This is a genomic window from Sulfuriferula sp. (genome assembly GCF_054605375.1).
Genome location: NZ_JBTSEG010000021.1, coordinates 1 through 48,915, shown reverse-complemented (window position 1 = coordinate 48,915; position 48,915 = coordinate 1). Strand labels below are relative to the sequence as shown.

Annotated in this window: 51 protein-coding genes, 1 tRNA gene and 1 pseudogene; 33 read left to right on the top strand and 20 right to left on the bottom strand. The window is 53.7% G+C overall.

What is annotated here, in order from left to right; all coding sequences use genetic code 11:
- The 3 genes and pseudogenes from ACYCZJ_RS12145 to ACYCZJ_RS12135 form a co-directional block, all read left to right on the top strand.
- Positions 1 to 269: pseudogene (locus ACYCZJ_RS12145) on the top strand (elongation factor P); the annotation flags it as partial.
- A gap of 107 nt (positions 270 to 376) precedes the next feature.
- Positions 377 to 970 carry a hypothetical protein gene (locus ACYCZJ_RS12140; protein ID WP_461554490.1) on the top strand — a complete coding sequence of 198 codons (594 nt, stop codon included), beginning with the start codon at positions 377 to 379 and terminating at the stop codon, positions 968 to 970.
- Positions 967 to 2,034: a GmrSD restriction endonuclease domain-containing protein gene (locus tag ACYCZJ_RS12135; RefSeq protein WP_461554489.1), complete on the top strand. Its 1,068-nt coding sequence runs from the start codon at positions 967 to 969 to the stop codon at positions 2,032 to 2,034. The genes ACYCZJ_RS12140 and ACYCZJ_RS12135 overlap by 4 nt, the downstream gene beginning before the upstream one ends.
- 361 nt (positions 2,035 to 2,395) lie before the next feature.
- Here ACYCZJ_RS12135 and ACYCZJ_RS12130 read toward each other — a convergent pair whose 3' ends face one another.
- The 8 genes from ACYCZJ_RS12130 to ACYCZJ_RS12095 form a co-directional block, all read right to left on the bottom strand.
- The gene (locus ACYCZJ_RS12130; RefSeq protein WP_461554488.1) at positions 2,396 to 2,704 is read right to left on the bottom strand and encodes a HigA family addiction module antitoxin; all 309 of its coding nucleotides are present in this window, start codon (positions 2,702 to 2,704) and stop codon (positions 2,396 to 2,398) included.
- Positions 2,705 to 2,716: 12 nt separating this feature from the next.
- Complete coding sequence (locus ACYCZJ_RS12125; protein ID WP_461554487.1) at positions 2,717 to 2,929, bottom strand: type II toxin-antitoxin system RelE/ParE family toxin; 213 nt, start codon at positions 2,927 to 2,929, stop codon at positions 2,717 to 2,719.
- Between the two features lie 144 nt (positions 2,930 to 3,073).
- On the bottom strand, positions 3,074 to 4,252 hold the full coding sequence (gene metK / locus ACYCZJ_RS12120) for a methionine adenosyltransferase (RefSeq protein ID WP_461554486.1): 1,179 nt from the start codon (positions 4,250 to 4,252) through the stop codon (positions 3,074 to 3,076).
- Positions 4,253 to 4,316: 64 nt separating this feature from the next.
- Entirely contained in the window at positions 4,317 to 5,483 is a 1,167-nt protein-coding gene (locus tag ACYCZJ_RS12115; protein ID WP_461554485.1) for a methyltransferase, read from the bottom strand.
- 4 nt (positions 5,484 to 5,487) lie between these two features.
- The gene (locus ACYCZJ_RS12110) at positions 5,488 to 6,534 is read right to left on the bottom strand and encodes a DMT family transporter (protein WP_461554484.1); all 1,047 of its coding nucleotides are present in this window, start codon (positions 6,532 to 6,534) and stop codon (positions 5,488 to 5,490) included.
- Positions 6,535 to 6,605: 71 nt separating this feature from the next.
- Entirely contained in the window at positions 6,606 to 7,553 is a 948-nt protein-coding gene (locus tag ACYCZJ_RS12105) for a hypothetical protein (protein WP_461554483.1), read from the bottom strand.
- 210 nt (positions 7,554 to 7,763) lie between these two features.
- Entirely contained in the window at positions 7,764 to 8,984 is a 1,221-nt protein-coding gene (locus ACYCZJ_RS12100) for a BaiN/RdsA family NAD(P)/FAD-dependent oxidoreductase (protein WP_461554482.1), read from the bottom strand.
- Positions 8,981 to 10,558 carry a peptide chain release factor 3 gene (locus ACYCZJ_RS12095; RefSeq protein WP_461554481.1) on the bottom strand — a complete coding sequence of 526 codons (1,578 nt, stop codon included), beginning with the start codon at positions 10,556 to 10,558 and terminating at the stop codon, positions 8,981 to 8,983. Before ACYCZJ_RS12095 ends, ACYCZJ_RS12100 begins: the two co-directional genes overlap by 4 nt.
- A gap of 156 nt (positions 10,559 to 10,714) precedes the next feature.
- Between ACYCZJ_RS12095 and ACYCZJ_RS12090 the strand changes: the two genes are divergently transcribed.
- Complete coding sequence (locus ACYCZJ_RS12090) at positions 10,715 to 11,215, top strand: low molecular weight protein-tyrosine-phosphatase (protein WP_461554480.1); 501 nt, start codon at positions 10,715 to 10,717, stop codon at positions 11,213 to 11,215.
- A gap of 118 nt (positions 11,216 to 11,333) precedes the next feature.
- Here ACYCZJ_RS12090 and ACYCZJ_RS12085 read toward each other — a convergent pair whose 3' ends face one another.
- Complete coding sequence (locus ACYCZJ_RS12085) at positions 11,334 to 14,078, bottom strand: Rne/Rng family ribonuclease (protein WP_461554479.1); 2,745 nt, start codon at positions 14,076 to 14,078, stop codon at positions 11,334 to 11,336.
- Between the two features lie 428 nt (positions 14,079 to 14,506).
- Between ACYCZJ_RS12085 and ACYCZJ_RS12080 the strand changes: the two genes are divergently transcribed.
- The 8 genes from ACYCZJ_RS12080 (at position 14,507) to ACYCZJ_RS12045 (ending at position 19,050) form a co-directional block, all read left to right on the top strand.
- Positions 14,507 to 15,463, top strand: coding sequence for an RluA family pseudouridine synthase (locus ACYCZJ_RS12080; RefSeq protein WP_461554478.1), 957 nt, complete (start codon positions 14,507 to 14,509; stop codon positions 15,461 to 15,463).
- Positions 15,460 to 16,119, top strand: a complete 660-nt coding sequence (locus ACYCZJ_RS12075; protein WP_461554477.1) for an HAD-IA family hydrolase — start codon at positions 15,460 to 15,462, stop codon at positions 16,117 to 16,119. The genes ACYCZJ_RS12080 and ACYCZJ_RS12075 overlap by 4 nt, the downstream gene beginning before the upstream one ends.
- The gene (locus ACYCZJ_RS12070) at positions 16,098 to 16,457 is read left to right on the top strand and encodes a Rieske (2Fe-2S) protein (protein ID WP_461554476.1); all 360 of its coding nucleotides are present in this window, start codon (positions 16,098 to 16,100) and stop codon (positions 16,455 to 16,457) included. Before ACYCZJ_RS12075 ends, ACYCZJ_RS12070 begins: the two co-directional genes overlap by 22 nt.
- Positions 16,450 to 17,397, top strand: a complete 948-nt coding sequence (locus ACYCZJ_RS12065) for a S49 family peptidase (protein ID WP_461554475.1) — start codon at positions 16,450 to 16,452, stop codon at positions 17,395 to 17,397. Before ACYCZJ_RS12070 ends, ACYCZJ_RS12065 begins: the two co-directional genes overlap by 8 nt.
- Before the next feature lie 59 nt (positions 17,398 to 17,456).
- Positions 17,457 to 17,666 carry a hypothetical protein gene (locus tag ACYCZJ_RS12060; RefSeq protein ID WP_461554474.1) on the top strand — a complete coding sequence of 70 codons (210 nt, stop codon included), beginning with the start codon at positions 17,457 to 17,459 and terminating at the stop codon, positions 17,664 to 17,666.
- 15 nt (positions 17,667 to 17,681) lie between these two features.
- A complete protein-coding gene (locus ACYCZJ_RS12055; RefSeq protein WP_461554473.1) occupies positions 17,682 to 18,245 on the top strand; it encodes an RNA polymerase sigma factor in 564 nt (187 codons plus the stop codon).
- Positions 18,242 to 18,625: a DUF3619 family protein gene (locus ACYCZJ_RS12050; RefSeq protein ID WP_461554472.1), complete on the top strand. Its 384-nt coding sequence runs from the start codon at positions 18,242 to 18,244 to the stop codon at positions 18,623 to 18,625. Before ACYCZJ_RS12055 ends, ACYCZJ_RS12050 begins: the two co-directional genes overlap by 4 nt.
- A 74-nt stretch (positions 18,626 to 18,699) precedes the next feature.
- Complete coding sequence (locus tag ACYCZJ_RS12045) at positions 18,700 to 19,050, top strand: DUF3106 domain-containing protein (RefSeq protein ID WP_461554471.1); 351 nt, start codon at positions 18,700 to 18,702, stop codon at positions 19,048 to 19,050.
- Here the strand turns inward: ACYCZJ_RS12045 and ACYCZJ_RS12040 are convergent.
- Genes ACYCZJ_RS12040 through ACYCZJ_RS12030 form a run of 3 tightly spaced genes read right to left on the bottom strand, consistent with a single transcriptional unit; the run spans position 19,038 to position 22,981 of the window.
- On the bottom strand, positions 19,038 to 19,673 hold the full coding sequence (locus tag ACYCZJ_RS12040; RefSeq protein WP_461554470.1) for a Maf family nucleotide pyrophosphatase: 636 nt from the start codon (positions 19,671 to 19,673) through the stop codon (positions 19,038 to 19,040). The genes ACYCZJ_RS12045 and ACYCZJ_RS12040 overlap by 13 nt on opposite strands.
- 2 nt (positions 19,674 to 19,675) lie before the next feature.
- The gene (gene oadA / locus ACYCZJ_RS12035; RefSeq protein ID WP_461554469.1) at positions 19,676 to 21,532 is read right to left on the bottom strand and encodes a sodium-extruding oxaloacetate decarboxylase subunit alpha; all 1,857 of its coding nucleotides are present in this window, start codon (positions 21,530 to 21,532) and stop codon (positions 19,676 to 19,678) included.
- A gap of 30 nt (positions 21,533 to 21,562) precedes the next feature.
- Complete coding sequence (locus ACYCZJ_RS12030; RefSeq protein ID WP_461554468.1) at positions 21,563 to 22,981, bottom strand: acetyl-CoA carboxylase biotin carboxylase subunit; 1,419 nt, start codon at positions 22,979 to 22,981, stop codon at positions 21,563 to 21,565.
- Between the two features lie 225 nt (positions 22,982 to 23,206).
- On the opposite strand from ACYCZJ_RS12030, the gene ACYCZJ_RS12025 reads away from it, so the two are divergent.
- The 16 genes from ACYCZJ_RS12025 to ACYCZJ_RS11950 all read left to right on the top strand — a co-directional run bounded on the left by ACYCZJ_RS12025 (position 23,207) and on the right by ACYCZJ_RS11950 (position 35,851).
- The gene (locus ACYCZJ_RS12025; RefSeq protein WP_461554467.1) at positions 23,207 to 23,548 is read left to right on the top strand and encodes a YceD family protein; all 342 of its coding nucleotides are present in this window, start codon (positions 23,207 to 23,209) and stop codon (positions 23,546 to 23,548) included.
- Between the two features lie 13 nt (positions 23,549 to 23,561).
- Complete coding sequence (gene rpmF, locus ACYCZJ_RS12020) at positions 23,562 to 23,741, top strand: 50S ribosomal protein L32 (RefSeq protein ID WP_461554466.1); 180 nt, start codon at positions 23,562 to 23,564, stop codon at positions 23,739 to 23,741.
- Between the two features lie 117 nt (positions 23,742 to 23,858).
- Positions 23,859 to 24,878, top strand: coding sequence for a phosphate acyltransferase PlsX (gene plsX / locus ACYCZJ_RS12015; protein WP_461554465.1), 1,020 nt, complete (start codon positions 23,859 to 23,861; stop codon positions 24,876 to 24,878).
- A complete protein-coding gene (locus tag ACYCZJ_RS12010) occupies positions 24,879 to 25,841 on the top strand; it encodes a beta-ketoacyl-ACP synthase III (RefSeq protein WP_461554464.1) in 963 nt (320 codons plus the stop codon).
- A gap of 28 nt (positions 25,842 to 25,869) precedes the next feature.
- Positions 25,870 to 26,802, top strand: coding sequence for an ACP S-malonyltransferase (gene fabD, locus ACYCZJ_RS12005; protein WP_461554463.1), 933 nt, complete (start codon positions 25,870 to 25,872; stop codon positions 26,800 to 26,802).
- An 8-nt stretch (positions 26,803 to 26,810) separates the two neighbouring features.
- Positions 26,811 to 27,551, top strand: coding sequence for a 3-oxoacyl-ACP reductase FabG (gene fabG / locus ACYCZJ_RS12000; RefSeq protein WP_413436585.1), 741 nt, complete (start codon positions 26,811 to 26,813; stop codon positions 27,549 to 27,551).
- A 110-nt stretch (positions 27,552 to 27,661) separates the two neighbouring features.
- Entirely contained in the window at positions 27,662 to 27,901 is a 240-nt protein-coding gene (gene acpP, locus ACYCZJ_RS11995) for an acyl carrier protein (protein WP_124705861.1), read from the top strand.
- A 26-nt stretch (positions 27,902 to 27,927) separates the two neighbouring features.
- Positions 27,928 to 29,166 (top strand): beta-ketoacyl-ACP synthase II, encoded by a 1,239-nt coding sequence (gene fabF, locus ACYCZJ_RS11990; protein WP_461554462.1) that lies wholly within the window; start codon positions 27,928 to 27,930, stop codon positions 29,164 to 29,166.
- Positions 29,167 to 29,198: 32 nt separating this feature from the next.
- A complete protein-coding gene (locus tag ACYCZJ_RS11985; RefSeq protein WP_461554461.1) occupies positions 29,199 to 30,515 on the top strand; it encodes an aminodeoxychorismate synthase component I in 1,317 nt (438 codons plus the stop codon).
- Complete coding sequence (gene pabC, locus ACYCZJ_RS11980; protein ID WP_461554460.1) at positions 30,512 to 31,327, top strand: aminodeoxychorismate lyase; 816 nt, start codon at positions 30,512 to 30,514, stop codon at positions 31,325 to 31,327. Before ACYCZJ_RS11985 ends, pabC begins: the two co-directional genes overlap by 4 nt.
- Positions 31,320 to 32,309, top strand: a complete 990-nt coding sequence (gene mltG / locus ACYCZJ_RS11975) for an endolytic transglycosylase MltG (RefSeq protein ID WP_461554459.1) — start codon at positions 31,320 to 31,322, stop codon at positions 32,307 to 32,309. The genes pabC and mltG overlap by 8 nt, the downstream gene beginning before the upstream one ends.
- Before the next feature lie 2 nt (positions 32,310 to 32,311).
- Positions 32,312 to 32,911 carry a dTMP kinase gene (gene tmk / locus ACYCZJ_RS11970; RefSeq protein ID WP_461554458.1) on the top strand — a complete coding sequence of 200 codons (600 nt, stop codon included), beginning with the start codon at positions 32,312 to 32,314 and terminating at the stop codon, positions 32,909 to 32,911.
- A 3-nt stretch (positions 32,912 to 32,914) separates the two neighbouring features.
- Entirely contained in the window at positions 32,915 to 33,922 is a 1,008-nt protein-coding gene (gene holB / locus ACYCZJ_RS11965) for a DNA polymerase III subunit delta' (RefSeq protein ID WP_461554457.1), read from the top strand.
- A gap of 11 nt (positions 33,923 to 33,933) precedes the next feature.
- On the top strand, positions 33,934 to 34,302 hold the full coding sequence (locus ACYCZJ_RS11960; protein ID WP_461554456.1) for a PilZ domain-containing protein: 369 nt from the start codon (positions 33,934 to 33,936) through the stop codon (positions 34,300 to 34,302).
- 62 nt (positions 34,303 to 34,364) lie between these two features.
- Positions 34,365 to 35,132: a TatD family hydrolase gene (locus ACYCZJ_RS11955; protein WP_461554455.1), complete on the top strand. Its 768-nt coding sequence runs from the start codon at positions 34,365 to 34,367 to the stop codon at positions 35,130 to 35,132.
- Entirely contained in the window at positions 35,129 to 35,851 is a 723-nt protein-coding gene (locus ACYCZJ_RS11950; RefSeq protein WP_461554454.1) for an EI24 domain-containing protein, read from the top strand. Before ACYCZJ_RS11955 ends, ACYCZJ_RS11950 begins: the two co-directional genes overlap by 4 nt.
- A gap of 12 nt (positions 35,852 to 35,863) precedes the next feature.
- Here the strand turns inward: ACYCZJ_RS11950 and dnaJ are convergent, their stop codons facing one another.
- From dnaJ to grpE, 3 genes are all read right to left on the bottom strand, one after another.
- Entirely contained in the window at positions 35,864 to 36,982 is a 1,119-nt protein-coding gene (gene dnaJ, locus ACYCZJ_RS11945; RefSeq protein ID WP_461554453.1) for a molecular chaperone DnaJ, read from the bottom strand.
- 88 nt (positions 36,983 to 37,070) lie between these two features.
- Positions 37,071 to 38,996: a molecular chaperone DnaK gene (dnaK, locus tag ACYCZJ_RS11940; protein WP_461554452.1), complete on the bottom strand. Its 1,926-nt coding sequence runs from the start codon at positions 38,994 to 38,996 to the stop codon at positions 37,071 to 37,073.
- Positions 38,997 to 39,070: 74 nt separating this feature from the next.
- A complete protein-coding gene (gene grpE / locus ACYCZJ_RS11935; RefSeq protein ID WP_461554491.1) occupies positions 39,071 to 39,661 on the bottom strand; it encodes a nucleotide exchange factor GrpE in 591 nt (196 codons plus the stop codon).
- Between the two features lie 118 nt (positions 39,662 to 39,779).
- Between grpE and ACYCZJ_RS11930 the strand changes: the two genes are divergently transcribed.
- The 4 genes from ACYCZJ_RS11930 to ACYCZJ_RS11915 are packed head-to-tail and all read left to right on the top strand — an operon-like array spanning position 39,780 to position 44,064.
- Positions 39,780 to 40,472, top strand: coding sequence for a 2OG-Fe(II) oxygenase family protein (locus tag ACYCZJ_RS11930; RefSeq protein WP_461554451.1), 693 nt, complete (start codon positions 39,780 to 39,782; stop codon positions 40,470 to 40,472).
- Between the two features lie 5 nt (positions 40,473 to 40,477).
- On the top strand, positions 40,478 to 41,434 hold the full coding sequence (locus ACYCZJ_RS11925) for a mitochondrial fission ELM1 family protein (protein ID WP_461554450.1): 957 nt from the start codon (positions 40,478 to 40,480) through the stop codon (positions 41,432 to 41,434).
- Complete coding sequence (locus ACYCZJ_RS11920) at positions 41,435 to 43,351, top strand: hypothetical protein (RefSeq protein ID WP_461554449.1); 1,917 nt, start codon at positions 41,435 to 41,437, stop codon at positions 43,349 to 43,351.
- 5 nt (positions 43,352 to 43,356) lie between these two features.
- On the top strand, positions 43,357 to 44,064 hold the full coding sequence (locus ACYCZJ_RS11915; RefSeq protein ID WP_461554448.1) for a hemerythrin domain-containing protein: 708 nt from the start codon (positions 43,357 to 43,359) through the stop codon (positions 44,062 to 44,064).
- A 7-nt stretch (positions 44,065 to 44,071) separates the two neighbouring features.
- Here the strand turns inward: ACYCZJ_RS11915 and ACYCZJ_RS11910 are convergent, their stop codons facing one another.
- Entirely contained in the window at positions 44,072 to 44,941 is an 870-nt protein-coding gene (locus tag ACYCZJ_RS11910) for a diiron oxygenase (protein ID WP_461554447.1), read from the bottom strand.
- A 144-nt stretch (positions 44,942 to 45,085) separates the two neighbouring features.
- Between ACYCZJ_RS11910 and ACYCZJ_RS11905 the strand changes: the two genes are divergently transcribed.
- Positions 45,086 to 45,176, top strand: a tRNA-Ser gene (locus tag ACYCZJ_RS11905).
- Between the two features lie 533 nt (positions 45,177 to 45,709).
- Here ACYCZJ_RS11905 and ACYCZJ_RS11900 read toward each other — a convergent pair.
- The 4 genes from ACYCZJ_RS11900 to ACYCZJ_RS11885 form a co-directional block, all read right to left on the bottom strand.
- A complete protein-coding gene (locus ACYCZJ_RS11900) occupies positions 45,710 to 46,135 on the bottom strand; it encodes a hypothetical protein (RefSeq protein ID WP_461554446.1) in 426 nt (141 codons plus the stop codon).
- A gap of 25 nt (positions 46,136 to 46,160) precedes the next feature.
- Positions 46,161 to 46,436 carry a hypothetical protein gene (locus tag ACYCZJ_RS11895; protein WP_461554445.1) on the bottom strand — a complete coding sequence of 92 codons (276 nt, stop codon included), beginning with the start codon at positions 46,434 to 46,436 and terminating at the stop codon, positions 46,161 to 46,163.
- Positions 46,437 to 46,478: 42 nt separating this feature from the next.
- Complete coding sequence (locus ACYCZJ_RS11890) at positions 46,479 to 47,387, bottom strand: hypothetical protein (protein ID WP_461554444.1); 909 nt, start codon at positions 47,385 to 47,387, stop codon at positions 46,479 to 46,481.
- 110 nt (positions 47,388 to 47,497) lie between these two features.
- A complete protein-coding gene (locus ACYCZJ_RS11885) occupies positions 47,498 to 48,202 on the bottom strand; it encodes a hypothetical protein (RefSeq protein ID WP_461554443.1) in 705 nt (234 codons plus the stop codon).
- Positions 48,203 to 48,915 lie beyond the last annotated feature (713 nt).

Sequence of the window (48,915 nt, the reverse complement as noted above, 5' to 3'; positions counted from 1 at the left end):
GCGACGCGCTCAACTATCTTGAAGACGGCATGAGCCTGGAAGTGATTTTCTATAACGGCAAAGCCATTTCAGTCGACCTGCCAACCACCGTGGTGCGTGAAGTCACCTACACCGAGCCAGCAGTGCGTGGAGATACTTCGGGTAAAGTGTTGAAGCCTGCCAAGATCACCACCGGGTTTGAGTTGCCGGTGGCGGCGTTTGTGGAGATTGGTGACAAGATCGAGATTGATACACGGACTGGGGAATTCAAGCGGCGTATTGCGGCTTGAATTTTGCGTGTTTGATGAATAAAAAAGGCAGCTTAGGCTGCCTTTTTTATATACTATCAGGCATTACCCCATTAGTTTACCTACTTTAAAACTCATCGACATCCGAAGTGAACCACAAAAAGCTAATAGAAGATGGAGTGAGAACGCATTTACCTACCAGGCAAATTGCTCGGCAACTTTATTTTCTATCGCCATCTTTTGCGTTCGATGGGAATCATGAAATTCAGCTTCAGCTTTATGAGCGAATATGTGAGTTCTTGAGGTTACCTTTGTCAGCGATTCGTCTAATTGGGTCTGGTCATACTGGTTTTAGCCTAGTTAAAAATACTCAATTTGATAAGGAGAAATCTGATCTTGACATCGCGATTGTCGATTCTCACCTGTATCTTGAGCTTTTTGAACTTGCTTTTGAAGCCACCAGTGGATGGAGAGATATAACTAAATTTTCCGGCACTCCCGATCAACAAAAAGCCACAAAAGAAAGATTTTTAAAATATCTCAGAAAAGGAATCGTTCGCCCTGATCTTATGCCATCTTCTCCGAGAAAGGCAGACTGGGAAAATTTTTTTGGGAAATTAGGTGACGATTATTCAGAATTTTGCAATGGGATTAGCGCAGGTATTTATGCGCGAGAACTATTCATGGCTGCGAAACAAGAATCGGCGATAAACGCTTATGCTTCTACACTAGGAATATTATGATTAAGTATACAATTCGCTCAATTGCATTACTGAATATTGTTAACGATGTGAAAGTAGGAAGGCTTATTCCGGATGCTTATTTTCAGCGTAACTTAGTTTGGCGAGAAGTTCATAAGAAAGATTTTATTGAAACCGTGCTAGAAGGGTATCCGTTTCCACAAATGTTTTTTTCACGTGGAAAAATTGATATAGAACAAATGACATCTACATCATGCATCGTAGATGGCCAGCAGAGAACAAGCGCGATTATTGAATTTGTGGATAACAAGTTCTCAGTCCATGGCCGCTACTTCAAAGATTTAGATAGCGATGAAAAAAGTGCGTTTCTAAAATATGAGATAGCAGTTGTTGAGTTAGATTTGGATAATGATAGTCCTCATATCCTTGAGATATTTAAGAGACTCAATCGAACTGCTAATTCTCTTACAACTATTGAAAAGCTGGCTTCTGAATATGCACCTACTGAATATATGTATGTCGCTAGATTACTAGCTAATGACACTGATCCTGCTGATGTTCAGGCTGACCTTGAAGAAGAAGACTGGCGTATAGATCCGAATCTTCCATTGGAGCTCGTGCAGTGGGCTAAAACTAAAAAAAGTAGTTTATTTTCGGAGTTGGTATCTAAATTAGATGTATTCTCAGAACGTGAAATCGCAAGAAAAGTGCACCTGATGTATGTTCTTAATATTATGTCAACTATTCTGGGCGGATTTTTCAACAGAAATGAAAAAACAAGCAGCCTTCTCGAAGATTACAAAGACAATTTTGAGCAAAAAGACTTTATTTACGATCTAATATGTGAATCGCTGTCCATAGTAAATAATCTGAGTTTAGAAAATCATACATTTTGGTCTGCTAAAGCAAACTTTTTTTCTCTTATTGTTGCAATTGCAAAGCGCTTAGAGGAAGGAAAACATATCGATATTGCTGCCTCAAAAGAAGCTTTACAGACCTTTTCGCCTAAACCAGAAGACGAATACACGTTAGCAGCAAGAGAGGCAGTAAATAATAAGAAAGAGCGTCAACTCCGAAACCAATATGTTGCTGCTCTTTTGACGTAAAACATCCGAGTTTTAAATCGCGTAGCTAAAACACGGGCTCGTATTAACATATTTTGCGGCTTCAACGATTTTCCATCCGTATTTGCAAGGCACATGAGGCCGGGATTGCCCGGCGGCAAGTTCTTTCTTTGCTCGTGCAAAGAAATGAACCAAAGAAAGCACGCCCCACCTTGCAGGCCTTCGGCTTCCCCCTGGCGTCAGGCCAAAAACCGGTCGGGACGGGAACTCGCCTGCGGCTCAAACAGCCGCCCCGCCTGATCGGTTTTTGGCCTGACGCCAGGGGCTGCTGCAGAGGGGATTGGGCTTGCATGGTGAGTGCATATTGAGGTGAGTCTGAGGCTGCCTTCTTAAATCACCTTATTTACGCCGCTTGTTCCATGGGTGCGACGTCTTTCTCGATGCGCGCGCCGCTTTCTGCCAATGCAATTTTCATGTCGTAGTCCGATTGCAAGCCGAGCCAGAATTCGGCACTGGTGCCGAAATAACGCGCCAGGCGCAGAGCGGTATCGGCACTTATAGCGCGGCGTTCGCGTGCGATGTCGTTGATGCGTGGAGCGGGTACGCGCAAGGCAATGGCGAGCGCGTTGGCAGACAGTCCCAGCGGGATTATGAATTCTTCGCGCAGGATTTCACCGGGGTGAATCGGGCGCATTCCATTGATAATGGTCATATTGGCCTCCGTTCAGTGGTAATCAACGATTTCGACATCAAATGCATTGCCATCTTCATAGCGGAAACAGACGCGCCATTGATCGTTGACGCGAATGCTCCAGACACCCTTGCGCTTACCTTTGAGTTTTTCCAGCCGGTTTTGCGGTGGAATGCGCAAGTCGTCGATGCGCGTGGCGCGATGCAGCATCTGCAGTTTTCGTTCGGCGACTGTCCTGATATTCACGAATCGGGGCGTAGGACAGCCGGCGAACAAGGCTTGAGTGTCAGCGCATTTGAACGACTGGATCATGCCTTAATAATATAACGCGATGCGTTAAATGTAAAACAGACAATTAGGTCAGGTTTCGCAGGTGTTTTTAAGCCAGCATCACACATCAAACAAAGCTAATTTATCGGCCTGATCCGTACGTTCCCAGGTGAATTCCGGCTCCGGCCTTCCGAAATGCCCATAGGTAGCGGTCTGCCGGTAGATGGGTCTGCGTAAATTGAGGCTGTCGATGATGCCGCGCGGGGTGAGTTGGAAACTGCTGCGCACCATGCTTTCCAGCTTTTCGTCGGGCACGGTGCCGGTGCCGTAGGTTTCAATCAGCAGGGAGACGGGTTCAGCCACGCCGATGGCATACGCCAGCTGCACCAGGCAGCGTTTGGCATAGCGCGCTGCAACGAGATTCTTGGCGATATAGCGGGCCATGTATGCCGCCGAGCGGTCGACCTTGGTGGGGTCTTTACCGGAAAATGCGCCGCCGCCGTGGGGGCAGGAGCCGCCATAGGTATCGACGATGATCTTGCGGCCGGTGAGGCCAGTGTCGCCATTGGGGCCGCCAATTTCGAACGGGCCGGCGGGATTGACCCACAGTTTGAAAGTTGGGGAACGCAGGGCCATCGGCACCAGCGGATCGATGACTTCGCGCGTGATTTCCCGGGTGACCCAGGCAGGGTCGAGGTCGCGTTCGATCTGGGTGGAAATGACGACGTTCTCGATGCCAACAACGCGCTGGCCCTCGTAGGCGACCGTTACCTGGCTTTTGGCATCGGGGCGTAACCAGGGCAGGGTGCCGGATTTGCGCAGTTCGGCTTGCTGCTTCACCAGCCGGTGGGCGAGCCAGATGGGGTAGGGCATCAGGTCGGGGGTTTCGTCGCAGGCATAGCCGAACATCAAGCCCTGATCGCCCGCGCCGATGTCGCCGCCTGCCAGGGTGATGCCTTTGTTAATCTGGATCGACTGGTGATTGAAACGTACCTGCACTTCGCAGCTGTTCGGATCGATGCCGGTTTCGGCGTCACGATAGCCGATGTCGCGCAGCACTTGCCGGGCAATCTGTTCGGCACGGTTTTCAATCTCGTTGAACAACTCCTTGCGGACCGTCTTGAACTCGCCGGCAATCACCACCAGGTTGTCGGCCACGAAGGTTTCGCAGGCCACCTTTGCTTCCGGTTCTTCGGCCAGGAAAGCATCCAGAATGGCGTCGGAAATCTGATCGGCGATCTTGTCCGGATGGCCTTCGGAAACGGATTCGGAGGTAAAGAGATGGCGTCTGCTATTCATTCATTATTCCTTTGATGGTGGGGTGTATGGTTAGGTCTGGTGGACTCGTGATGTATGCGGACGTTCAACGAGCTGCAAGGCGCCAGAGTGAGGTTAGCTCCGCTGCGCGCGCGGCGTGGAGCGGGTCGGTAGGGTCTGCTGCGCGAGGGTGGGTGGGTTTCACGTCCGTCCGTTCGACGATCTGCAATCCGGCCTTGTCGAAGGCGGCAAGCAGGTCTTCCCTTGAGCGCAATCCCAGGTGTTCGGCCAGATCGGACAATATCAGCCAGCCTTCGCCGCCCGGTTCCAGATGGGCTGCGAGCCCATTCAAAAACCCCATCAGCATGCGGCTGTTCGGGTCGTAAATCGCATGTTCGATGGGTGAATTTGCGCGTGCGGGCAGCCACGGCGGGTTGCAGATGATGAGTGGCGCACGTCCCTCTGGAAAAAGATCGGCTTGAACGATTACCACCTGGTTGGTTAGTCCGAGTCGTTCAATGTTGTCACGCGCGCAGGTCAATGCACGCGGGTCCTGATCGGTGGCTACGATGTGCTTTACGCCTTTATGTGCCAGCACCGCAGCCAATACGCCTGTTCCGGTACCGATATCAAAGGCCAGTTCCTGCGAGGGGAGAGGCGCCGCGGCCACCAGTCCGACATATTCGCCGCGCACCGGCGAAAATACGCCGTAGTGTGGATGGATGCGCTTGCCCAGCAGCGGAATCTCGACGCCGGTCTTGCGCCATTCGTGCGCGCCGATCAGGCCGAGTATTTCGCGTAGCGAGACGACCGATGGCTCTACCGCTATACCATGCGCCTCGATGCAAGCCTGCCGTACATCGGGAGCGCGCCGTAGGGGAATGCTGTAATCGGCATCCAGTGGCAGCAACAGCATCCCTAGGGTACGGGCACGATGCGACTGGAACTGACGATGGAAATTGAATGCCTCGGTCGGCGACGACGCGGGTTTGCGCGGTTTTCGGTCGATGCGGCGCGCCATGGCCTGCAGCAACTGGCGCGCATTCTGGAAATCGCCGCGCCACAGCAGCGCGGTACCCTCGCTGGCCAGCCGGTAGGCCACATCCGCCGATAGCTGGTCATCGGCAACAATCACGCGCTTGGGGGCTGCTGCGCCGCTTTCCGAGTGCCAGCGCGCGGATTGCTGCGTGTCAGCTTCGGTCCAGTTCACTGTGGAGTAGTCACGTTCGTTGCTCTCTTTTGCCTTGCGGTTGGCTGTCTGTTGTTTTGTCATGTGCTTAATGCCGGTGGCGGTGATGCATATCCGGAAAGTGATGATGGCTGTGTGCGATTGCTGCATGCACATGCTCATGGGTATGCGCTTTAGTGCCGTCCCAGGGAAAATCGTGGGTGTGCTGGTGGTGTTCGTCGTGCGTATGGCGATGCGCATGCTGCATGGGTTCATGCGCATGGCTGTGCTCATGGCGTTCGCTGAAATGCAGCCAGACGCCCATTCCCATCAAGACGGTGGCGGGCCAGAACAGCACCCCCGGTGTTTCACCCAGCAAAGGCAGCGCCAGGGCCGCGCCTGCAAATGGGGCAATTGAAAAATAAGCCGCGGTGCGCGCGCTGCCCAGATTACGCAAGGCGAGTACGAACAATACCAGACTGATGCCATAACCAAACAAACCCAGCACGCCAGCGGCAGCAATCACGCCAGCTGCCGGCAATTGGCCGCCCACGGCAAGGCCGAGAGACAGATTGGTGATGCCTGCCACCAAGCCTTTGATCATGGCGATCTGCGACGCATCACTGGCTGAAATCCTGCGCGTCAGATTATTATCGATTGCCCAGAACAAACACGCGCCGATAATCGCCAGCACGCCCCAGGCTACGCCGAATATGGGTACCTGCTGCCAGGACAGAAGTGCGCCGGCTGTTACGATCAGCAACATGCCCAGGGCTATGCGCCGGTCGAAGTTCTCGTGGAACACAAACCAGGCCAGCAACGCGGTGAGCACGCCTTCCAGATTCAGCAGCAAAGAAGCGGTTGAACCCTGGGTGAATTGCAATCCCCACATCAATAGCGCCGGTGCGAGAATGCCGCCTGCCAGCACGGCACCTGCCAGCCACGGAAAATCCTGTCGCAGCAGCGGGGTGGCATCAGCTGATTTACCGGACAACCTGCGCAATTCGCGCCAGACAGTCAGCCCCAGACCGCTGCCCAGATAAAGCAGCCCGGCCAGTATCAGCGGGGAAGTGGTGCCTATCAGTGCCTTGGCCATTGGGGTGCTGATGCCGAATAAAATGGCGGCGGCCAATGCCTGGATGATGCCTTTATGCATGTCGATTCCCGGTGTACGAAATTTGGCGCTCGATTTACTGGATCAAGCGTACTACTGACCTGCCATGATGACTAACGTTGCTCGCCATCGGCCTTAAAAAACTCTTTCATCAAAAAGTCTTCCAGCCCCGCATTGTCTTTCTTGCGGGCCGACAGCACGACCACGCGGTTGAGGCGCTGCGATTGCCAATTAAAATCGCCCTGATAATACTGGCGTATCAGTTCAATCATCCTGCGGATGATGGCGCGCTCTATATCGCCGTTGAGTCCGGCGTCGACATTAATGACCTGTTTCTGGAAATTGCTCGAGTCGGTGGTCCAGCCGCGGAAAGAGAACTGGGCAGTACGCACGCCCATGCCGAGGATCTGGAATACGCCGTTGGCGCCGCCCGCTGGCCGCAGATTGCGCTCGATATTGGCCGACCTGATTTCGTCCGGCGTGGGGGTGCGGCTGGTGCCGGATTCCGCATTGGCCTGCTCGGCGGCTTGGCGGCGTTCCCGCACGGCATTGATATAACTTGCCATATCGGTAGGCGGCGCAGTGGAGGGTGATGTGGTTTCCGGCACGGGTGGCACGGCATGGGTGTCCAGCGCTGATTTTGGTGCGGTCATGACAGGCGTCGGCTCTTTCGCATGGCGAGGGCTGACCGGTGCGCGCGGCTTGGGTTGGCTGATGTGCTGCCTGGGTTGGGGCCTGGGCCGGACAACGGGCTTTTTAGTCGGCGGCACAGGTTCCGGATTTGAATGTTTCGGAACGACTTTGGGACTCTCCCGGGGTGATAACTGCACCACCAGCGGCCCTTGCATGTTTTTATCGGAAGGCGACTCAATCCGCACATGCTCCTGCTTTAATGTAAACAGCAGTATCGCGTGCAAGAGCAGGGATGCTATGACTGCAATGAGGGTGTTGCGGCTGATATGAATTTCCCAGTATCGCGCTTTGGGTGACGGGATTTCCCATGCGAACACCGTCTCTCCAGACTGGTCTGAAGGCGAAGCTTTATGAGGATTTTTACTCACTCGTTTACTGCTCAATTCCTGCCACCCATTGCACTGCGTGGGAAGAATTGCCGGTGAAGTAGCCTGGATGTATTGTCGTTGCGATGCATGCCCGCGTGAGCGCTTTGGAGCGCATTCAAATTATTGTCGAGAGTTGACCGGCAGAGTTGGTTCAGAGCCTTTTTCGCCGTCATGGTTCCATAGCAGAAATAGCGATAGCCAAGCACCCGATTACGCATATTGCCCCGCCACCCAGCCAGACGACCATGCCCACTGAAAATTATAGCCGCCCAGCCAACCCGTTACATCGACTAACTCGCCGATGAAATAGAGGCCGGGTATGGCTTTGGTTTCCATGGTTTTGGATGACAGGGCATTTGTATCTACACCACCCAGCGTGACTTCAGCCTTGGCGTAACCGAGCGTGCCGGCAGGCATGAGTGTCCAGGCTTTCAGTGTTGAAATCATGGTATCAACATCGCGCCTGGAATGCTCTGCCAAAGGTTTGGTCCAGTTGTGCAGTGCACACCATTCCTGCGCAAAACGTTTAGGCAGGAATTCGGCCAGCAGGCTGTTCAGCGTGCTTTTCCCATGACGATGTGGCGCGATCCAGGCCGCCGCATCCAGGCCGGGAAGAAGATCAATGGAGATGGGCTGTTTTTTGTTGTTTGCATATTCCTGCATTTGCCAGTAGCTGGAAATTTGCAGAATGGCCGGGCCGGACAGACCACGATGGGTAATCAGCATGCCTTCACGGAATTCGCCGGGCTGATCTTCACAATGCGTAGCCACATTTAGCGATGCGCCGGCCAGTGCTTCCAATGGTGCCAGCGTTTCCGGTGCCAGTGCCAGCGGAACAAGTGCCGGCTTGGGTGCGATGATCGGCAGCTTGAATTGTTCTGCTACCTTGTAGCCGAATGGGGTCGCGCCCAGTTTCGGGATTGCCAGACCGCCGCTGGCAATGACCAGCGATTGGCAGCGTATCGTGCCGCGATCCGAGTCGGTTGAGAGCTGGAAACGCAGACCGTCGTCGTCAATCTGTTCGATGCTTTGCACGTTGCACGGCTGCGCCCATTGCACCTTCCCCAGGTCGCATTCAGCCCGCAGCATATCAATGATCTGGCGCGCGGAATCATCGCAAAACAATTGCCCCAGCGTTTTTTCGTGATAGGCGATTTGGTAGCGTTCTACCAGCTTGATGAAATCAAACTGCGAATAACGAGCGAGGGCAGAACGCGCGAAATGCGGATTCTGCGACAGGAAATTTTCCGCACCAACCTTGCTGTTGGTGAAGTTGCAGCGACCCCCGCCGGAAATGCGGATGCGCTCACCGATCTTGGCAGCATGGTCGATCAACAATACGCGCCGTCCGCGCTGCCCGGCCTGGGCAGCACACATCATGCCGGCGGCTCCGGCACCGATGACGATGACGTCGAAAGCGGCAGGCTTCAATATATTTCGCGTGTTTCCAGGAATTTGACGTCTGGAAAACGTTCCTGGGTCATGGTCAGGTTGACTCGATTGGGTGCCAGATAAACGTATTGCTCGGCGCCATCCAGTGCCACATTGAAGCCGTACTTGTCCACCAGTTGCTTGAGATCGGCCTCGGAACCGCGCAACCAGCGCGCGGTCGCGTATTCGCAGCCCTCGAACAGCACGTCCACGCCATATTCAAATTCCAGCCGGTGCGCCACGACATCGAATTGCAGGGTGCCGACGGCGCCCAGGATCAGGTCATTGGAAGAAATCGGGCGGAACAGCTGCGTGGCACCTTCTTCAGCCAACTGTTGCAAGCCTTTTTGCAATTGCTTCATTTTTAGCGGATTTTTGATACGCGCCTTGCGGAAAAACTCCGGTGCGAACGAAGGTATCCCGGTGAATTTCAGGTTTTCAGTTTCACTGAAGGTGTCGCCCAGACGAATGGTGCCGTGGTTGGGAATGCCGATAATATCGCCTGCATAGGCCTCATCCGCCGTATTGCGATCCTGTGCCATGAAGGTAATGGCATTGTTCACCGCCATCACCTTGCCGCTGGAAACCTGCTTGATTTTCATGCCCCGGTCAAAGCGTCCGGAGCACACGCGCAGAAACGCGATACGGTCACGGTGCTTGGGGTCCATGTTGGCCTGGATCTTGAATACAAAGCCGGAAAATTTCGTTTCGCCGGGTTGTACCTGACGGGTTTCAGTGGCACGCGGCTGGGGCGGTGGTGATAAATCAACCACCGCGTCGAGCATCATCTGCACACCGAAATTATTGACTGCCGAACCAAACAATACCGGGGTCTGTTTACCGGCATGATAGGCAGCCGCATCAAAGGTATGCGATGCGCCGCGTACCAGTTCCACCTCCATGCGCAGCTCATCGGATTGTTCGCGGCCGATGAACTCATCCAGGCGCGGGTTGTCCAGACCTTTGATGATTTCACTCGTGCCTTTGTCGGCGTGCGGGTCGAATACCAGTACGGTATCGTCATAGAGGTGATACACGCCGCGAAAACGTTTACCCATGCTGATCGGCCAGGTCATGGGCGCGCATTGCATGCCCAGCACCGATTCGATTTCGTCGAGCAATTCAATCGGTGGGCGGCCCTCACGGTCGAGTTTGTTGATGAAAGTGATGATGGGTGTGTCGCGCATCCGGCACACATTGAGCAACTTGATGGTCTGCGCTTCGACACCGTTGACCGAGTCGATCACCATCACTGCCGAGTCCACGGCGGTGAGCGTGCGGTAGGTATCCTCGGAAAAGTCCTCGTGGCCGGGTGTATCCAGCAGATTGATGATGTGTTCCCGGTAGGGGAACTGCATGACCGAGGAGGTGACTGAAATGCCGCGCTGTTTTTCCAGTTCCATCCAGTCCGAAGTGGCGTGGCGGCTGGCCTTGCGCGCGCGCACTTCGCCCGCGACCTGGATCGCGCCACCGAACCACAGCAGCTTTTCGGTCAGCGTGGTTTTACCCGCATCCGGGTGGGAAATAATGGCAAAGGTGCGGCGACGCTGGATTTCTGAGTCAAGGGCGGTCATTTTTGGCAACAAAAGAAGAGGCTGGCTAACCCGGTATTATACAAGAGCGGCCTGGATGATTCCGTATCTGGATTATCGAAATTGGCAAACCGGATTTTTGTTGAAAGGTATTGTAAGTATGCAACAATCGAGGCACGTAACCAGAATCCGAAAAAAATGATGGAAAACAACCAGACCTCAGTACTTTTTGTATGCATGGGCAATATCTGCCGTTCGCCGATGGCGGAAGGCATTTTCACTAAAGCAGTACAGGAAGCGGGTGCCGGCACGCAGATTTTGATCGATTCGGCCGGGACGCACGATTACCACGTAGGCGATGCGCCGGATGTGCGCGCGCAGCGCACGGCGTTACGCTATGGCTGCGATATCAGCGGGCTGCGCGGCCGACAGGTACAGGATAGCGATTTTGAGCGGTTCGACCATATTCTGGTAATGGATAAACAGAATCTGAATAACCTTATCCGGCGTGCCAATATCAAACACCATCACAAGATCCGTCTGCTATTGAGTTTCAGCCGGCGTTTTCCCAACCTGGATGTACCTGATCCCTACTACGGTGGACAACAAGGGTTTGATCAGACGCTGGATATGGTCACGGATGCGGCCCAGGGTTTACTAAAGAGCATTTTGGAACGGCAGGGCACCCAATCAGTTTGAAACTGCCATAGGGATATTTGATCGGTGTGGATGTGAACGGCATGCAGGGAAGGGCATAAAAAACGGGAGATGGCCAAATGGTCATCTCCCGTTTTTGTTTCTTAACGCCTGACCGGTCTTAACGTCTGGTTTCTATCTGCTGCAGTGGCGTTTCCGGCGTTTCCAGTGGTGCCGCAGCGCGTCTTGCCGGGCGTGCGGAAACTGGATTGCTGGATTCATTGGCGCTTTCCATTGGAGCAGCGGCACTGCTGGTTTCAACCTGCAGCAGTTCCACCGGGATGTCAGTCACCGCTGTCAATGGCACACGCTGTCTGCGCGGAGCCGGTGGCGTCGCTTCGGCCATACCTGCTGCGGCAGGCTTGGATTGTGTTTCTACCTGCTGGAGCTGTGCAGAAGCTGGAGAAGGGGCAAGCAGTTCGCTGAGCAGTTTTTCGACCGGCATCACGGCTTTTACGGCCTCAGTTCCGGAGCCAGCAGGGATGGACTCAGCCGCCGCGGGAATCGGACGGGTTTCCTTGAACGCAGGAGCGGATGGAGCAGATGACTCGGCAGGCGCAGCCACAATCGGGGCCTGCAGTGGCGGTGCGGTGACGGAAACCGGCGTGCTGGGCGGAGCCGTGACCGGTTGCGCCGTTGTTGCCATATCGGCAACAGCGTTCGGGCTATCTGCCTGGTCCATAGTCGTTGCTGCCATTGGCTCGGTTTGCTCCTGATCCGGCCGGCGCTCGCGTCGACCACCGCGGCGACCACGACGACTGCGGGTTTCGCGGGCCTCGCCGGTTCCGGCGTCGGCAACCGGGGCGAGCATGGGTGCAGGGCTTTCAACAGCTGCGTCGTTCGCCGCAACGTCATCCACAGGTTTCGGTGTACGTGGTTGCTGCTGACGCGGTTTGCGTGCCGGCTTTTGTGCATTGTCGGCAGATCCTGCTGTTCGTTCACCTGCGGCCTGGCGCTCAGGACGTGGGCCGCGTTCGGGGCGGGGTGTCCGTTCACTGCGTTCAGGAGTGCCATCCTTGGCTTCAGCTGGCCGTGGCGGGCGTTCTGTGCGTTCACTGCGCTCACTGCGCTCGCCACGCTGACGACCACGCCCACGCGGCTCGCGTGCCGGCGTGACGGGTTGTGGAGCAACGACAGGCTGGACCGGTTTCTCTTCGCCAATTCTTTGCAGCCATCCGAAGATTCGGCCAATCAAGCCGGATTTGGATTCGGTCGGTGTATTAACCTCAGTTTGCGATTTTGGTTCAACGATCGGAGCAGGCTGTGTCGGGGTGATGCCGCGCACAGCGGGTACAGGTACAGGTTTGTTTTCTTTCTGTGTTTCTGCGAGTGTGGTGTCCTCAATCGTATCCGCCAGTTTGTAGCTGGGGATGGTGACATCGTGCTGGTTAAGCTCATCATGACGCAATCTGGAAATCTTGTAATGCGGCGTCACCAGATGGATATTGGGGATCAGCAACACATTGACCTTAAGCCGGGATTCAATGGCAAAGATGTCGGAGCGTTTCTCGTTGAGCAGGAAAGTGGCTACATCGACCGGAATTTGCGCATGAATTGCGCCCGTGTTTTCCTTCATTGCATCTTCCTGGATGATGCGCAGGATATGCAGTGCGGTGGATTCAATGCCGCGGATGAAGCCGGTACCGCTGCAACGCGGACAAGGCTGGTGACTGGATTCGCCCAGCGATGGCTGCAGGCGCTGACGCGACAGTTCCATCAGGCCGAATTTGGAAATCTTGCCGAACTGAACGCGCGCACGATCATGGTGCAGGGAATCGCGTAGACGATTTTCCACTTCACGCTGGTTGCGCTGGCTTTCCATATCGATGAAATCGATCACAATCAGCCCACCCAGATCGCGCAGGCGCAATTGACGGGCAACTTCTTCTGCGGCTTCCAGGTTGGTGTTATAGGCGGTCTGTTCGATATCCGCCCCGCGTGTGGAGCGCGCCGAATTGACGTCCACCGAAACCAGCGCTTCGGTATGGTCGATCACGATGGCACCGCCGGATGGCAGGGTCACTTCGCGTGAGTACGCAGACTCGATCTGATGTTCGATCTGGAAGCGCGAGAACAGCGGCACATCGTCCTTGTACAGCTTGACCTTGTGCACGTTGCCGGGCATCACGTGGCTCATGAACTGATGAGCCTGCTCGAATACTTCTTCAGTATCAATCAGGATTTCGCCAATATCCGGCTGGAAGTAGTCACGGATGGCACGAATCACCAGACTGCTTTCCTGATAAATCAGGAAAGCGCCTTTCTGGCTGCTGGCAGCAGAATCAATGGCATTCCACAATTGCAGCAGGTAATTCAAGTCCCATTGCAGCTCTTCCACCCCGCGGCCGATACCGGCGGTACGGGCAATGATGCTCATGCCGGACGGGATTTCCAGTTGCGCCATCACGTCACGCAGTTCGTTGCGCTCTTCGCCCTCGATGCGGCGCGATACCCCGCCGCCACGCGGATTGTTGGGCATCAGTACCAGATAACGGCCGGCCAGGCTGATGTAGGTGGTAAGCGCTGCACCCTTGTTGCCGCGCTCGTCTTTTTCCACCTGGACAATGATTTCCTGGCCTTCGCGCAGCACATCCTGGATGCGCGCACGCGCAACATCGGCGACATTATTCGCGAAGCAGGCACGAGAGACTTCCTTGAACGGCAAAAAGCCGTGGCGATCAGCCCCGTAATCGATAAAGGCGGCTTCGAGACTTGGTTCGACGCGGGTGACTATGCCCTTGTAGATGTTGCTTTTACGTTGTTCCTTGGCGGCTGATTCAATATCTAGGTCTACGAGTTTTTGACCATCGACAATGGCGACACGGAGTTCCTCAGCCTGTGTCGCATTAAATAACATGCGTTTCATGATGTTTCATTCTCCCGCGCGCGATCAACACGGGACAACCAACCGCCGCGCGCTTTGCGCGGTGTGCGGCACGAGTGATTTAGTCTGGAATTTCAGTCATTTGGATAACCAGGTTAGTCGGGCGTGGCGGTTTGTCGTTAGGGTAGATGATTCACTCATCTACCGGAAATCTAAGGATGCGTTTCGCGCGCTTATGCTTTACCATCGCTACTTTTTAATGCCTCGTCCATGCGCCTCAGGGCATCTCTGAACGGTTTTTGGTCTCTTGACATGGCGGCGCAAACTAAAGCAGGCGCGATGTGTCGGGACATGCATCCGGTGAGCGAAATTAACCGGCTAATTTTGCCTCTGGACGCTAAATTTCCCGTCATTTGCCAGATAAATCCAGCCTGGAAAACGTCACAGATTGCGACAGTAGTATATGCAAAATGAATGATTTACGCAAAGAATCTGTCACATACCTCAAAGTTGATGAATCCGGGGCGGGACAGCGTATCGACAACTTTCTGGCCCGGCACCTTAAAGGGGTTCCCAAAAGTCACCTGTACCGTATTTTGCGTAGTGGCGAAGTGCGGGTGAACAAGGGGCGTGTGGATGCCGCGCGCAAACTGGAGTTGGGTGATGAAATACGCATCCCGCCGGTTCGTGTGGCGGCACCGAAAATGAACCGGCCTACGGTATTGTCCAAAGGCGGCATTCGGCTTGTCGACCGTATCCTTTACCATCATGAGGGCCTGTTGGTGCTCAACAAACCTGCCGGTATGGCTGTGCATGGAGGCAGCGGAATCAGCCTGGGTATAATCGAGCAACTGCGTCTGGAGATGCCGGAGCAGCGCTTCCTCGAACTTGCCCACCGCCTGGATCGGGAAACTTCAGGAGTGCTGATGCTGGCGACCAAGCGTAGTGCGCTGGTCGCCTTGCATGACATGATGCGAGCCAACCAGATGGACAAACGCTACTTTGCGCTGGTTCTCGGGCGCTGGAACGATGCGCTGCGCCATATCAAACAGCCGTTGCACAAATATCTCAATGCCGAAGGTGAACGGCGTGTACTGGCCAGTGCGGATGGACAGGCTGCGCATACTGTATTTCGTTTACAGCGAAACTGGGCGAATTTCAGTTTGCTGGAAGCCGAATTGAAAACCGGTCGTACCCATCAGATACGCGTGCATCTGGCGCATGCGGGTTTCCCCATTGCGGGTGATGATAAATATGGCGACTTCCCGCGTAATAAAATGCTGGCCAAAACCGGGCTCAAGCGCATGTTTTTGCATGCGCATCGGGTCACTATCAAGCATCCGCTTAATGATGAGATGCTGATTCTGGAAGCCCCTCTGCCAGCAGAGCTAAGTAATTTTTTAGTACAACTTGATCGGGACCAATGAATTCAAGACATTTTGATCTGTTGATATTCGACTGGGATGGGACCCTGATGGATTCCACCGGAGCCATAGCGGAGTCGATTCAGATGGCCTGCGCTGATCTGGGCATGCGGGTGCCACATAGAGAGGAGGCCAAGCAAATTATCGGCTTGGGGCTGGCGGAGGCGCTGCAGACTTTGCTCCCCGAACTTACGCCAGATGAATATCCAGGCTTGGTAGAACGTTACCGTCACCATTTTCTCGGTCAGGATCATACCTTGCCGTTATTCGATGGGGTTGCGAATAATATTGCGGCTTTGCATGCGGACGATTACTGGCTGGCGGTAGCGACCGGGAAAAGTCGTAATGGGCTGGAACGCGCTTTTGACCAAAGCGGTCTGCGCGAATTTTTTCATGTGTCGCGATGTGCGGATGAAGGTTATTCCAAGCCGCATCCGGGCATGGTGCTGGAGTTGATGGATTATTGCGGGGTCGAGGCAGAACGGACATTGATGATTGGGGATACCAGTCATGATTTGCAAATGGCGCTGAATGCAGGAATAGCGAGTGTCGGTGTGGCTTATGGCGCGCATTCGGTAGCGTCGCTGCAAGTATGCCAGCCGCTGTATATTGCCGAAGACTTTCCAGGCTTGATGACATGGCTGAACAACTACGCCTGATTTGCGCCAGTGCGGCACTGACTGACGCGGGTAAGGGCGTTCGCTTTGAGCTGCAGCATCTGGGACAAATGGTCCCCGCTTTTGTGATCCGCTACCGTGGCCGGGTATACGCATACCTCAATCGATGTGCTCACATACCCGTGGAAATGGACTGGCAGGAAGGGGAGTTTTTTGATATCTCCGGGTTATACTTGCTATGCTCCACGCACGGCGCGATGTATTTGCCTGAAACAGGGCAGTGCATGGGTGGGCGTTGCGCCGGCAAAGGCCTGGTAACACTTGCTGTGCAGGAACATGACGGGTATGTCTATTTAATTGAGGAAGCAAATCATGTCTGAACCGGAAAAGACCGGGAACTGGGAACGCGAAATACTGGAAAAGGTGGCAATGTCGGCGGTCAGGGAGCAGCGTACCGCACGTCACTGGAACATATTTTTCAAACTGATGGGATTCTCATTTCTGTTTATCCTGCTGTTTCTGGCATTGGGCTGGATTGGCGATCGCGGGATTCCCATCCCCGGCAAGCATACTGCCGTAGTCGACCTGAACGGCCCCATATCGGCAGACCAGACCAGTGCCGATCAGATTATCAAGGGGCTGGATGCGGCATTTGAGGATAACAACACCAAAGGGGTCATCCTGCGCATTAACAGCCCGGGTGGTAGCCCGGTGCAGGCGGGTCAGATTTATGACGAAATCAAACGTTTGCGGACAAAGTACCCGGGTATTCCCTTATATGCAGTCGTGGATGATATTTGTGCTTCCGGCGCCTATTACGTGGCGGCAGCCGCAGACAAGATTTATGTGGACAAGGCCAGTATTGTGGGTTCTATCGGCGTGTTGATGGATGGTTTCGGTTTTACAGGGACCATGCAAAAACTTGGGGTGGAGCGTCGTTTGTTGACTGCTGGTGAAAACAAGGGCTTTCTTGACCCGTTCTCACCTGAAAATCCTCAGCAAGTTGCCTACGCCAAGACCATGCTGGAGGAAATCCATCAGCAATTCATCAAGGCGGTGCGCGATGGGCGTGGTAACCGGTTGAAGGAAACGCCTGAAATGTTCAGCGGTCTGGTATGGAGTGGGCAAAAAAGCATTGAACTCGGTTTGACCGATGCGATTGGCAGTACTGACTATGTGGCACGTAACATAATTAAAGCCAAGGATATTGTGGATTTCACGCCCCAGGAAGGTTTTGCCAATCGCTTTGCCAAGCGTTTTGGCGTGGCAATGGGAAAGAGTATGAATCCGCTGGCCTGGTCAGGTAGTGTTTTACGTTGATATCCGGCAATACCTACCAGCCGATCGCGTGTGCGCAGCACGAGCGACTTGAATTTGCCGTGCTGCGACGGATCCCATTATGGCTTTGCTATCTGGATGCAGATGGTCAGCAATTTGAGGAGATTGTCCTGCCCCTGGATATACAAACGCGCCCATCAGGCGAATGGCTGGTATTGCGCCATGCCAATGGTAATACCGGTGAACTCAGGCTGGATCAATTGCAGCGTTTTGAAGAGCGCCCGTCTACGGGTGGTTCGGATAAAGACTGATTAAAAGTATTCTCCGTGTCTACGACCGAACAGCTGTCCCGGTTTCTCGCAGAGGTTGAGCGCCGCGCCTATCGGCACGCGGCATTTACCGTACGCGACGAGCAGGCAGCACTGGATATTGTTCAGGATGCCATGTTCAAGCTGGCGGAAAAATACATTGACAGGCCTGCTGAAGAATACCCGATGCTATTTCAGCGTATTTTGCAAAATGCCATCAGGGATTATTTTCGTCGCCAGAAGGTACGTAACTACTGGACTACGGCAATTTCATTTGTCATTCCGGGCCAGAATGATCATTCTGGAGACGAGGATGCGGTCGAGTATTCCCAGCCCACTGCCGAGTCGGATGACCCGGCCAATCAGGTGAATACAGCCCAGAGGCTGGTTATTATTCAGGAGGCGCTGGAAAAATTGCCGGCACGTCAACGAGAAGCCTTTCTGCTGCGTTATTGGGAGGAAATGGACACTGCCGAGACTGCCTCGATCATGGGTTGTTCCGAGGGGAGTGTGAAAACACATTGTTCTCGGGCAATTCATGCGCTTTCCAAATACCTGGAGGGCAAGGAAATAACATTATGAATGAAGAAGAGTTCTCGAAAAAATTAATACATTTCGTGGAAGAGGACGCCAACAATCTTCGTCCCGAGGTGGTTTTGCGTTTGCGTCAGTCACGCGAGCGTGCACTGGTCCATGCGCAGCAGCGTCGTACGGGAAGTTTTGGCCTGTCCGGCAATGCTTTGCATCGCGCATCCTGGTTTTCCCATCATCGGGTGATGAGTGTCGCCATATTATTTGCGGTGATCATGTTGCTGACCACCGGAATATGGCAGATTTCGATGAAACAGCAAAGCGACGATATTTCCCAGATTGATGCGGCATTGTTAACGGACGATTTGCCTGTCCACGCTTATCTTGATAACAGCCTTGTGCAATGGGTAAAAAATCCTTCCCAGCAATAATTTTCGGGCTGTTGCTGGTGTTCTCATCTGTCTGTTTTGCGGCAGGTAAGCATTCCGCTCCGCAATGGCACCAGTTGACTATCGCGCAGCAGCATGTGCTTGCGCCACTGGCGGTGCAATGGGACACCATGTCGGCATTGCAGCGTTCCCGCCTGATTGCGGTAGCAGAACAGTACCCGAAAATGACCCCTCAAGCGCGCTTGCGATTTCAAAAGCGTATCAAAGCCTGGGCATCCCTGAGTCGTGAAGAGCGCAAAGAAGCGCGTGAAAACTACCGGAAATTCCATCGTCTTCCGGAAAAACAGCGCGAGGCGATCAAGCGACGTTGGGAAGCAAAACAGCAAGCTGGTCACCCGGAAAATGCAGCACCGATGAAGCCTATCGATAAAATGCCGGCGCTGACTTTGCCGGTTCAGCCTTCGTGATCCGATAAAGGAGGCTTGGCTGATTTCCAAGTGAGAACGTCCATGCCCTCCGTAGCCAGCATTTTTACCAGTGCAATCAAAGGCAGGCCGATCAACGCATTGGGATCTTCGCTTGTGAGTTTCTCGATCACCGCAATGCCGAGGCTTTCGATACGGGCGCTACCGGCACAGTTGTAGGGTTGATCCTTGCGTAAATAAGCTTCAATCTGGGCAGCGCTCAGTTGACGGAACCGGACTGTGGTTGGTACCGATGTCGAATGCATACTGCCGCTGGCACTGTTGTAGAGCGAGAGCGCGGAATGAAAAACAACGCATTTCCCGCTCATCAGTTGGAGCTGTTCAACCGCTTTTTCGTGTGAGCCCGGTTTGCCGACCTGGAGTCCATCGACTGTTGCAACCTGATCCGAGCCAATAATCAGCGCATTGGGGTAGGCTGGTTGCGCTGCCCTTGCCTTGAGCTGTGACAGGCGCAATGCGGTTGCTTCCGGTGTTTCATCGGGTAAGGGCGTCTCATCCACCTCCGGTGCAATTATCGTAAATGGTATCTGCAGATGCGACAGCAATTCACGCCGATAAGGTGAAGTGGACGCCAGTACCAGCGGTAAAGGAGACAAGGCGAGCAAGCTTATTCCGGTTGAATTTCAAGTAATGCTTGATCAGGGGTGACGGTATCACCCTTGGTCACGTATAGAGCGATCACCGTCCCGGAAATCGAAGCCTGGATTTCGTTTTCCATCTTCATTGCCTCGATCACCAGCACCGGGTCGCCTGCCTTGACTTTCTGGCCGGTAGAAACCATCACATCCACGATATTGCCAGGCATGGCGGTTGTTACATGACCAACATGGCTGGGACGTGGGCGGCCTCCGCCCGAGGCGGTTTTGCGGCTGCTGTCCGCGTCAGATTTGGGCGAGCTGTTGCTATTGGAGCCTACTTCGATTTCATTCAAGACCTCGACCAGAACTTCTTCGGTCACGCCATCAACGGATACATAATAAGGGCGTTCTGCCTGCCCGGCGTGACCAGTGCCGGTTAGCCGGATGTGATAGGTTTCGCCGTGCAGGGTGATGCGGAATTCGTCTGCGGCAGAATGCGTGGTGGCGGTCGCATTTTTGGCTTCTACAGGCAGCAAAGTTTCGGCTGCCAGTGTGCCGGCATTGCGTTCTTGCAAGAAGGTACGGCCAAGGTCGGGGAACATTGCATACGTCAGCGCATCTTCCTCGGACCTCGACAAGTCTTCGATTTCGCCGCGCAGTTTTTCCATTTCGTCAGGAATCATGTCCGCTGGACGGCAGGTGATGACTTCCTGATTGCCGATAGCGAGACTGCGTACCTGCTCGTTGACGTGGCCCGGTGCCTGTCCGTATCGGCCTTGCAGGTAGGACTTTACTTCGTTGGTGATGGTTTTGTAGCGCCCACCCGTGAGGATATTGATAACTGCCTGACTACCCACTATCTGGGAAGTTGGCGTCACCAGCGGAGGGTACCCCAGGTCTTCGCGCACGCGCGGGATTTCCATGAGTACTTCATCCATGCGATCCAGCGAGCCTTGCTCCTTAAGCTGGTTGGACAGGTTGGAAATCATCCCGCCCGGTACCTGGCTGATTAATACACGTGGATCCACGCCCGTGAAAGCGCTTTCGAACTGCCAGTAGTGTTTGCGTATTTCACGGAAATAAGCGGCAATTTCTTCCAGCAGGGCGAGGTTCAGCCCCGTATCATATTCGGTACCGGCAAGCGCGGCCACCATGCTTTCGGTGGTAGGGTGGCTGGCGCCTTCGGAAAAAGCTGATATGCAGGTGTCGATGATGGTTGCGCCGGCTTCGACAGCTTTCAGATGGGCCATGCTGGCCAAGCCGGAAGTGGCATGGCTGTGAGTATGCACTGGCAGGCCGGTTGCGGCGCGCACGGCGGTGACCAGATCGAAGGCGGCGGTAGGCGTCAATAAACCAGCCATATCCTTGATGGCGATCGTATCGCAGCCAATCTCGGCAAGACCTTTCGCCAGTTCGACAAAGTGCGGGATGTTGTGTACCGGGCTGGTGGTGTAGGAAATCGCGCCTTCAGCGTGTTTACCTGCCTTTTTCACGGCTTCAACTGAAACACGCATATTGCGCAGGTCATTCATCGCATCGAATATGCGAAATACGTCTACGCCATTGTCGGCCGATTTTTGTACAAAGGCGCGCACCACGTCGTCGGCATAGTGCCGATAGCCAAGCAGATTCTGCCCACGCAGCAACATCTGTATGGGGGTGTTGGGCAAGGCTTTACGCAGCTTTTTGAGGCGTTCCCACGGATCTTCCCTCAGAAAGCGTACACAAGTGTCAAAGGTGGCACCGCCCCAGGCTTCCAGCGACCAGAAGCCGACGCTGTCGAGCTTGGCACAAATCGGCAGCATATGCTCGGTGCGCATGCGGGTGGCAATGAGGGATTGGGGGCCGTCACGCAGGACGAGGTCGGAAATGAATACTTTTGGCATTGTTCGGTGCAGTCTTGTTGGTTGAACGAATTACAATCCGTTATGGGCAGCAATGGCAGCCGATATGGCTGCCGCAATCATTTCGGGCGGCTGACGTACCGCATAGTTTATCAGCTCGGGATGGGTATCCACGAATGATGTATTAAAGTGGCCGCTACGGAAATCCGGATTTTTCAGGATTTCAAGATAATAAGGAATGGTGGTTTTAACGCCATAAACGACGGTATCGTTGAGAGCGCGGCGACCACGTTCCATTACGCTTTCCCAGTTCAAATTCCAAACCGTGAGTTTGGCGCACATGGAGTCATAGTAAGGGGGAATGACGTAACCGCTATACATGGCGGCGTCGGTACGTACACCAGGGCCGCCAGGCGCGTAATAACGGGTGATACGACCAAAACTGGGCAGGAAGCCATTTTTCGGGTCTTCTGCATTAATTCGGAATTCCATGGCAAAACCGCGGTAATGCACATCCTCCTGCTTGTATTGGAGAGGGAGTCCGGCAGCGATGCGAATTTGCTCCTGTACGATATCCACACCGGTAATTGTTTCAGTAATGGTGTGTTCTACCTGTAATCTGGTATTCATTTCCATGAAATAGAATTGATTGTCTGAATCAAGCAGAAACTCGACTGTCCCTGCATTGGTATAACCGACTGCTCGTGCGGCCCGCACTGCCAGCTTGCCGATATATTGGCGCTGCGCCTCGGTAAGCTGCGGCGAGGGCGCAATTTCGATTAACTTCTGATTGCGGCGCTGAATGGAGCAGTCGCGCTCGAACAGGTGGATGGTATTGCCATGCGCATCTGCCATGATCTGGACTTCGATGTGCTTTGGATTAACCACACATTTTTCCAGGAAGACTTCCGGTTTCCCAAACGCCTTGCCCGCTTCGGAGACGACGCGATCATAATTTTTCAGCAGTTCGGCTTCGGAATCGCAGCGACGAATACCGCGGCCGCCACCGCCATTGGTTGCCTTCAGCATTACCGGGTAGCCGATGCCATTTGCCAATGTGCGCGCTTCTTCCACATTTTCCAGGTTGTGATCGCTACCGGGTATGACCGGAATGCCAGCCTTGATCATGGCTTTGCGCGCTTCAATCTTGTCGCCCATCATGCGGATTACCTCCGGCTTGGGACCGATAAACTTGATTCCACGACGCGCACAAATTTCGGCAATGACCGGATTCTCGGACAGGAAGCCGTAGCCTGGATGCAACGCATCACAGCCACTCGCTACAGCGAGGTTGACTATATTATGCGCATTCAGGTAGCCCTGTACGGGATCAGAGCCTATATTGTAGGCTTTGTCGGCTTTTTTGACATGCAGTGCATGGCGGTCCGCGTCTGTATAAATAGCCACTGAAATAATGTTCAGTTCTGAGCATGCTCGCACGATACGAACAGCAATTTCGCCTCGATTGGCTATGAGGATTTTCTTGATCACGCGGCGAAGCCTTATTTTGACAACACAAGACGAAAATTATATCATGCGCGCCTTATGTCGGAACAGGCGCACATTGACTGTCTTGCGTTTGCGCAAGACTCCAGGAAGTTGGAAAGCGTCATAGCGGTGCGTGATTTTACACGCCTATGCAAATCCCTGACAGATAGCACCGGTGAAATTCATTATCGAATCGCAACCGGGCTGGAAAAGTCGGGCCGGGCATTCATGAGGCTGGAAGCAGGCGGCCAGTTGCAATTGCAGTGTCAGCGTTGTATGCAGGATTTTGGTTGGGATTTGGCAACGAATAGTCTTGTATATATTGCGCGCAATGTTGCGGAGCTGGATTTGTGGGATCGCCAGGCTGATGGCCTGGAGGATGCCGTGCTTGCAGATAGCCAGTTCGATTGGTTTGCATGGCTGGAGGATGAGCTTTTATTGTCGCTTCCAGCGGCTCCGATTCATCGAGCTGAAATTTGTCCAACTGACAGAACAACGCAGCAGGCGAGTCAGCCCAACCCCTTTGCCGTGCTGGCAACGTTGAAACAGCATCAAAAACTGAAATCCTGATTGGAGTACTAAAATGGCAGTTCAGCAGAATAAGAAATCCCCATCCAAGCGTGGCATGCATCGTTCGCACGACTTTCTGACCAATCCGCCGTTGGCTGTAGAGCCAACCACGGGTGAAGTCCATTTGCGTCATCACATTAGCCCTAATGGCTTTTATCGTGGACGCAAAGTGGTGCGCACCAAGGACGAATAAGCTCCGCAGAACCCGCTCTGTGCAATTTACTTGCGTCACGACGTGCGAGTCGGCTTACCTGTTGATGTCAATATCAGCGCATTCAATGGTGCAACGTTTGGACGCAATTCCCGAATCATGAGAGATGTTACCGTGGCCATTGATGCCATGGGGGGTGACCATGGCCCACATGTCACTATCCCCGCCGCATTGAAGTGCCTTGCGCGTGACCCGGAACTGAATATTGTTCTGGTGGGCCTGCCGGATGTTGTCGAGGCCGAGTTGCGTATGCGGCGTGGCAAAACGAGCTCACGTCTGCGAATTCACCCGGCGACGGAAGTGATCGCCATGGATGAGTCACCGGCTCTTGCCATGCGTACAAAAAAAGATTCCTCCATGCGTGTCGCGATCGACCTCGTCAAGAGTGGCGAGGCAAACGCCTGCGTGTCCGCCGGTAATACCGGGGCGCTCATGGCTACCGCGCGCTTTGTCCTGAAAATGCTGCCTGGTATTGAACGCCCGGCAATTGCAGCCGAAATGCCCACGGTTAAAGGCCATACTTACGTACTGGATATGGGTGCCAATGTGGATTGTACTGCTGAACATTTGTTGCAGTTCGGCATTATGGGCGCCATGCTGGTATCGGCACTTGAGCAACGTAATATGCCCAGCGTGGGTCTGCTCAATGTGGGCGAGGAAGAGATCAAGGGCAACGGCATCGTCAAGCAGGCCGCGGATTTGTTGCGCAGTAGTGGTTTGAATTTTTACGGTAACGTGGAAGGAAACGATATTTTCAAAGGCACAACCGACGTCGTGGTGTGTGATGGCTTTGTTGGAAATATTGCCCTCAAGAGCTCCGAAGGACTGGCAAAAATGATTGCCACCATGCTGCGCGAAGAATTCAAACGCAACATGTTTACGCGGATGGCCGGATTTATCGCTTTGCCGGTACTGAACGCGTTTAAAAGACGGGTCGATCCACGTCGTTATAATGGCGCCACCCTGCTTGGTTTGCGCGGCATTGTGATCAAGAGTCATGGTGGCGCGGATCGTTATGCGTTTGAACATGCGATTGAACAGGCAGCGCGCGAAGTACGGAGTGGCGTGTTAAGCCGCATTACTCAACAAATGGCCTCGCTGCATAAGGATGTCGCTTAAATGTATTCCAGAATCTCGGGTACCGGCAGCTATCTGCCGGAACGTATCCTCACCAATGCTGATCTGGAAAAAATGGTGGATACTTCAGACCAATGGATTGTGGAACGCACCGGAATTCACGAACGTCATATTGCCGCTGATCATGAAACAACCAGCGACCTGGCGTTTGCCGCAGCACGTAATGCAATGACCGCAGCCGCAATTGACGTTGCAGAAATCGATCTTGTCATTGTTGCGACAACAACGCCTGATCTGATTTTCCCCAGCACGGCCTGCCTGGTACAAAACAAACTGGGCATGAGCAATGGCAGCGCTGCGTTCGATGTGCAAGCGGTTTGCAGCGGCTTCGTTTACGCATTGTCGATCGCCGACAATTTTATCCGCGCGGGTCAGGCACGGCGTGCCCTGGTCATCGGGGCTGAGACGCTGTCACGGATTACCGATTGGAACGACCGCGGGAATTGCATACTGTGGGGAGATGGTGCGGGGGCGGTTATCCTTGAGGCCAGCGAAACCCCCGGCATTATTTCCAGCCACCTGCATGCCGATGGCCGCTACAAAGATCTGCTACACGTAAATGGCGGTGTCTCGAGCGGGCCTACTGATGCACGGCCGACTATGCAAATGCAGGGCAATGCAGTGTTCAAAATGGCGGTGAATACACTTGATGCCATTGTGGATGAAACACTGGCTGCCAATCAATTGCAAAAATCTGACGTAAACTGGCTGGTGCCGCATCAGGCCAATATCCGGATTATCCAGGCGACCGCCAAAAAACTCGGTATGAGTATGGATAACGTTGTCGTTACGGTAGATCGCCACGGCAATACTTCCGCGGCTTCCATCCCGCTGGCTCTGGATACGGCGGTACGTGACGGCCGCATCCAGGCGGGTGAAATTGTCCTGATGGAGGCTTTTGGTGGTGGTTTTACCTGGGGTTCTGTTCTTGTTAAATGGTCTTAGCTAATCAATTCAGTTATTTGATTTATAGATGAAATTATCATTTGTTTTTCCTGGTCAGGGATCCCAGTCGGTAGGTATGATGCAAGGCTTTGACAGCCTGCCTATCGTGCGCGAAACATTTGCAGAAGCTGCGGATATATTGGGTGTGGATATCTGGCAAATGGTCAACTCCGGTACCGCCGGGCAGTTGGGCATGACTGTGAATACCCAACCGGTGATGCTTGCTGCCGGGGTAGCTACTTATCGTGCCTGGCTAGATCAAGGTGGGTTGTCGCCGGAAGTCATGGCCGGGCATAGCCTGGGCGAATATTCCGCATTGGTGGCGGCTGGCGCGTTGTCGTTCGCGGATGCCCTGCCGCTGGTGCGGTTACGAGCTGAAGCCATGCAGAGCGCGGTTGCGGAAGGCGTGGGGGCCATGGCGGCCATCCTCGGACTGGACGACGAGGTAGTGCGAGGCGTGTGCACAGAAGCGGCACAAGCTGAGGTGCTGGAACCGGTTAACTTCAATTCGCCTGGGCAAGTGGTCATTGCCGGCAATAAGGCCGCTGTTGAGCGAGGCATGGTGCTGGCGAAGGAAAAAGGCGCCAAGCGCGCCTTGTTGCTGCCGGTTTCGGTACCTTCGCACTGCGCGTTGATGCGCCCGGCTGCAGTGCAACTTGCTGCGTACCTTGAATCCGTGACTATCCACTCTCCGCGCATATCTGTCCTGCACAACGCAGATGTAATGGCTTATAGTGATCCGGCACAGATTCGTAGCGCATTGGCTCGCCAGCTTTATAATCCGGTACGTTGGGTAGAAACCATATGCGCTATGGCCGCTCAGGGCGTAACTCATAGCGTTGAGTGCGGACCTGGAAAAGTACTGGCCGGTCTCAGTAAACGCATTGACAATAGTATTCAGGTTTACGCGCTGACCAGCGTGGATGCGATCAACGAGATCAAATCCGTATTGGCTGGATAGGAGAAACCATGGCTCAGGGAAAAATTGCATTAGTTACTGGCGCAAGCCGGGGTATAGGTAAAGCCATCGCACTGGAGTTGGGCAAACAAGGGGCGATTGTTGTCGGCACAGCAACCAGCGAAACGGGAGCTCAGGCGATCAGCGATTACTTGCAGCAGTCCGCACTGCAAGGTGCGGGGGTGGTGCTGCAAGTGACCGATGCCGAGAGCATTAATTCAGCGCTGGAACAGATTCAGCAACGCTTCGGTGAAATTGCCATTCTGGTCAATAATGCAGGCATCACCCGCGATAATCTGCTTATGCGGATGAAAGATGAGGAATGGGATGATGTGATTGCAACCAACCTCGGGTCGGTATTCAGGCTGTCGCGGGCGGTACTTCGTGCCATGATGAAAGCCCGTTATGGTCGTATCATCAATATTGCCTCGGTAGTTGGCGCCATGGGCAATGCGGGACAAACCAACTATTCGGCAACCAAGGCAGGGTTGGTCGGATTTTCCAAATCCTTGGCGCGTGAAGTGGGTAGTCGTAACATCACAGTTAACTGCGTATCCCCCGGCTTTATCGATACGGATATGACGCGTGCCCTGCCGGAAGCACAGCGCGATGCGTTGCTGACGCACATCCCCCTCGGACGTTTGGGGCAGGTGGCGGATATTGCGCATGCAGTGGGTTTCTTGGCTTCCGGGGCGGCAGGATACATAACGGGTGCCAACCTGCATGTGAATGGCGGTATGTACATGGAGTGAACGGTTTCAGCAATGGCCCAATGGCCTGTGCGGTACCGTTCCAATTTGGGTAATGCTGGCAAGTTTGTTAGAATGCCAGCGCTTTTTGTTTAATACTTGGGAGTATCTAGATGGACAATATCGAACAGCGTGTCAAGAAAATCGTCGCAGAACAACTGGGCGTAAATGAAGCGGATGTTAAAACCGAATCTTCCTTTGTCGATGATTTGGGTGCAGATTCGCTCGATACAGTTGAATTGGTCATGGCGCTTGAAGAAGAATTCGAGTGTGAAATTCCTGACGAAGAAGCTGAAAAAATCACCACCGTCAAATTGGCCATTGATTACATCAATAGCCATCTCGCCAAATAATTTACCAGAGTCTCGCGGAGTCGTTATTGTCCAAGCGTAGAGTAGTGATTACCGGTCTGGGGATTGTGTCCCCGGTCGGCATAGGCCTTCAGGAATCCTGGGGCAATATCCTCGCGGGTATATCCGGTATCACCCGTATTACCCGCTTCGACCCTGCGCTGTTTGCCTGCCAGATTGCCGGGGACGTAAAAAATTTCGATGTGGGCCAATATCTTAATCCCAAAGACGCCCGCCGCATGGATGTCTTCATCCAGTATGGCATGGTCGCCGCGATCGAAGCGGTGAAAGATGCAGGGCTGGAGGTTACCGAGGAAAACGCCGAGCGTATTGGCGTCAACATCGGCTCCGGGATTGGCGGTTTGCCGCTGATCGAGGAAACACATAATACTTATCTTGCGGGCGGCCCCCGCAAGATTTCACCTTTTTTTATCCCGGCCTCGATTATCAATATGATCGCGGGCAACCTGTCCATCATGTATGGATTCAAAGGCCCTAATCTGGCGATGGTTACCGCGTGTACCACGGCCACCCACTGTATCGGCGATTCTGCCCGCATGATCGAATATGGGGATGCAGATGTGATGGTCGCGGGCGGGGCGGAATCGGCGATCAGCCCCCTGGGTATGGGAGGATTCGCAGCCGCACGTGCCTTGTCCACGCGTAACGATGATCCGGCCACCTCAAGTCGCCCTTGGGACAAGGGACGTGACGGCTTCGTCATGGGGGAGGGTGCAGGTATTTTGGTGTTGGAAGAATACGAACACGCCAAGGCGCGCGGCGCAAAAATCTATGCAGAAGTAGCTGGCTTCGGCATGAGTGGCGATGCCTACCATATGACTGCGCCGGTAGAAAATGGCGAGGGCGCAGCACGCTGCATGCGCAATGCACTGAAAAACGCAGGTTTGAATGCCGACCAAGTAGATTATATCAATGCTCACGGCACGTCCACGCCGCTGGGTGACTTGGCCGAAACCATGGCTGTAAAGCGCGCCTTGGGCGATCATGCTTACAAAACCGCAATCAGCTCAACCAAATCCATGACCGGGCATCTGCTGGGTGCAGCGGGCGGGGTAGAGGCTGTATTTTCTGCGCTGAGCGTGCATGAACAGGTTGCACCGCCTACCATCAATATTTTTGATCAGGACGAAGCTTGCGATCTGGACTACGTGCCGAACACCGCACGACAGATGAAAATTGACGTGGCGTTGTCGAACTCGTTTGGTTTCGGTGGCACCAACGGCACGCTGGTGTTCCGCAAAATATAATCCGGGCGCTCTATCACGGCGCTACCCTTTCCGTGCCCGTACTTTACCTACCTCGCAGTATCGATCTACTCAGCCTTCATCAAGCCGATCCACAGCGCTATCCAGCGCTGCTGGAAACGGTGTCTGGTGACGGTTGGGATATTCTGCTGGCATTTCCGCAGCAAACGCTGTTATTCAAAAACGGTGAAGCCCAACAGTGTCTGGATCAACTGGATGCTGCATGGCGAGCAGCATGTTGTGTGGCGGATCCGGCCACTGGGCACCTGCCATTCCGTGGTGGCTGGTTTCTCTATCTGGGCTATGAGCTATTGGAGGGATTGGAGCCTACGGTACCTTCCCGTCCAGTCGACGCCGATTTCCCGTTGGCTGCGATCATCCAGATACCGGCAGCTGTCATGGTAAACCGCCGCAGCGGTGAAACCTGGTTATTTTCTGAAACGGAGTATGCGAACCTTCTGGATACACTGCAGCATGATCTGGCCGGCCTGATGCCTGCCGGTGACATACCCATTACGCTTGGTGATTTGCACGAAACCCCGGAACAGGATTTTCTTGAAGAAGTGAAGCAAATCCAGCGTTACATCCGTGCCGGGGATGTATTCCAGGTTAATTTATCGCGTCGCTGGCATGGCCGGGTACAAAGTAAATCGCCTGCGCCGGCGCTGTACCAGACGCTACGTCGCAGCAACCCGGCCCCCTTTTCCGGATTGGCGCGCCTTACTCATGAACATGCCATTGTCAGCTCTTCTCCCGAGCGCCTGGTGCAGGTACAGGCAGGCATGGTGCATACCAGGCCCATTGCCGGTACGCATCCACGCCACAGCGAGCACGAGAAGGATGCACAAACTTGCGCGGAACTGGTCGCCCACCCCAAAGAACGGGCTGAACATGTGATGCTGGTAGATCTTGAACGCAATGATCTGGGACGGGTATGTGTGCCGGGCAGTGTACGGGTAGCCGAATTAATGGCGGTCGCCAGTTATACCTATGTCCATCATATTGAATCAACGGTGGTGGGCAAGCTGCGAGCAGGGATTACGCCAGTGCAGGTGATCCGTGCCCTGTTTCCGGGAGGCACGATCACCGGATGCCCCAAGGTGCGCACCATGCAAATCATCCGCGAGCTCGAAGCCACGCCACGCTATGCGTATACCGGCAGCATGGGTTATCTGAACCGGGATGGGGATATGGACTTGAATATTCTGATTCGTACCATCATGGTCTCAGGCGAGCATATTAGTTTCTCTGCAGGCGCAGGTATTGTGGCGGACTCCGACCCGGCGACCGAGCTCGATGAAACGCGTGCCAAAGCCAAAGGTTTGCTACGGGCACTGGGGTTGGCCGGATGATTTTGGTAAACGGCATAGAAACCGGCTTGCTGGATGCGCGGGATCGTGGACTGGCTTATGGCGACGGTATCTTCCGGACGCTATTATTGCGCGGTGGTAAACCCAAGGCATGGGCAGATCAATATGCGAAAATTGTCACGGATTGTGCACGGCTGAATTTATCTGCACCCAAGCAAGCAATCCTGGAAACGGATCTGGCTTGCATCGCCAGTGATATGCCGGATTGTGTCGTCAAAATCATCGTGACGCGAGGAAGCGGACTACGCGGCTACGCCGTTGCCGCGAATTTGGTCGAGTCACGTACAATCACGATCAGCAGCCCGATACCAATTTATCCTCGCAGCCACACCGAACGTGGCATTATTGCCCGCGTGTGCGATTTACGACTTGGGCGGCAGCCCGCACTGGCCGGCGTCAAACATCTTAATCGCCTGGAGAACGTGCTGGCACGCAGTGAATGGGATGGCCCGGAAATTGCGGAAGGTATTCTGCTGGATATTGGGGGTAAGGTCGTTGGCGGCACGATGAGTAATTTGTTTATTGTGCGCGGCAATGCCTTGCTCACCCCTAATCTGTCTGCCTGCGGGGTATGTGGCGCGACGCGAGAACGCATTCTTGCGTCCGGGCCGGAGTTAGGCTTGAAAACAGGGATAGATGAATTTGAACTTAAGGATTTGTACGCTGCAGACGCGCTGATGTTGTGCAATAGCGTGATCGGTGTCTGGCAAATCCGTACGCTGGCACATCAGTCTTGGCAGATGCATCCTGCCACGCAGCTGATACGGACTTTACTGGAAGCAGACTTTGATTAAACGCTTGATAGTTGTATTGCTGATCGCCTTGTTGGTAATGGGTGGCGCGTTGTTCTGGTACGCGCGCACGCCGCTTCCACTGAAATCCCTGCCGGCCGAATTTACGCTGATGCCGGGGAGTAGCCTGCCTGCAGTTGCCGAGCAGTTGCGCCAGGCCGGCGTGATCGAAGATGCCTGGAAATTTAAATTGCTGGCAAGGCTATCGGGAGATGCTGCGCGTATCAAGGCAGGCCACTACACATTGTCACGCCCAACTACACCATATGAATTGCTCAGAAAGCTGATTCTCGGTGAAGTCAGTCTGCGCGAGATTGTTTTTATTGAAGGCTGGACTTTCCAGCAGATGCGCGTGGCGCTCAATATCCATCCGGCTATACGCCATGACACAGCAAAGATGACCGAAGCACAGATTTTGACTACCCTGAATATTCCCGAGGCGCGTGCCGAAGGGCTATTTTTCCCGGCCAAGTATTATATTGATCCGGGCAATAGCGATATTTCCATTCTGCGGCGTGCTTATGCCACGATGCAAATGCATCTTGCCAAAGAATGGGCGGCGCGCCAGCCAGGTTTGCCCTACAGCAACGCATACCAGGCGTTGACGATGGCATCCATTATTGAAAAAGAAACCGGTCTGGCGAGCGAACGCCCATTAATTGCGGCAGCGTTTATCAACCGGTTACGCAAGGGTATGCGTCTGCAAACGGATCCCAGTGTGATTTACGGGATGGGTAGCGCTTTTGATGGCAATCTGCATAAACGGGATCTGCTGGCTGACACGCCGTATAACACCTACACGCGCGCAGGTTTGCCGCCTTCCCCGATCGCCATGCCTGGTCTTGATTCGATTCATGCAGCGCTGCATCCGGCACTCAGTCAGGCTTTGTATTTTGTTTCCAAAGGCGATGGCAGCCACTATTTTTCAGACAATCTGGAAGAGCATAATCGCGCAGTGATGCGCTACCAAAAAAACGGACACTAACCATGCCTTTTATCACATTAGAGGGAATTGACGGTGCTGGGAAAACCAGCCACCTGACCTGGCTGGCCGACAAGCTGCGCACACGTGGTGTTGAGGTGGTGGTGACACGAGAACCAGGTGGAACACCGCTGGGCGAAAAGCTGCGCGAAATATTGCTGGCTGAGCCCATGCATGTGGAAACCGAAGCATTATTGATGTTTGCAGCACGCCGGGAACATCTGCATCGGGTAATTCTGCCCGCACTGAGCCGCGCTGCCTATGTGATTTCGGATCGATTTACGGATGCCAGTTTTGCCTATCAGTGTGGCGGTCGTGGTATTGCAGAATCAAGATTGCATATTCTGGAAGATTGGGTCCAGGAAGGTTTGCAACCAGATTTGACACTGCTATTTGATGTGGAGGTGGCGATAGCCGCCAGGCGGCTGGCAGCAAATGCCAGTCTTGATCGATTCGAACAGGAGCAGCAGGATTTTTTTGAGCGTGTACGAGCCATGTATTTACATCGTGCAGAACAATATCCTGCCCGATTCCGGATAATCGGTACCAACCGCAGTCTGGAAGATATTCGTGCCGACCTGGAACCGATCATTGCAGCGATTTAAATCATGATTTTGCATCCATGGAATGAAGTCGTCTGGCAACGCTTGTTGCATCTGCGCGGCAAGCTACCGCATTCATTGCTGTTTCACGGGCGTGCTGGGATAGGAAAACTGGCGCTGGCAGAACAGCTGGCTGAACTGGTGTTATGCGAAAACCCGCAAGCGGATGGGCAAGCAGCCTGTGGCGTGTGTCCATCCTGCCATTGGCAGCGGCAGGGCAGCCACCCCGATTTTATAAAGCTGCAGCCTGCGATGCTGGACGAAAATGAATTGCATGATGATCCTGCCGAGCGCAAAAGTCCGCTGGCGGGGCAAAAGATCAGCGTCGCTCAGGTGCGCGAATTGACCCAGTTTGTTCAATTGAGCGCGCATCGTGGTGGTTTGCGCGTTGCACTGATTCATCCAGCAGAAGCAATGAATGTGGCAGCGGCCAATGCGCTTTTGAAAACGCTGGAAGAACCACCTCCGAATATCTTGTTGATTCTGGTCAGCCACCAGTCGAGCCGTCTGCTGCCGACAATCCTGAGCCGATGCCACCAGATTCGCTTTACACTACCCAATGCCGATGTTGCACAGTCCTGGCTGGCGCAGCAGGGCATACGCGAGGCTAATGCCAGCCTGGCTCAGGCTGGTGGGGCGCCCCTATTGGCCAGCACGCTCGCAGACGCAGATTATCAGGAACGAAGACGCGGATTCTTGAACGGATTGTCCAGAATGAATGCTGCTGACGCCCTTCGCGGCGCTGAGCAACATGCCAAACAGCCGTTGCCTGATATGGTGCATTGGCTGCAGCAATGGCTGCACGATCTGGTGAGTTTGCATCTGACGGGACGCGTATATTATCAGGTCGATTTTGAACAGGAATTGCGAGGCATGGCCGAGCGTGCTAACTTACTAAAAATGCTTGATTTTCAACGCCGCCTGCAAGCGGCGCGCGCCAGCGTTCAGCATCCACTTGCCGTCCAGATGGTACTGGAAGATTTGCTGCTTGAATACGCAGGCTTGTTCGACTGAATGGAGCAAACATGAGCAATGCCGCAGATAAAACTGCTGTCGCCCGTCCCGGTGTACTGTCTTTGAGCATCAAGGAAAAAACCGCCTTGTTTGCAGCCTATATGCCATTCCTCAAAGGTGGAGGGATTTTTATTCCGACCACCAAGCAATATAAATTGGGCGATGAGGTATTCATGCTGCTGACGCTGATGGAAGACCCGAATAAAATTCCGGTCGCCGGTAAAGTGGTATGGATTACGCCACCCAGCGCACATGGAGGTAAGACACAAGGTATCGGCGTGCAATTCGACAAGAATGATAGCGGTGTCGCTGCTCGCAACAAGGTTGAAGGTTTGCTCGGCGGTTCACTCAAGTCAGTTCGCCAGACTCATACTATGTAAACCTTTTTACTCACTTATCCCTTCAGGCTGCTGTGGCAGCCTGCTTTTTTTGGATCGGCGTCATGTTTATTGACTCGCATTGTCATATCAATTTCCCTGGATTGGCTGAACAGCAGTCAGCCATATTGGCGCGCATGCAGGATGCAGGTGTCAGTCATGCATTGTGTGTCAGCGTGAATCTGGAAGATTTCCCGCAGGTACTGACGTTTGCTGAAAACCACGCAAACGTGTATGCCTCGGTCGGGGTGCATCCTGATCATGAAAATATCGAAGAGCCGAGCGTGATACGACTGGTCGAACTGGCAGCACATCCGAGAATTGTTGCCATAGGTGAAACCGGGCTGGATTATTTTCGTCTTACCGGCGATCTGGACTGGCAACGCGAACGTTTTCGTACCCATATTCGTGCTGCCAGGCAGGCCGGCAAGCCACTCATCATTCATACCCGTGCCGCCGCAGAAGATACCTTGCGCATCATGGCGGAGGAGGGTGCAGCAGAAACTGGCGGCGTGATGCATTGCTTTACCGAGAGCCTGGAAGTCGCACAAGCGGCGATCGCAATGGGGTTTTATATTTCGTTTTCCGGCATCGTCACATTCAAGAATGCGCTGGCCTTGAAACAGGTGGCACAAACCATACCGCTGGAGCAGATGCTGATTGAAACGGATTCACCCTATCTGGCACCCGTGCCGCATCGAGGCAAAACCAATGAGCCCGCTTTTGTGTGCCATGTTGCCGAGGAAATTGCCCGTTTACGCGGAATTTCAATCGAAGAGGTGGGCGAAATGACCAGCCACAACTTTTTCCGCTTGTTCAAGGCGGCGGCGTGATCGGCGGTATTGCCCGCGCGCTAATGGATGCGACGCGCAGCCTGCTGCATCCGAAAATGCTCGCTATTGTTCTGTGGCCCATGGTGCTGTCATTGGTGCTGTGGGGCGTATTGGCATGGTTTTTCTGGGATAACTGGATCATCTTGCTCGGCCACTGGTTGCAACCGGCGCAAGCGTTCCTGAGTCAACACGATTTTGTCTGGCTGGCCAACGGCATGACCGTGGTATTGCTGATACTGCTGATCATGCCCCTGGCACTCACCACGGCACTGTTTATTGCGGCTGTCATGGTCATGCCAATGATGGTGCGCCATGTTGCCAGTCAGGATTATCCTGATCTGGAACAGCGTCACGGCGGCACGTTTGCAGGGAGCGTATGGAATGCCCTGATTGCGATAGGCGTATTTTGCGGTCTGTGGCTGCTGTCGCTGCCCTTCTGGTTGCTGGCAGGGCTGGGCGCCCTGTTTTCGCTGCTCCTGACGGCTTATCTGAATCAGCGTCTGTTTCGCTATGATGCGCTGGCTGAGCATGCGAGTCGCGAAGAGTTTCAGCTGATTCTGGAGCAATCCGGGGCGCAGCTTTATTTATTGGGCCTGTTGCTGGCCTTGCTGCATTACATACCGGTGATCAATCTACTGTCGCCGGTATATACCGGATTGGTCTACATTCACTACGGACTTGGTCAACTCAAGCGGCTACGCGGCTTAACACCATCCTGAGCCGCATCGCGCTCAACCAAAGAACGCTTTGACCTTATCCATGAACGAATTGGCTTTGGGGTTGTGACGCGCGCCGTCTTCCTGATTCAAGGCTTCCAACTCCCGCAATAGTTCTTTCTGGCGTTCGGTCAGACTCACCGGGGTTTCGATCTGTACATGGCAGAGCAAATCCCCGGGTGCATGGGTCCGGACGCCCTGGATACCCTTGCCGCGCAAACGAAAAACCTTGCCGGTCTGGGTTTCTGGCGGAATCTTGATCTTGGCATGGCCATCCAGGGTCGGAATTTCGATCTCGCCTCCCAGTGCGGCGGTACTGAAGCTGATCGGCATCTCGCAATGCAGATCGTTGTGATCACGCTGAAATACGGAATGTGCCTTGAGGTGGATAACGACGTACAAATCACCTGTCGGTCCACCATTGACCCCGGCTTCACCCTCATTTGACAAGCGGATGCGATCACCTTCATCTACGCCCGCAGGTATGCGTACAGAGAGCGTTTTATGCTGCTTGACCCGCCCCACACCATGACAGTCGACGCATGGGCTGGCAACAATTTTGCCACTACCATGACACTTCGGACAGGTTTGCTGGATGGAAAAAAACCCCTGCTGCATACGTACCTGCCCATGCCCGCCACAGGTCGCGCATGTCGTAGGCTGAGTGCCTGGTTTGGCACCGGTGCCATGGCAGGTTTCGCATTCTTCCTGGGTGGGGATGCGGATTTTGGTTTCGGTGCCGCGCGCCGCTTCTTCGAGTGATATCTCAAGATTGTATTGCAAGTCGGCGCCACGATAGACATTTGAGCGCGCTCGTCCGCCGCCGAATATATCGCCGAAAATATCGCCAAAGGCATCGGCAAACCCGCCCCCTGCGCCACCAAACCCGCCGCCCATACCGGCGCCATGTTCGACCCCGGCATGCCCGTATTGATCGTAAGCTGCGCGTTTTTGCGCGTCGCACAGGATTTCGTATGCTTCCTTGGCTTCCTTGAAATGTTCCTCTGCTTTGGGGTTATCCGGATTGCGGTCCGGATGATGTTTCATAGCAAGCTTGCGATAAGCTTTTTTAATTTCTTCATCGCTGGCGTCCCGATTGACACCGAGTACTTCGTAATAATCTCGTTTTGACATGTTTTTCAGCCGCTGCTAACACACGAAGGGCACAGAGTGCTCCACAGATAAACTGTGATCTCCGTGCCCTCCATGCCGGGGTTAGGAATTATTTGTTGTCTTTGATTTCTTCAAACTCGGCATCCACCACGTCGTCATCCGTTTTTGCACCACCCGTAGCAGTTTGCGGGCCGCCTGCAGAACCCGCTTCCGCTTGCTCCTTGGCATACATCTGTTCGGTCAGTTTGTGCGAAGTTTCACCCAAGGCTTTGGTTTTGGCTTCGATTGTTTCCTTGTCGTTGCCTTTGAGTGCTTCTTCAGCTTCAGTGATGGCGGTTTCGATTTTGGCCTTTTCGTCAGCGTCGATTTTGTCACCGTGCTCGCCCAGCGATTTCTTCACCGAATGGATCAGGTTGTCACATTGATTGCGGGTGTCAATCAACTCGCGTGTCTTATGATCTTCTTCGGCATGGGCTTCGGCATCTTTCACCATTTTCTGAATTTCAGCTTCGGACAAACCCGAACTGGCTTGAATCTTGATCTTGTTTTCCTTGCCGGTTGCCTTGTCCTTGGCCGAAACATGCAGGATGCCGTTGGCGTCGATATCAAAGGTGACTTCGATCTGGGGCATGCCACGCGGGGCAGGCGGGATATCCGACAGATTGAACTGTCCCAGACTCTTGTTTCCGGAAGCGATTTCACGCTCGCCCTGCAGTACGTGGATGGTCACCGCATTCTGATTGTCTTCAGCGGTCGAAAATACCTGGCTGGCTTTGGTCGGCACGGTGGTGTTCTTCTGGATCAGTTTGGTCATGACGCCACCCATGGTTTCGATACCCAGTGATAGCGGGGTAACGTCGAGCAACAGCACGTCCTTCACTTCGCCTTGCAATACACCGCCCTGAATGGCTGCACCGACGGCAACCGCTTCGTCCGGGTTCACATCACGGCGCGGTTCCTTGCCAAAAAATTCTTTCACCATTTCCTGTACTTTAGGCATGCGGGTCATGCCACCTACCAGGATTACGTCACCGATGTCGGATACGCTGACACCGGCATCCTTGATAGCCATTTTGCAGGGTGCCATGGTGCGCTGGATCAGTTCTTCCACCAGACTTTCGAATTTGGCGCGGGTGATCTTCACGGCCAAATGCTTGGGTCCGGAAGCATCTGCTGTGATATAGGGCAGGTTTACTTCGGTTTGCTGTGCGGAAGACAATTCGATTTTGGCCTTCTCCGCAGCTTCCTTCAGACGTTGCAGGGCAAGCATGTCGTTGCGCAAGTCAATGCCCTGTTCTTTCTTGAACTCATCAGCCAGGTAGTCGATCACGCGTTGATCGAAATCCTCACCGCCGAGGAAAGTGTCGCCGTTGGTGGACAGTACTTCGAACTGATGCTCGCCGTCGATCTCGGCGATATCGATGATGGAAATGTCGAAAGTGCCGCCGCCCAGATCATACACTGCGATTTTGCGGTCGCCTTCTTTTTTGTCCAAGCCAAAGGCCAGTGCGGCTGCGGTGGGTTCATTGATAATGCGCTTCACATCCAGGCCGGCAATGCGGCCGGCATCCTTGGTCGCCTGGCGCTGGCTGTCGTTGAAGTAGGCCGGTACCGTAATGACCGCTTCGGTGACGGGCTCGCCGAGATAATCTTCGGCGGTTTTTTTCATTTTCAGCAGAACTTGTGCGGAGACTTCAGGCGCTGACATTTTCTTGCCGCGCACTTCCACCCAGGCGTCGCCGTTGTCGGCCTTGACGATGGAATAGGGCATCAGGTTGATGTCTTTTTGCACTTCTTTTTCTTCGAAGCGCCGTCCAATCAGGCGCTTGACTGCATACAGCGTGTTTTTAGGGTTGGTCACAGCTTGGCGTTTGGCGGCAGCGCCCACCAGGATTTCCCCGTCTTCGGCGTAGGCTACGATAGACGGCGTGGTGCGTGCTCCTTCGGCGTTTTCGATGACCTTGGGCGTGCCGTTTTCCATAACGGACACACAGGAGTTGGTTGTGCCCAAGTCAATGCCAATGATTTTTCCCATGATTCAATTCCTTCGTTAAGACGTTAATGTTGTTGTATTAAATAGGGTGGTTAGCGATAATTTCAAGCGCTGATTCAGCTGTTTTTTGTTTTGGAGACAGTAACCAGAGCCGGACGTACGATACGATCATGCAACTGGTAGCCCTTTTGCAAAACCGTAACGACAGTATTTGACTCGGAATCGGCTTCTACCATGCTGATGGCCTGGTGCTTGTGCGGGTCGAATTTTTCACCCACAGGATGGATTTCGGTAAGATTGTATTTGTCGAAAGCGGCGTTGAGTTGTTTAAGGGTAAGTTCCACCCCGCTTTTCAAGTTTTCTATGCTGGGCACCTCATTGGACAGTGCGGCTTCCAGGCTGTCTTTTACGGCCAGCAGTTCGGCTGCAAAGCCATCGATGGCGTATTTGTGCGCGTTGGCGACGTCGTGCTGAGCGCGTTTGCGGATATTTTCGCTTTCGGCCTTGGCACGTAACCAGGCATCATGGTGTTCTTGGGCCAGCAATTCGGATTGTTTAAGCAGTTCTTCCAGGCTGGGCATTGTCTCTGAGGTTTGTTCAGCACCGGTTTTATCGGGGTTTTGTTCGGATTGAGTCTGATTTTCCTGCTGCATATCGTTGTGCTCCGTGTTTAACTCAAGCCCACATGGTGGGTAAAACGGAAAAATTCAATAGCAGGAAACAATTTATTTTATCTAAATAAGCTGGGGCAAGGCCGTAGATGGCTTTATGCCGATGCTGAAAGCCGCTAGACTTGCAGCAATTTTTCGATAAAGAGTGTCTGAAATGAACACACTTTCTGTGCAAGGAAATCCCCGGGCGGCTCCGCTCCATACCACGCTTTCCATGCTGGATTTGGAAAAATTCAATGCGGCAACCCTGGAGAAAACACCTTTTGAGTACCTGATTCTGCCGGGTTTTTTACGCCAGGAAATGCTGGCGGCCATATCCCGCGATTTCCCGAATATTGCCAAACCGGGTAGTTTCCCTTCGGAGACATTGCAGTTCGGCGGTGCATTCCGTGAGTTGCTGATGGAACTGGAAGGCGAGACTTTTCGTCGCGCCGTCGAGCAGAAATTCGGCCTGGATTTAACTGGCCGTCCGACCATCATTACCGTGCGTGGTCATACCGACGAAACCGACGGGCGTATCCACACGGATAGCCGAACCAAAATCATTACCATGCTGATTTATTTCAACGAGGACTGGCATGAATCGGGAGGGCGTCTGCGGTTGTTGCGCTCTGGTACCGATCTTGAAGATTACGTAGCCGAGGTCGATCCCAGTATCGGTACCTTGCTGGCCTTCCGCCGCAGCGATAATTCATGGCATGGTCACAAGCCTTTTGTAGGAGCACGCCGTGCGATCCAATTGAATTGGGTGATCAATGAGAAGGTCAAGCGTCGCGAGCAAAAACGGCATGGTATTTCGGCGTTTTTTAAAAACCTGTTTGCTGGCAAGGCTTCTTCTGGCTATTAGCGCGCATGACAAATAAAACTTGCTGGGTACTTTCCAATGGCATTATCGGAATGGACAACCAGTCATTCGGTCTTGCTCATGCGCTGGGCATTGAAGTAATTAAAAAAACAGTGATGCCGGTGGCACCCTGGAAATATTTACCGGCACAGTTGTGGATCAAATCGTTGCATTCTCTTGGATCGGACAGTGATTCTCTGGCACCTCCATGGCCCGATGTCGTAATCGGAACGGGGCGTCTGACCGTGGCGTTATCCATTGCGATCAAGCGTGCAAGCGGTGGCCGTACATTCAATGTACGCATCCAGAATCCGCAAGTAGCATTGCGCCATTTCGATTGGGTCGTTGCGCCTTTGCACGATCGCTGCAAAGGCGCCAATGTGATCGAGACGCTGGGGGCGGTCAATAGCGTGACAGCGGCGCGTTTGCTGCGCGCATCAGAACAATTTGCGCCACGATTGGCACATCTGGCAAGACCATTGGTCGGTGTGCTGGTGGGGGGTACCAATCGCAGCGTGCGTATTGATACGGCCGTTGCGCACACGCTCGCCGATAAACTGATCCATGCAGCGGCCAATCACGGGGCAGCCATCGTGGTGACACCCTCACGCCGCACAGATCCTGAAGTTGTGGCCGTGTTGCAACGTCGCTTGTCAAACGTGGCCTCGGTGATCTGGGACGGCACAGGCGATAATCCCTATCTGGGTTATCTGGCATTGGCCGATTATCTTGTGGTTACTGCTGATTCGGTCAACATGGCATCAGAAGCATGCTATACAGGCAAACCGGTGTTCATAGAAGGATTGACCGGTGGCAATAACAAATTTGAACAATTTCACCGCGAATTACAGTCACGTGGTTATACGCGGCCCTTTACTGGTGAATTAAGCGACTGGCATTCCCCGCCACTGGATGAAACCAGTCGGGTCGCCAGCTTACTCAAGCAAAGCATGGGATTGAACTAGATGGCGTTAAAAATTGAAACCTTTAGCAATGCCAAAGGCGGCAACAGCTTTTTCAAGGCTTTGGGTCATCCCCTTAGCGTACCGCTTGCCGCCACCTTACTCGAAAAATTGCGTGGGCTGGGCGGCGTTGCTGTGTATGACCCGTTAGGTATGGCGGAAAGTTTTTGCGAATTTTATGCGCTGGCCGAACTCGATATCCGGGCGGTGTACGTGCAGCGTCTGGAGGATATCGGCAAAACCTTGCTGGGTATGCCTGCGAAGCGCGTCACAGAATTGCCGAACTGTGATGCACGGGTGGTGCTGGTTACCGCTTTCGACGCCGCACGCCTGATGGATCATATCCGCCACCTGGTACCTGCCGGCATGGTAGTCATGAGCCTGGATGACATGCGTCTGCCCGATGCCATGCTTACCAATTGCCAGCGCTATCTGGACCCGCTCAACTTTGCCACCAATTTTGGATTTTTGCGCGACGCCGAAGGGCAGCATACGCGTATTGTGACCTGTGATTACTGGTCGGGTCTTGGTGCTGCCAAGCCGCCCACAGTGTGGTTTCGGTTATTTGATGGTGAAGGTGGTGTGTTGGCCGAATGGCAGGATACGATTGCTGTACCCGGTGCCAGCCTGATTATTGATAGCCGCGAAGTGCGTCGCCGTTTCAATCTTGGCGAATTCACCGGGTCGCTATTCATGCACGTGTTGGGCGTGGCCCGCCACGATGTGGTCAAGTATGCCCTGGATACCTTTGGTGACGATGAAACAGTGCTGTCCTGCACGCATGATGCCAATGCCTGGCCTTCTGATTTATTTGCCGGGCTACCGGCGCCACGCGACAACGAGCGTGTGGTGATGTGGATACAAAACAGCCATCCTGTACCCATTCCGGCCAATGCAGTGGGTCTCAATCTCATGGGTTCGGATCACGTTCGTTATGTGGATGAGGTAATTCCAGCGTTTGCCTGCTATCCACTTGATGTGGCGTCGCTATTTCCTGCAGCACGCTGGCCGCAGCAACTGGAGGTACAGGCAGGGCGTCATTTCGTGCGGCCACGCTACGAAATACATGTCAAAAACGGGCGTAGCCGTATGGCTCATGTCAATGTGGAACGTAACGATCTCGCTGTTGATCCAGATATTCCTGCCATGGCGGCATATATGGGCAAGGGTTATATCCTGCCCGCACCGATTTTGCCCGAAGCGTTATGGCGTAGTGTGGTACAGCCGACACCGATGTCCACCGCGCAGCAGGATTTGCCGATTGCTGCGATAGTGTATGACGCTACCGGAGAAGAGGTCGCTCGACATGATTTTGGTTGTTTGCAGCGTAACGATAGTGTCGAGCTTGATATCAATGCATGGTTGATTGAGCAGGGTGCCCATCTACCCAGCGGCTCCGGGCATATCGAACTGGTTTATGATTTCAGTCACGGCGGTAGTGCCGATGGCTGGCTGCATGGTTTGTTTCGCTACACCCACAGCCGCAGCGGTCACATTGCAGAAACCAGCTTTGGTGCACATGTTTTCAATACCGTTCTTACCTACAAAAATGAGCCGCAGTCATACGCTGGCGCTCCTCCGGGACTCAGTACACGCCTGTTTTTGCGGCTGGGGGATGCGCCTCTGGATACTATGTGTCATTTGATTTACCCGGCTTCTACGTCCTGGCACGCACATTCCGATACCACGCTAAGTTTGTTCAATAGCGATGGTAAAGAAATTACGCAACGCAAAATTGCCATACCCTGCAGCGGCTCTCTGCATTGGCGTTATTCGGAAATGTTTGATGCGAATCATCGTCAACAGGCGGGGCAGGGTGCCTACATCATTATTCGGGATTTGACCTGTCGTCTGTTCGGATATCACGGCACATTGTCTGGCGAGCAAGCATTTTGCCTGGATCATATGTTCGGATTTTAATTGCCATGACTGCTGATACTCATTTTTGTGACTTGACCGGCCACGCTTCCAGCCAGCTGCAAACTTCGGTTTTCTATGAAATCAAGGATATGGCACGCGGTGAAACAGTCACCTTCCTGTTTGCTGAAGACCCGGCGATTATCCTGCATAGTCTCAATTTGCAGCTACGCAACAACCTGCGCTGGGACGTGAGTGAGGAGCCGGATTCTCGCTGGCGCACCGTGATTCATCGGGCAGAGGACGTGCCGCCAGTAGACGTGCTGGACATACTTAAGCGTGACCACAAGCGGCTGGATGCGATGTTTTCCCAGGTCATTCATCTCACCGACAGCGGCCGGCTGGAAATCGCACACGAACTGATGCGCGCTTTTACCGAAGGGCTACGCAAACACCTGCAGGTGGAACATGACATGCTGGTGCGAGCAATCCGTACTCCGCCAAATGCGCAGGGTTTCGATCCGAGTGCTGCGATGATGCAGGAGCACAACGAAATCCTGAATCAGTCGGTCATGATCGAAGCGAGCTTTGAAGAGGATGACGCAAGCAGTGCGAGCGTGGGGCCTTTGCTGGCCATACTCGCCGGGTATTTATCCAAACACGAACAACGTGAGGAAACCACCTTGTTCCCGTTGTGGACGGGTGCCTTGAACAAGGCACCAGAGCAGGCCCGCGCGGCTTTGTTCAATAAGGTAAAGGAAATTTTGCTGGATTAGCCGGCGTTTAAAGAACTGGATCTTTAACTGTAAAACCATGTCCGCGTAGCAGATTCAAACTTGGATTCAGGCAAGACTGGATGAACTCGCGCCGTGCGGGATTGCGCCGAGCAATCTCACGCCACTGATGCCCCGGATTCAAGCCCGCCAGTTCATAAACATCGGACTGCGGCAAATAAAAGGTTGTCACGAACTGGCGGACCAGCACATTGATTACTGGTGTCAGCAATTTTTTGTGCAAGGTTGAGGTGCGCACCAAGCTTCGTTCCAGCGCACTGCGTGCGTGAGCGATATGGCGTGCTTCATCAATCACATGCAAGGTACACATCTGGCGAATCAAGGGATCTACGCAATCGCTTCCATGTGCACGAACGTAACGGTTGAGTTTATCCGGCACTTCTTCGCCGATGGTCACAGCCAGCCAGAATAACGTGGTATTGATCGGCGCATGACGGCCAAGAAAATCAGCCGTGTGAGGACGGTTGCGCCAAACACCCGGTAACCGCAATCCGCTTTTTTCCATCAGTTTAAGAAACATCAGGCTATGTCCGGATTCTTCACGTATTTCATGCAGGTAATAAGCAAGTTCCTGGGCTGACTGGGTGTGCTTCAGGTTGCGGGACAAACGTTCGACAAAAATGGCTTCAAGCCATAAACCAGCCTGAATAAAACCGGTAAATTCGTATTGTGACAAACGAATGCGTGTGTTTTCAGCCAGCTCTTCATATTCGCGTGTTCCAAACAGAGAAATGGCTGTAGGTGGTAGCCAGTATGCCTTGGTGTCCAGCGCATCCCAATTCAGTCGCAACAGCGGGTCATGATAGGGTGAACTGTTGGTAGCAAGCTGTTCCAGTAATGAAAGTTCGGCATACGCCATGCAAAACGCCTTGTTTAGAGCAATATTAACAGCCGCTAATCATACCATTTTTCTTATGAAGGAGCGTTGCCGGACAATAAACACCTTGCTGTTAAATGCCTTCTCCGGTATTCTTGCGGCCTTTCTGGGGTTGAATGACATTCCGGAGAGGTGGATGAGCGGTTTAAGTCGCACGCCTGGAAAGCGTGTTTAGGATAATATCCTAACGCGGGTTCGAATCCCGCCCTCTCCGCCAGTCAACATAAATCCTTAATATTCAATAGCTTGCAAGTAAATCTTGGTGTGATTACCCCACCTATTTACCCCACCACAAGAACAGCAAAAAAAGGCAAGCCCAGGATGACCCCTAGACTTGCCTTAATGTTCTACTTCTGTTTGCTCCTCAATGTTCTGCTTCCGCTTCCTTCGGTGTACAGCCTTTTCCTGGCTACGATGTATGCCGCATGGGCCAGCTCAGCCGTAGGGAAGCTACCCAGCCAGGCGGTCAGCCCCCGTACCTTGATACATGCCCGGAATGGGTTGGTGGTTCCCCTGTCATCCCTGCGGGTCACACCTCGAAAGCCTGTCTTGTTTGCGCTAGGCATTGACACTACCCCTGCCGCCTTGTCATAGTCGGTAGCTCAATCTGTCCCACCCTTGCCGCTTCCCGGTACTCCTCACACCGCTGCATCAAGCCAGCTTTCCGGCTATCGCTGGGGGCTTCCATGAAGTCCTCCAGGGCACAGTTCAACTGATTGACCCACCACCCCAGGCGCTTATGGTTGTCGGTCATACAGCAGCCTTTAAATGAGCCTCCAGGGCCTCCATAGCAGCCGCCTTGCCCTGCTCAGTGGGTGCCAGGAAGAACGCCCCCAGGGCTGCGATAGACGCCTCAGACGGGCTTATGGTTTCCTCTCCCTGCTCCGGCTCATAGCCCCTGTCTTCCCTTGTATGTGGGGCGGGGACATTGGTTCCAGGCAATGAGGCAATGTACGCGGCTGCATCAGCTCCGATAATCCCAGCGGCCACGGCTGCATCAGCAGGCATCTCCCGGTTGTTTGTGAAGATGGTTCCAGGTGCTGTTCCACGGTAGATAAGCCCCATCGTTACGGCTGCTTGAATGGACATGGTAGCGCCTGTATCCATCACGAAGTAGTTAGAAGCGGCTGTGGTGGGGCTGTCATTCGTGCTCTCGCACTGGTCGGTAGTGTTCATGTGGTTTTCTCTATAGGTTGGTGGGTTAAGCATCTACACGGGTGGCTTGCTGGGACGGGTTCAGCTCAACGAGAACTCCCGAGGAGTTACGCTGGAGAAGACCTTCAGCAATAGCCCCCTTTATGGTCAGCTGCATGGAACCTACAGTGATGACCGTGTGGGCATCGTTGTTCGGGTTGGTCAGGTCAAGACTCCCACTTCCGAGAGCTTTGGCTGTGGCGATGAGGGTTCCTGCTGCGTTTACTGAAGCGCCTACTAAGTTGGTCATTTGGTTTTTCCTTGATTGGTTGATGTTGTTCATGTTCTTACGAGCACGCCAGGGCGTTGAACTACTGGGTTAGGGTCAGATAAGGCCGATACGTGCAGCCGTCTTGGCTTCCATCCAGGTGCCGTGAACGAACACCAGGTCGGCTCCCTTTGGGTTGTCATGGGTTGGTGGTGTCTGGCGGGTCTCATAACCATGAGCCTTGAGGGTGTCCCCATCAGGTGCAGTGTGGTCAAGGTACTGCTTGGCAAGCTCACGATAGCCGCTCAGGTCTCGTGCGGTGACCTGGTTACGGACAGCCGCCTGTAGCTGGTCGGGGTGCTTGCTGCGTGCCCAGTCGTACAGCTCCCGGGGGTCAACCCCTAGTCCCGATATGGCCTTATCTGCCTGAGCCTGGAACATGGCCGTCCCCGACTCCTGCACTGCCCGTACCTGTGCAACATCCAAGCCAGCATCAGCTGCAAGCTTTGCTGAGAAATCCCCAATGTCTCCAGTGGTTGCCGCCTGCATTGCTGCACTGATTACAGCCTGGTCATACAAGGGCTGGGGAATGTCGGACAGCGAAGCATTGAAGGATTCTTCCTCTGACTCAGAGAACAGCTCAGGGCCTTGAGGCTCCTGCCCTTCCTCCTGTTCGGTACCGGGGACTCCCTGAGCTGCTTCTGGTTCACCTGCAAGAGACTTCCCAACAGCTACATATTCACCGGCTGCATTGCGTGTAACCATGCCCAGAAGTTCAGCGGTAGCCAGTGAGGTGCGGCTTCCTGGATTGCCTGGCTCTAATTCAATGGTGGTAGTGGGCAGGCGTTGAGCTGTAGGGCTGCCTGCATTGTTACGAGCTGTTGCCAGTAGGTCTCCAGAGACTGGGGAGCCACTCAGGCTGGATGACTTTGTTACTTCACCGACAATGCGGGAAGTGACGCCTCCAACTGCTGGGGACTCAATAGCGGCTTGTTGGTCGCCGGTATGCTGTGTGTTTGCGATCATGGTTTTGTATTCCTTAAAGGGTGTTGTGCTTGGCAGGATTGCTGTTGCACTGTTCGGTACGAACTACCTGGTGATGGTGGTACGAGTGGGAGGCCAGCCGCAGGCGCTCACTACAGCCGAACAGGGAAGCTCAAAGGTGCAGCCATCTGTTCCCGTACTGTGACTACTGCATCCTTGTGACTGTTGATTGTGGATAGCAGGTTTGAGTACAGGGGCAGGAGGTGAGACCGAAGACGATCTCCCAGGCGTCTACGTGCTTCAGCAGGGAACATCACGCGGGTGTTCGTCATGGTGCCATCAGGCTTGGGCTTGTTGCGGTGTTCACGGGGTGCCAGTGACAGGACAGCCATAGACATGGCGATACGCTCCGACTCCTGATTAAGCCACTTATGCTTGTTCCTCTGCATGTATACCCAGAATGAAGCAGACTCAACCAGGATGTCCTCAGCGGTTACCCCGTGGTCAGCAAGGCGGCGCAGCTCCGAGGCTCCGATAATCTTCCCGTGAATGCTGGTGGTGGTCTGCCCAGTGATTGCGGCGTCCATCCAGGTCTGTATCCAGCGGATCGCATTGGAGACCCCAGAATGTCCTCTGTTCTCTGCTATGAGTTCAGAGACCTGCATACGCTCGAAGGCGTACTCTTTCGCTAAGACCTTCCGGGCAGTGGGGTGACCAAGACGGGCATTAGTGTTGCGGTGGGTTGCACAGTATTTCGAGATACCAATGCGGGCTTTGTTGCAGCCTGGAAAGTCACACTGATCGGACTGGTTGGCAGCGATAGCGCCATCAAGGCTTCCATATAATCGGATGTCCATTAGAAGGCTCCTTCTTCAGCATTCAGGGCTGCAATTCGAACAGCCGGGATATCCCATGAGGTCATCCCGTGGTCGGGCTCATGGTGAATCTCTTGGGAGACCTCATAGGAGACCTCCTGCGGTACTGGTTTCTGGATGAATAGTGCAGATCGGATAGGTTGAAACATGGTGTTTCCTTTATGGTTGGTGGTGGTAGGGTGGGCAGTGCGGTGGGGGTACTTAAAGCGGCACTGAGGTGGCTCAGTGGTGATTACAGACTCACGGACAGGGAGGGAAACCCCCACAAGGTTTAAAGCCTGAACGGAGGTGCTACTAGAAGACGACCAGGAGGGGCCTGGAGGGGGAGACCTTCAGGCAGGAGGCCAGCTGAAGACGGCCCATAGGTTGCTCAAGGTTCCCACTACTGGGACAGTGCGTCAGCACGGACAGTAGACTTCCTTGAGGTGGCTATGGGGTTGCATTCAGGCGTTTCGGGTGATGACACACTACACAGTCAAACCAAGAAGGTCTCGCCCAGGAGGACAGCCGGGGGTATCCTCAAACTAAGCGTACTGGCCCTATATATTCATAGGAAGCGTACGCATAGTTGGGGGTATCCGCGATTTTGTGTAAACGGGAAATCGTTTAAAGCTGCGGCATGCGCTCATCGAACATGATCGTGAACCGATTTAACGCGGCCTTCCAGTTCTGAATCGGCATTGTCCATTTCTTGC

What these genes read in the sequence shown, in the direction of transcription:
- rpmF (WP_461554466.1), top strand. Translation starts at nt 23,562, where the DNA reads ATGGCAGTTCAGCAGAATAAGAAATCCCCATCCAAGCGTGGCATGCAT.
- ACYCZJ_RS11885 (WP_461554443.1), bottom strand. Translation starts at nt 48,202, where the DNA reads ATGGACATCCGATTATATGGAAGCCTTGATGGCGCTATCGCTGCCAAC.
- ACYCZJ_RS11915 (WP_461554448.1), top strand. Translation starts at nt 43,357, where the DNA reads ATGACTGCTGATACTCATTTTTGTGACTTGACCGGCCACGCTTCCAGC.
- ACYCZJ_RS12130 (WP_461554488.1), bottom strand. Translation starts at nt 2,704, where the DNA reads ATGACCATTATCAATGGAATGCGCCCGATTCACCCCGGTGAAATCCTG.
- dnaJ (WP_461554453.1), bottom strand. Translation starts at nt 36,982, where the DNA reads ATGTCAAAACGAGATTATTACGAAGTACTCGGTGTCAATCGGGACGCC.
- ACYCZJ_RS11895 (WP_461554445.1), bottom strand. Translation starts at nt 46,436, where the DNA reads ATGAACAACATCAACCAATCAAGGAAAAACCAAATGACCAACTTAGTA.
- ACYCZJ_RS12065 (WP_461554475.1), top strand. Translation starts at nt 16,450, where the DNA reads ATGTCTGAACCGGAAAAGACCGGGAACTGGGAACGCGAAATACTGGAA.
- ACYCZJ_RS11955 (WP_461554455.1), top strand. Translation starts at nt 34,365, where the DNA reads ATGTTTATTGACTCGCATTGTCATATCAATTTCCCTGGATTGGCTGAA.
- ACYCZJ_RS11930 (WP_461554451.1), top strand. Translation starts at nt 39,780, where the DNA reads ATGAACACACTTTCTGTGCAAGGAAATCCCCGGGCGGCTCCGCTCCAT.
- ACYCZJ_RS12075 (WP_461554477.1), top strand. Translation starts at nt 15,460, where the DNA reads ATGAATTCAAGACATTTTGATCTGTTGATATTCGACTGGGATGGGACC.
- ACYCZJ_RS11960 (WP_461554456.1), top strand. Translation starts at nt 33,934, where the DNA reads ATGAGCAATGCCGCAGATAAAACTGCTGTCGCCCGTCCCGGTGTACTG.
- ACYCZJ_RS12090 (WP_461554480.1), top strand. Translation starts at nt 10,715, where the DNA reads ATGATGGAAAACAACCAGACCTCAGTACTTTTTGTATGCATGGGCAAT.
- tmk (WP_461554458.1), top strand. Translation starts at nt 32,312, where the DNA reads ATGCCTTTTATCACATTAGAGGGAATTGACGGTGCTGGGAAAACCAGC.
- holB (WP_461554457.1), top strand. Translation starts at nt 32,915, where the DNA reads ATGATTTTGCATCCATGGAATGAAGTCGTCTGGCAACGCTTGTTGCAT.
- ACYCZJ_RS12010 (WP_461554464.1), top strand. Translation starts at nt 24,879, where the DNA reads ATGTATTCCAGAATCTCGGGTACCGGCAGCTATCTGCCGGAACGTATC.
- dnaK (WP_461554452.1), bottom strand. Translation starts at nt 38,996, where the DNA reads ATGGGAAAAATCATTGGCATTGACTTGGGCACAACCAACTCCTGTGTG.
- ACYCZJ_RS12050 (WP_461554472.1), top strand. Translation starts at nt 18,242, where the DNA reads ATGAATGAAGAAGAGTTCTCGAAAAAATTAATACATTTCGTGGAAGAG.
- ACYCZJ_RS12085 (WP_461554479.1), bottom strand. Translation starts at nt 14,078, where the DNA reads ATGAAACGCATGTTATTTAATGCGACACAGGCTGAGGAACTCCGTGTC.
- ACYCZJ_RS12025 (WP_461554467.1), top strand. Translation starts at nt 23,207, where the DNA reads ATGAGGCTGGAAGCAGGCGGCCAGTTGCAATTGCAGTGTCAGCGTTGT.
- fabD (WP_461554463.1), top strand. Translation starts at nt 25,870, where the DNA reads ATGAAATTATCATTTGTTTTTCCTGGTCAGGGATCCCAGTCGGTAGGT.
- ACYCZJ_RS12080 (WP_461554478.1), top strand. Translation starts at nt 14,507, where the DNA reads ATGAATGATTTACGCAAAGAATCTGTCACATACCTCAAAGTTGATGAA.
- metK (WP_461554486.1), bottom strand. Translation starts at nt 4,252, where the DNA reads ATGAATAGCAGACGCCATCTCTTTACCTCCGAATCCGTTTCCGAAGGC.
- ACYCZJ_RS12070 (WP_461554476.1), top strand. Translation starts at nt 16,098, where the DNA reads ATGGCTGAACAACTACGCCTGATTTGCGCCAGTGCGGCACTGACTGAC.
- oadA (WP_461554469.1), bottom strand. Translation starts at nt 21,532, where the DNA reads ATGCCAAAAGTATTCATTTCCGACCTCGTCCTGCGTGACGGCCCCCAA.
- ACYCZJ_RS12095 (WP_461554481.1), bottom strand. Translation starts at nt 10,558, where the DNA reads ATGACCGCCCTTGACTCAGAAATCCAGCGTCGCCGCACCTTTGCCATT.
- ACYCZJ_RS12135 (WP_461554489.1), top strand. Translation starts at nt 967, where the DNA reads ATGATTAAGTATACAATTCGCTCAATTGCATTACTGAATATTGTTAAC.
- ACYCZJ_RS11890 (WP_461554444.1), bottom strand. Translation starts at nt 47,387, where the DNA reads ATGATCGCAAACACACAGCATACCGGCGACCAACAAGCCGCTATTGAG.
- fabG (WP_413436585.1), top strand. Translation starts at nt 26,811, where the DNA reads ATGGCTCAGGGAAAAATTGCATTAGTTACTGGCGCAAGCCGGGGTATA.
- ACYCZJ_RS11925 (WP_461554450.1), top strand. Translation starts at nt 40,478, where the DNA reads ATGACAAATAAAACTTGCTGGGTACTTTCCAATGGCATTATCGGAATG.
- ACYCZJ_RS11920 (WP_461554449.1), top strand. Translation starts at nt 41,435, where the DNA reads ATGGCGTTAAAAATTGAAACCTTTAGCAATGCCAAAGGCGGCAACAGC.
- ACYCZJ_RS11900 (WP_461554446.1), bottom strand. Translation starts at nt 46,135, where the DNA reads ATGAACACTACCGACCAGTGCGAGAGCACGAATGACAGCCCCACCACA.
- ACYCZJ_RS11910 (WP_461554447.1), bottom strand. Translation starts at nt 44,941, where the DNA reads ATGGCGTATGCCGAACTTTCATTACTGGAACAGCTTGCTACCAACAGT.
- ACYCZJ_RS12110 (WP_461554484.1), bottom strand. Translation starts at nt 6,534, where the DNA reads ATGCATAAAGGCATCATCCAGGCATTGGCCGCCGCCATTTTATTCGGC.
- ACYCZJ_RS12115 (WP_461554485.1), bottom strand. Translation starts at nt 5,483, where the DNA reads ATGACAAAACAACAGACAGCCAACCGCAAGGCAAAAGAGAGCAACGAA.
- plsX (WP_461554465.1), top strand. Translation starts at nt 23,859, where the DNA reads ATGAGAGATGTTACCGTGGCCATTGATGCCATGGGGGGTGACCATGGC.
- pabC (WP_461554460.1), top strand. Translation starts at nt 30,512, where the DNA reads ATGATTTTGGTAAACGGCATAGAAACCGGCTTGCTGGATGCGCGGGAT.
- acpP (WP_124705861.1), top strand. Translation starts at nt 27,662, where the DNA reads ATGGACAATATCGAACAGCGTGTCAAGAAAATCGTCGCAGAACAACTG.